Origin of the sequence: Ancylobacter sp. 3268, from assembly GCF_031456575.1 — a bacterium.
Classification (GTDB): Bacteria; Pseudomonadota; Alphaproteobacteria; order Rhizobiales; family Xanthobacteraceae; genus Ancylobacter.
On record NZ_JAVDUX010000010.1, the window covers coordinates 168,890 to 218,358 of the forward strand.

Annotated in this window: 73 protein-coding genes and 3 pseudogenes; 35 read left to right on the top strand and 41 right to left on the bottom strand. The window is 65.4% G+C overall.

Annotated elements, in window-relative coordinates; translation table 11 throughout:
• The first annotated feature begins 133 nt into the window (after positions 1 to 133).
• Complete coding sequence (locus tag J2X65_RS15595) at positions 134 to 430, top strand: hypothetical protein (protein ID WP_310202619.1); 297 nt, start codon at positions 134 to 136, stop codon at positions 428 to 430.
• On the opposite strand, the gene J2X65_RS15600 is transcribed toward J2X65_RS15595, so the two are convergent.
• The 16 genes from J2X65_RS15600 to J2X65_RS15675 all read right to left on the bottom strand — a co-directional run bounded on the left by J2X65_RS15600 (position 415) and on the right by J2X65_RS15675 (position 11,852).
• Positions 415 to 810, bottom strand: coding sequence for a hypothetical protein (locus J2X65_RS15600; RefSeq protein WP_310202620.1), 396 nt, complete (start codon positions 808 to 810; stop codon positions 415 to 417). The two genes, J2X65_RS15595 and J2X65_RS15600, sit on opposite strands and share 16 nt — an antisense overlap.
• Positions 811 to 836: 26 nt before the next feature.
• Positions 837 to 2,300, bottom strand: coding sequence for a phage tail tube protein (locus J2X65_RS15605; RefSeq protein WP_310202622.1), 1,464 nt, complete (start codon positions 2,298 to 2,300; stop codon positions 837 to 839).
• Positions 2,301 to 2,367: 67 nt separating this feature from the next.
• Positions 2,368 to 2,556, bottom strand: a complete 189-nt coding sequence (locus J2X65_RS15610) for a hypothetical protein (RefSeq protein WP_310202624.1) — start codon at positions 2,554 to 2,556, stop codon at positions 2,368 to 2,370.
• A 12-nt stretch (positions 2,557 to 2,568) separates the two neighbouring features.
• Positions 2,569 to 2,982, bottom strand: coding sequence for a phage tail terminator-like protein (locus J2X65_RS15615; protein WP_310202626.1), 414 nt, complete (start codon positions 2,980 to 2,982; stop codon positions 2,569 to 2,571).
• A gap of 3 nt (positions 2,983 to 2,985) precedes the next feature.
• Complete coding sequence (locus J2X65_RS15620) at positions 2,986 to 3,558, bottom strand: hypothetical protein (protein WP_310202628.1); 573 nt, start codon at positions 3,556 to 3,558, stop codon at positions 2,986 to 2,988.
• A 50-nt stretch (positions 3,559 to 3,608) separates the two neighbouring features.
• Positions 3,609 to 3,947 (bottom strand): hypothetical protein, encoded by a 339-nt coding sequence (locus J2X65_RS15625; RefSeq protein ID WP_310202629.1) that lies wholly within the window; start codon positions 3,945 to 3,947, stop codon positions 3,609 to 3,611.
• Between the two features lie 4 nt (positions 3,948 to 3,951).
• Positions 3,952 to 4,560, bottom strand: a complete 609-nt coding sequence (locus J2X65_RS15630; RefSeq protein ID WP_310202631.1) for a hypothetical protein — start codon at positions 4,558 to 4,560, stop codon at positions 3,952 to 3,954.
• A 6-nt stretch (positions 4,561 to 4,566) separates the two neighbouring features.
• Complete coding sequence (locus J2X65_RS15635) at positions 4,567 to 5,184, bottom strand: hypothetical protein (RefSeq protein ID WP_310202634.1); 618 nt, start codon at positions 5,182 to 5,184, stop codon at positions 4,567 to 4,569.
• 59 nt (positions 5,185 to 5,243) lie between these two features.
• Positions 5,244 to 5,669: a hypothetical protein gene (locus J2X65_RS15640; protein ID WP_310202636.1), complete on the bottom strand. Its 426-nt coding sequence runs from the start codon at positions 5,667 to 5,669 to the stop codon at positions 5,244 to 5,246.
• Positions 5,670 to 5,753: 84 nt separating this feature from the next.
• The gene (locus J2X65_RS15645; protein ID WP_310202638.1) at positions 5,754 to 7,130 is read right to left on the bottom strand and encodes a phage major capsid protein; all 1,377 of its coding nucleotides are present in this window, start codon (positions 7,128 to 7,130) and stop codon (positions 5,754 to 5,756) included.
• 21 nt (positions 7,131 to 7,151) lie between these two features.
• A complete protein-coding gene (locus tag J2X65_RS15650) occupies positions 7,152 to 7,880 on the bottom strand; it encodes an HK97 family phage prohead protease (protein WP_310202640.1) in 729 nt (242 codons plus the stop codon).
• Positions 7,870 to 9,144, bottom strand: coding sequence for a phage portal protein (locus J2X65_RS15655; RefSeq protein WP_310202642.1), 1,275 nt, complete (start codon positions 9,142 to 9,144; stop codon positions 7,870 to 7,872). Before J2X65_RS15655 ends, J2X65_RS15650 begins: the two co-directional genes overlap by 11 nt.
• Positions 9,144 to 9,320 (bottom strand): hypothetical protein, encoded by a 177-nt coding sequence (locus J2X65_RS15660; protein WP_310202644.1) that lies wholly within the window; start codon positions 9,318 to 9,320, stop codon positions 9,144 to 9,146. The genes J2X65_RS15655 and J2X65_RS15660 overlap by 1 nt, the downstream gene beginning before the upstream one ends.
• Before the next feature lie 2 nt (positions 9,321 to 9,322).
• The gene (locus J2X65_RS15665; RefSeq protein WP_310202646.1) at positions 9,323 to 11,185 is read right to left on the bottom strand and encodes a terminase TerL endonuclease subunit; all 1,863 of its coding nucleotides are present in this window, start codon (positions 11,183 to 11,185) and stop codon (positions 9,323 to 9,325) included.
• A complete protein-coding gene (locus J2X65_RS15670; protein ID WP_310202648.1) occupies positions 11,133 to 11,552 on the bottom strand; it encodes a P27 family phage terminase small subunit in 420 nt (139 codons plus the stop codon). Before J2X65_RS15670 ends, J2X65_RS15665 begins: the two co-directional genes overlap by 53 nt.
• A 138-nt stretch (positions 11,553 to 11,690) precedes the next feature.
• Complete coding sequence (locus J2X65_RS15675; RefSeq protein WP_310202650.1) at positions 11,691 to 11,852, bottom strand: hypothetical protein; 162 nt, start codon at positions 11,850 to 11,852, stop codon at positions 11,691 to 11,693.
• A 231-nt stretch (positions 11,853 to 12,083) separates the two neighbouring features.
• Between J2X65_RS15675 and J2X65_RS15680 the strand changes: the two genes are divergently transcribed.
• Together J2X65_RS15680 and J2X65_RS15685 are read left to right on the top strand one after the other, a co-directional pair.
• Complete coding sequence (locus J2X65_RS15680) at positions 12,084 to 12,332, top strand: type II toxin-antitoxin system RelE/ParE family toxin (protein WP_310202652.1); 249 nt, start codon at positions 12,084 to 12,086, stop codon at positions 12,330 to 12,332.
• 15 nt (positions 12,333 to 12,347) lie between these two features.
• Positions 12,348 to 12,731, top strand: coding sequence for a helix-turn-helix transcriptional regulator (locus J2X65_RS15685; RefSeq protein ID WP_310202654.1), 384 nt, complete (start codon positions 12,348 to 12,350; stop codon positions 12,729 to 12,731).
• Between the two features lie 287 nt (positions 12,732 to 13,018).
• On the opposite strand, the gene J2X65_RS15690 is transcribed toward J2X65_RS15685, so the two are convergent.
• The 15 genes from J2X65_RS15690 to J2X65_RS15760 all read right to left on the bottom strand — a co-directional run bounded on the left by J2X65_RS15690 (position 13,019) and on the right by J2X65_RS15760 (position 22,569).
• Positions 13,019 to 13,708, bottom strand: a complete 690-nt coding sequence (locus J2X65_RS15690; protein WP_310202656.1) for a hypothetical protein — start codon at positions 13,706 to 13,708, stop codon at positions 13,019 to 13,021.
• A gap of 38 nt (positions 13,709 to 13,746) precedes the next feature.
• Positions 13,747 to 14,763: a helix-turn-helix domain-containing protein gene (locus J2X65_RS15695; protein ID WP_310202658.1), complete on the bottom strand. Its 1,017-nt coding sequence runs from the start codon at positions 14,761 to 14,763 to the stop codon at positions 13,747 to 13,749.
• Positions 14,760 to 15,203, bottom strand: coding sequence for an XF1762 family protein (locus J2X65_RS15700; protein ID WP_310202659.1), 444 nt, complete (start codon positions 15,201 to 15,203; stop codon positions 14,760 to 14,762). Before J2X65_RS15700 ends, J2X65_RS15695 begins: the two co-directional genes overlap by 4 nt.
• Positions 15,200 to 16,015, bottom strand: coding sequence for a hypothetical protein (locus J2X65_RS15705; protein ID WP_310202661.1), 816 nt, complete (start codon positions 16,013 to 16,015; stop codon positions 15,200 to 15,202). The genes J2X65_RS15700 and J2X65_RS15705 overlap by 4 nt, the downstream gene beginning before the upstream one ends.
• A gap of 101 nt (positions 16,016 to 16,116) precedes the next feature.
• On the bottom strand, positions 16,117 to 17,769 hold the full coding sequence (locus J2X65_RS15710; protein WP_310202663.1) for a DEAD/DEAH box helicase: 1,653 nt from the start codon (positions 17,767 to 17,769) through the stop codon (positions 16,117 to 16,119).
• Positions 17,766 to 18,125 (bottom strand): hypothetical protein, encoded by a 360-nt coding sequence (locus J2X65_RS15715; protein WP_310202665.1) that lies wholly within the window; start codon positions 18,123 to 18,125, stop codon positions 17,766 to 17,768. The genes J2X65_RS15710 and J2X65_RS15715 overlap by 4 nt, the downstream gene beginning before the upstream one ends.
• On the bottom strand, positions 18,122 to 18,433 hold the full coding sequence (locus J2X65_RS15720; RefSeq protein ID WP_310202667.1) for a hypothetical protein: 312 nt from the start codon (positions 18,431 to 18,433) through the stop codon (positions 18,122 to 18,124). Before J2X65_RS15720 ends, J2X65_RS15715 begins: the two co-directional genes overlap by 4 nt.
• Entirely contained in the window at positions 18,430 to 19,035 is a 606-nt protein-coding gene (locus tag J2X65_RS15725; protein WP_310202669.1) for an MT-A70 family methyltransferase, read from the bottom strand. The genes J2X65_RS15720 and J2X65_RS15725 overlap by 4 nt, the downstream gene beginning before the upstream one ends.
• Positions 19,035 to 19,217 (bottom strand): hypothetical protein, encoded by a 183-nt coding sequence (locus J2X65_RS15730; RefSeq protein ID WP_310202671.1) that lies wholly within the window; start codon positions 19,215 to 19,217, stop codon positions 19,035 to 19,037. Before J2X65_RS15730 ends, J2X65_RS15725 begins: the two co-directional genes overlap by 1 nt.
• 78 nt (positions 19,218 to 19,295) lie before the next feature.
• Complete coding sequence (locus J2X65_RS15735; RefSeq protein ID WP_310202673.1) at positions 19,296 to 20,273, bottom strand: hypothetical protein; 978 nt, start codon at positions 20,271 to 20,273, stop codon at positions 19,296 to 19,298.
• Positions 20,270 to 20,638 (bottom strand): helix-turn-helix domain-containing protein, encoded by a 369-nt coding sequence (locus J2X65_RS15740; RefSeq protein WP_310202675.1) that lies wholly within the window; start codon positions 20,636 to 20,638, stop codon positions 20,270 to 20,272. The genes J2X65_RS15735 and J2X65_RS15740 overlap by 4 nt, the downstream gene beginning before the upstream one ends.
• Entirely contained in the window at positions 20,616 to 21,455 is an 840-nt protein-coding gene (locus J2X65_RS15745; RefSeq protein ID WP_310202677.1) for a DUF6551 family protein, read from the bottom strand. Before J2X65_RS15745 ends, J2X65_RS15740 begins: the two co-directional genes overlap by 23 nt.
• A gap of 2 nt (positions 21,456 to 21,457) precedes the next feature.
• On the bottom strand, positions 21,458 to 21,739 hold the full coding sequence (locus J2X65_RS15750; RefSeq protein ID WP_310202679.1) for a DUF2312 domain-containing protein: 282 nt from the start codon (positions 21,737 to 21,739) through the stop codon (positions 21,458 to 21,460).
• 78 nt (positions 21,740 to 21,817) lie between these two features.
• Positions 21,818 to 22,156, bottom strand: a complete 339-nt coding sequence (locus J2X65_RS15755) for a hypothetical protein (RefSeq protein WP_310202681.1) — start codon at positions 22,154 to 22,156, stop codon at positions 21,818 to 21,820.
• 41 nt (positions 22,157 to 22,197) lie between these two features.
• Positions 22,198 to 22,569, bottom strand: coding sequence for a hypothetical protein (locus J2X65_RS15760; protein ID WP_310202683.1), 372 nt, complete (start codon positions 22,567 to 22,569; stop codon positions 22,198 to 22,200).
• Between the two features lie 230 nt (positions 22,570 to 22,799).
• Here J2X65_RS15760 and J2X65_RS15765 point away from each other — a divergent pair, with 230 nt between their 5' ends.
• Positions 22,800 to 22,973, top strand: a complete 174-nt coding sequence (locus tag J2X65_RS15765; protein ID WP_310202685.1) for a hypothetical protein — start codon at positions 22,800 to 22,802, stop codon at positions 22,971 to 22,973.
• 53 nt (positions 22,974 to 23,026) lie between these two features.
• On the opposite strand, the gene J2X65_RS15770 is transcribed toward J2X65_RS15765, so the two are convergent.
• Both J2X65_RS15770 and J2X65_RS15775 read right to left on the bottom strand, forming a co-directional pair.
• Positions 23,027 to 23,293, bottom strand: a complete 267-nt coding sequence (locus J2X65_RS15770) for a hypothetical protein (protein ID WP_310202687.1) — start codon at positions 23,291 to 23,293, stop codon at positions 23,027 to 23,029.
• Positions 23,293 to 23,547, bottom strand: coding sequence for a helix-turn-helix domain-containing protein (locus J2X65_RS15775; RefSeq protein ID WP_310202689.1), 255 nt, complete (start codon positions 23,545 to 23,547; stop codon positions 23,293 to 23,295). The genes J2X65_RS15770 and J2X65_RS15775 overlap by 1 nt, the downstream gene beginning before the upstream one ends.
• An 85-nt stretch (positions 23,548 to 23,632) precedes the next feature.
• Between J2X65_RS15775 and J2X65_RS15780 the strand changes: the two genes are divergently transcribed.
• A complete protein-coding gene (locus J2X65_RS15780) occupies positions 23,633 to 24,325 on the top strand; it encodes an XRE family transcriptional regulator (RefSeq protein WP_310202691.1) in 693 nt (230 codons plus the stop codon).
• Positions 24,326 to 24,750: 425 nt separating this feature from the next.
• Here J2X65_RS15780 and J2X65_RS15785 read toward each other — a convergent pair whose 3' ends face one another.
• Genes J2X65_RS15785 through J2X65_RS15795 form a run of 3 tightly spaced genes read right to left on the bottom strand, consistent with a single transcriptional unit; the run spans position 24,751 to position 25,560 of the window.
• Positions 24,751 to 24,999, bottom strand: a complete 249-nt coding sequence (locus J2X65_RS15785; RefSeq protein ID WP_310202693.1) for a hypothetical protein — start codon at positions 24,997 to 24,999, stop codon at positions 24,751 to 24,753.
• Positions 24,996 to 25,334, bottom strand: a complete 339-nt coding sequence (locus J2X65_RS15790) for a DUF3572 family protein (protein ID WP_310202695.1) — start codon at positions 25,332 to 25,334, stop codon at positions 24,996 to 24,998. The genes J2X65_RS15785 and J2X65_RS15790 overlap by 4 nt, the downstream gene beginning before the upstream one ends.
• Positions 25,327 to 25,560 (bottom strand): hypothetical protein, encoded by a 234-nt coding sequence (locus J2X65_RS15795; RefSeq protein ID WP_310202697.1) that lies wholly within the window; start codon positions 25,558 to 25,560, stop codon positions 25,327 to 25,329. Before J2X65_RS15795 ends, J2X65_RS15790 begins: the two co-directional genes overlap by 8 nt.
• Before the next feature lie 245 nt (positions 25,561 to 25,805).
• On the opposite strand from J2X65_RS15795, the gene J2X65_RS15800 reads away from it, so the two are divergent.
• From J2X65_RS15800 to J2X65_RS15895, 20 genes are all read left to right on the top strand, one after another.
• Positions 25,806 to 26,090 carry a hypothetical protein gene (locus tag J2X65_RS15800; protein WP_310202699.1) on the top strand — a complete coding sequence of 95 codons (285 nt, stop codon included), beginning with the start codon at positions 25,806 to 25,808 and terminating at the stop codon, positions 26,088 to 26,090.
• 366 nt (positions 26,091 to 26,456) lie between these two features.
• Positions 26,457 to 26,594, top strand: a complete 138-nt coding sequence (locus J2X65_RS15805) for a hypothetical protein (RefSeq protein WP_310202702.1) — start codon at positions 26,457 to 26,459, stop codon at positions 26,592 to 26,594.
• 22 nt (positions 26,595 to 26,616) lie between these two features.
• Complete coding sequence (locus J2X65_RS15810) at positions 26,617 to 27,003, top strand: helix-turn-helix transcriptional regulator (RefSeq protein ID WP_310202703.1); 387 nt, start codon at positions 26,617 to 26,619, stop codon at positions 27,001 to 27,003.
• Positions 27,000 to 27,245 (top strand): ribbon-helix-helix domain-containing protein, encoded by a 246-nt coding sequence (locus J2X65_RS15815; RefSeq protein ID WP_310202704.1) that lies wholly within the window; start codon positions 27,000 to 27,002, stop codon positions 27,243 to 27,245. Before J2X65_RS15810 ends, J2X65_RS15815 begins: the two co-directional genes overlap by 4 nt.
• Positions 27,242 to 27,652 carry a ProQ/FinO family protein gene (locus tag J2X65_RS15820; protein WP_310202706.1) on the top strand — a complete coding sequence of 137 codons (411 nt, stop codon included), beginning with the start codon at positions 27,242 to 27,244 and terminating at the stop codon, positions 27,650 to 27,652. Before J2X65_RS15815 ends, J2X65_RS15820 begins: the two co-directional genes overlap by 4 nt.
• Before the next feature lie 81 nt (positions 27,653 to 27,733).
• Positions 27,734 to 28,030: a hypothetical protein gene (locus J2X65_RS15825; RefSeq protein ID WP_310202708.1), complete on the top strand. Its 297-nt coding sequence runs from the start codon at positions 27,734 to 27,736 to the stop codon at positions 28,028 to 28,030.
• Complete coding sequence (locus J2X65_RS15830) at positions 28,027 to 28,497, top strand: hypothetical protein (protein ID WP_310202710.1); 471 nt, start codon at positions 28,027 to 28,029, stop codon at positions 28,495 to 28,497. Before J2X65_RS15825 ends, J2X65_RS15830 begins: the two co-directional genes overlap by 4 nt.
• Positions 28,497 to 28,709 (top strand): hypothetical protein, encoded by a 213-nt coding sequence (locus J2X65_RS15835; RefSeq protein WP_310202712.1) that lies wholly within the window; start codon positions 28,497 to 28,499, stop codon positions 28,707 to 28,709. Before J2X65_RS15830 ends, J2X65_RS15835 begins: the two co-directional genes overlap by 1 nt.
• Positions 28,702 to 29,082, top strand: coding sequence for a hypothetical protein (locus tag J2X65_RS15840; RefSeq protein ID WP_310202714.1), 381 nt, complete (start codon positions 28,702 to 28,704; stop codon positions 29,080 to 29,082). Before J2X65_RS15835 ends, J2X65_RS15840 begins: the two co-directional genes overlap by 8 nt.
• Positions 29,075 to 29,647, top strand: coding sequence for a hypothetical protein (locus J2X65_RS15845; protein ID WP_310202716.1), 573 nt, complete (start codon positions 29,075 to 29,077; stop codon positions 29,645 to 29,647). The genes J2X65_RS15840 and J2X65_RS15845 overlap by 8 nt, the downstream gene beginning before the upstream one ends.
• Entirely contained in the window at positions 29,640 to 29,999 is a 360-nt protein-coding gene (locus tag J2X65_RS15850) for a DUF4326 domain-containing protein (RefSeq protein ID WP_310202718.1), read from the top strand. Before J2X65_RS15845 ends, J2X65_RS15850 begins: the two co-directional genes overlap by 8 nt.
• Positions 29,992 to 30,381 carry a hypothetical protein gene (locus tag J2X65_RS15855; protein WP_310202720.1) on the top strand — a complete coding sequence of 130 codons (390 nt, stop codon included), beginning with the start codon at positions 29,992 to 29,994 and terminating at the stop codon, positions 30,379 to 30,381. The genes J2X65_RS15850 and J2X65_RS15855 overlap by 8 nt, the downstream gene beginning before the upstream one ends.
• Positions 30,374 to 31,525 carry a DUF5131 family protein gene (locus J2X65_RS15860; protein ID WP_310202721.1) on the top strand — a complete coding sequence of 384 codons (1,152 nt, stop codon included), beginning with the start codon at positions 30,374 to 30,376 and terminating at the stop codon, positions 31,523 to 31,525. The genes J2X65_RS15855 and J2X65_RS15860 overlap by 8 nt, the downstream gene beginning before the upstream one ends.
• Positions 31,522 to 32,553: a hypothetical protein gene (locus tag J2X65_RS15865; protein ID WP_310202723.1), complete on the top strand. Its 1,032-nt coding sequence runs from the start codon at positions 31,522 to 31,524 to the stop codon at positions 32,551 to 32,553. Before J2X65_RS15860 ends, J2X65_RS15865 begins: the two co-directional genes overlap by 4 nt.
• Positions 32,550 to 32,765, top strand: coding sequence for a hypothetical protein (locus J2X65_RS15870; RefSeq protein WP_310202725.1), 216 nt, complete (start codon positions 32,550 to 32,552; stop codon positions 32,763 to 32,765). The genes J2X65_RS15865 and J2X65_RS15870 overlap by 4 nt, the downstream gene beginning before the upstream one ends.
• On the top strand, positions 32,762 to 33,226 hold the full coding sequence (locus tag J2X65_RS15875) for a hypothetical protein (RefSeq protein WP_310202727.1): 465 nt from the start codon (positions 32,762 to 32,764) through the stop codon (positions 33,224 to 33,226). The genes J2X65_RS15870 and J2X65_RS15875 overlap by 4 nt, the downstream gene beginning before the upstream one ends.
• Entirely contained in the window at positions 33,223 to 33,897 is a 675-nt protein-coding gene (locus tag J2X65_RS15880) for a DUF1643 domain-containing protein (RefSeq protein WP_310202729.1), read from the top strand. The genes J2X65_RS15875 and J2X65_RS15880 overlap by 4 nt, the downstream gene beginning before the upstream one ends.
• Positions 33,890 to 34,216, top strand: a complete 327-nt coding sequence (locus tag J2X65_RS15885) for a hypothetical protein (protein ID WP_310202732.1) — start codon at positions 33,890 to 33,892, stop codon at positions 34,214 to 34,216. Before J2X65_RS15880 ends, J2X65_RS15885 begins: the two co-directional genes overlap by 8 nt.
• Positions 34,213 to 34,590: a hypothetical protein gene (locus J2X65_RS15890; RefSeq protein WP_310202733.1), complete on the top strand. Its 378-nt coding sequence runs from the start codon at positions 34,213 to 34,215 to the stop codon at positions 34,588 to 34,590. Before J2X65_RS15885 ends, J2X65_RS15890 begins: the two co-directional genes overlap by 4 nt.
• Positions 34,587 to 37,190: a DNA methyltransferase gene (locus J2X65_RS15895; RefSeq protein WP_310202735.1), complete on the top strand. Its 2,604-nt coding sequence runs from the start codon at positions 34,587 to 34,589 to the stop codon at positions 37,188 to 37,190. The genes J2X65_RS15890 and J2X65_RS15895 overlap by 4 nt, the downstream gene beginning before the upstream one ends.
• Before the next feature lie 14 nt (positions 37,191 to 37,204).
• Here the strand turns inward: J2X65_RS15895 and J2X65_RS15900 are convergent, their stop codons facing one another.
• On the bottom strand, positions 37,205 to 37,825 hold the full coding sequence (locus J2X65_RS15900) for a hypothetical protein (RefSeq protein ID WP_310202737.1): 621 nt from the start codon (positions 37,823 to 37,825) through the stop codon (positions 37,205 to 37,207).
• A gap of 47 nt (positions 37,826 to 37,872) precedes the next feature.
• Between J2X65_RS15900 and J2X65_RS15905 the strand changes: the two genes are divergently transcribed.
• The 9 genes from J2X65_RS15905 to J2X65_RS15945 all read left to right on the top strand — a co-directional run bounded on the left by J2X65_RS15905 (position 37,873) and on the right by J2X65_RS15945 (position 45,760).
• Entirely contained in the window at positions 37,873 to 39,849 is a 1,977-nt protein-coding gene (locus J2X65_RS15905; protein WP_310202739.1) for a DNA cytosine methyltransferase, read from the top strand.
• Entirely contained in the window at positions 39,846 to 40,310 is a 465-nt protein-coding gene (locus J2X65_RS15910; RefSeq protein ID WP_310202741.1) for a hypothetical protein, read from the top strand. The genes J2X65_RS15905 and J2X65_RS15910 overlap by 4 nt, the downstream gene beginning before the upstream one ends.
• Complete coding sequence (locus J2X65_RS15915; protein ID WP_310202743.1) at positions 40,307 to 40,639, top strand: hypothetical protein; 333 nt, start codon at positions 40,307 to 40,309, stop codon at positions 40,637 to 40,639. Before J2X65_RS15910 ends, J2X65_RS15915 begins: the two co-directional genes overlap by 4 nt.
• A gap of 202 nt (positions 40,640 to 40,841) precedes the next feature.
• A complete protein-coding gene (locus J2X65_RS15920) occupies positions 40,842 to 42,263 on the top strand; it encodes a helicase HerA-like domain-containing protein (protein WP_310202745.1) in 1,422 nt (473 codons plus the stop codon).
• The gene (locus J2X65_RS15925) at positions 42,260 to 43,162 is read left to right on the top strand and encodes a hypothetical protein (protein WP_310202747.1); all 903 of its coding nucleotides are present in this window, start codon (positions 42,260 to 42,262) and stop codon (positions 43,160 to 43,162) included. Before J2X65_RS15920 ends, J2X65_RS15925 begins: the two co-directional genes overlap by 4 nt.
• A 41-nt stretch (positions 43,163 to 43,203) precedes the next feature.
• Complete coding sequence (locus tag J2X65_RS15930) at positions 43,204 to 43,659, top strand: hypothetical protein (protein ID WP_310202749.1); 456 nt, start codon at positions 43,204 to 43,206, stop codon at positions 43,657 to 43,659.
• A gap of 76 nt (positions 43,660 to 43,735) precedes the next feature.
• Entirely contained in the window at positions 43,736 to 44,125 is a 390-nt protein-coding gene (locus J2X65_RS15935; protein WP_310202751.1) for a hypothetical protein, read from the top strand.
• Between the two features lie 723 nt (positions 44,126 to 44,848).
• On the top strand, positions 44,849 to 45,109 hold the full coding sequence (locus J2X65_RS15940) for a hypothetical protein (RefSeq protein WP_404977727.1): 261 nt from the start codon (positions 44,849 to 44,851) through the stop codon (positions 45,107 to 45,109).
• A complete protein-coding gene (locus tag J2X65_RS15945; protein WP_404977728.1) occupies positions 45,110 to 45,760 on the top strand; it encodes a tyrosine-type recombinase/integrase in 651 nt (216 codons plus the stop codon).
• 21 nt (positions 45,761 to 45,781) lie between these two features.
• On the opposite strand, the pseudogene J2X65_RS15950 reads toward J2X65_RS15945, so the two are convergent.
• Positions 45,782 to 45,892: pseudogene (locus J2X65_RS15950) on the bottom strand (helix-turn-helix transcriptional regulator); the annotation flags it as partial.
• 118 nt (positions 45,893 to 46,010) lie between these two features.
• Positions 46,011 to 46,454, bottom strand: a pseudogene (locus J2X65_RS15955) (MobA/MobL family protein); the annotation flags it as partial.
• 172 nt (positions 46,455 to 46,626) lie between these two features.
• Between J2X65_RS15955 and J2X65_RS15960 the strand changes: the two are divergent.
• A pseudogene (locus J2X65_RS15960) lies at positions 46,627 to 46,753 on the top strand (conjugal transfer protein TraD); the annotation flags it as partial.
• Positions 46,754 to 46,814: 61 nt separating this feature from the next.
• Here J2X65_RS15960 and J2X65_RS15965 read toward each other — a convergent pair.
• Together J2X65_RS15965 and J2X65_RS15970 are read right to left on the bottom strand one after the other, a co-directional pair.
• Positions 46,815 to 47,621, bottom strand: coding sequence for an oxidoreductase (locus J2X65_RS15965; RefSeq protein ID WP_310202757.1), 807 nt, complete (start codon positions 47,619 to 47,621; stop codon positions 46,815 to 46,817).
• Between the two features lie 47 nt (positions 47,622 to 47,668).
• Positions 47,669 to 49,469, bottom strand: a 1,801-nt coding sequence (locus J2X65_RS15970) for an efflux RND transporter permease subunit (RefSeq protein ID WP_310202759.1), incomplete at its 5' end; no start/stop codon positions are given.

Below are 49,469 nucleotides of genomic sequence, written 5' to 3' on the forward strand. Positions count from 1 at the left end.
TACGCGAAGGCTGGAAAGCTGCACGGTCATTGGGTCTATTCCCGGAGGTTGGCTATTCCCGCTTCCGGCTCGCCGCCTTCAGCTTTTCGCCGATGTGGACCAGCCAGACGTCGTCCATGGCTCGGAGCAGCCGATGGAAGTCATCGAACTCTTCAGCCGGCACGCCGCTGCGCTGCGCGAACGCGTCGATTGCCAAAAAGGAGATTGGCGTCTCACCGCCAAAGGCCCCATAGGAGCGATCGAACCTCAGCTGATCCCAGGCGCGGCGCCAGAGATTGGCCCATTCCGGCCATTCGGCATCCGCCGGCCGCTGGGCAACCACCGCCACATGGGCCGCGTCCGGCTCTTCACCGGCAAGATCCTGCAGCCAGTCGTCATCCGCCTTCCGCGAAATCTCATAGCGGAAGGCCTCGATCAGTTTTTTTCCTGATCTCCGGTAAACTGCACCTTGGGAGTGCCGACCTGAGCGGCCGCGTTCTCCACCATCTGCACCAGCGGCCGGTGCTCGGGATCCGTCAGCGCCGCGACGGCCGCTTCCTGCGACCACTGGACGTCAAAGCCGCGCCAGTCCAACAGAATGTGCTCGGCATAGAGACGGCCGAAGACGGCGGCGCGCGCGTCGCGCGGGATGGGCTGATTGCCGTGGATGGCAGCCAGCTTGCGCAGCTCGATGTCGCGCGCGGCGGTATAGGGTGGATAGTTGAGCGAGCGCACGTGAAAGGCGACGCCGGGGAGTTCCGGCGCGTCGATCCATTCGCCGGACGTTTCCAGCGCGACATCGACCTTCAGGCTCGACAGGACGACAGGCATAGAGGGCTCCTAACGTAAAGAGAGGATCACGCTTCGAAATATTCGAGGCGGTCCATGAGGATGTGGGCTTGCGTGAGGGTGTCCTTCGACGCCTTGAACTCGAAGGACTGCATGACGTCCTGGTTCTTGCCGCCGGCCTGCGGCGTGCCGTTGCCATTGTACGTCACCCGCGGAAGGGTCGTGATCAAAGCCTGGCCGTTCTTACGAACGATGGAGTTGATCGAGGTCGGGGTGCCGGCGAAGAACTTCTGCAGCAGCAGATCGCTGCCAAAATAGAATTCCGCGGTGCCGGTGACCGTCGCCTCGCCATCGCGTGCGTCGACCGGCGCATCCGCCTGGAGGTCTTCGACGGCGCCATAGTTGTTGTTGATCGTGTAGCTGAGCGAGCGAGCCCAGTTCGGCGCCGCGACCAGCGCCCCGCCTTCCGCGATCCGCCCGACATTGACGTGCGAGGCCATGACGGCCGCGTCGGTCTCTGCGTCCGGGCTGGCATCGAGCGGGGCGCTGTTCAACGCACCGCCCATGCCGACGAACGTGACGGATCCCGTGATGATCTGCCGGTTCGTCATCGAGATGCCGAACTCGTTGGCGTGGAGGCCGTACGAGCAGATATAGGCCGGCACCGCCTGACCGAGAAAGCCCTTCTCGATCGTGTGGGCGATGCGCGTCACGCCGTTTTTGACCTGGTCGCCGACGAACACCTTTAGGGTCTTGCCGGCGCCGGCGTCGATCGCCCAGCCGGCGGGCAGGTTATCGAGTGTAAGGGCGTTGGCCGAGATCGCGATGATGCGTGCCCAACCGTTCAGCACCGCCGTCGCGAAGCGGTCTCCCGCGGCCGTGCCGCCGATCTTAATCCAACGTCCCACGGAGAGGCCGAGCGTGGTGAAATCGAGCGCGGTCGATGCGAGCCCCGTGGCGGTGGCGGTGATGTCGCCGGCGGCGCCGGCGAAACCGACCACCTTCATGCGGGCCGCTGCCGCCGGCGCCGCCTCATCGGCGAGCAGCGCCGCGCCGACCGCTGGCACCGTGGCGGAGCCGGTAGTGATGCGGAAGACACCGTTGTTGGCGGCGACGCCGAAGCCGCTCAGGCGCACCAGGTGCCCGACCGCGAAGGCGGCGCCGGCGGCGACAGTGATGACGCCGGTAGAGGCCGTCACCCCGGTGATGGCGCTGTCAGCGGTGCCGTCATTGTCCCGTACCGGCGTGTTCGCCCAGTCGTTGAGCATCGCGTTCGCGATGATCTCGGAGAGCGGAGAAGCGTCGACCGGATAGGACAGCTCGAAGGCCACGCCGCCGGCGCTGGACTTCATGATCATCGCGGGATCGCTGCTCATGCGATCGGCGCGGAGCTCCTCGGAATCGGCGAATTCCGGGCGGTAGGCGAGCGTTTCGCTCCGGATCCGCATCTTGCGCATGCGGGGCGAGACCGGCGGCGTCCCGCGGGCGGTCTCGCGGACGATGCACAGTTGCAGGCGGTTCGACGAGGTCATGGCGGGCTCCAAGAAAAAGCCCGCCATGGCAAGGCCAGGCGGGCATCAGGACGGCGTGAAGGGTCGTTTAGGCGGCGTCGGCTTCGGCGCTCACCGGCTTGCTCTTGGCTTTCGTCGGACGGGTGTCGGGGTCGCCGACGAACCGATGGTCCGACAGGTGTTCGAAGCTATGGGGCGAGAAGTCGTCGCCCGGGTTGACCGGGTCGCCCGCCTTGAAGCGACGGTTATGGGTATTGAAGGGTTTCAGGACCTGCATCGTGGTGCTCCATCACGCGTCCAGGCGGCGCCAATCGATCGACACCGAAAGCCGCCACCAGTTACCGGAATCGTCGCCGGGCTCGCCTAAGCCGATTGAGGCGTCGAGAAATTCCAGCGTTTCGTTCAGCAGCTGCCGCCCCCGGAACAGGTCCGCCAGGGTCTTGGCGTAGCCGCGGGCCGTCGAAGATCCCGTTCCGACCGGCACGAAGACATGCAGCCAGAGCACGCCGTCCGCATCCCAGCGATTATCGGCCGGATCGCCGATCGACTGCTGGCCATAGAAGCTGCCCGTCACCTCGAGCATGATCCATGGCGCCGGCGGGCTCGGCTTCTGGAAGTCCTCATTCTCAAAGGCGATCTGCGTCACCGTCCATCCGGCGATCAAGGCGTCGCGGATGGCCTGATAGACGACGTCGTCCGCCATCGGTCACTGCTTCATGTTCAGGATGAGCGAGGGATAGGTCAACGGCATGCCAGCCTGACGATCGGCCCGGTTGCCCTGGCTCCGTTTCAGGATGTAGCCGCCGCGCAGCTGAAGGAATTTCAGCTGCACGCTGATCAGCGTCGCGCCGAACCGGCGAACCACGGCGGAGCCGGCATAGTCGAAGAGGAATGGCGGCACGTTCATCTTCATCGCGCCGACCTGGACCTTGCGCGCATACGGCTGGGTGTTCGTGATCACCACCTCCGCATTGGGCGGGATTTCCTCGCCACGATGTGCCCGGCGGCCATTCACGAACACGACGAACGAATTGGCATATCGTCCCGACTTCCGCGGCGACCGGCGCTCGAGTTCGTTCAGCGCGAAGGCGATGATGGGCTGCCACCAAGAGAAGACATAGAGGATCGGCCCAGGCGCCTGGACGCTCTCTTCCGGCGCGCCGGCGTGCCCGTTGACGAACCGATCGTAGATCTGCGTTCCCTCGCCCCGCGCTATGACGCCGGCAAGCTCCTGTTTCGCGAATGCCGCCAGCGCCGAGCTAATCGCCGCCGGTTCCATGCCAGCCGTCGCGAACTTGATGTCGCGGGCGAAGGTCTCGAAGCGCGCCATCAGCCCCTCACCCGGATCTCATAGGCGATCAGCACGCCGGCAACGCGGCGCGTGTTGTCATCGATCGCCTGGATGGTCGTGTAGCGCCCGCGCACGACGATCCCATCGGCACCGCGTTCCTTGAACGGTACCGGAAACGGCGGGACGTCCTCGGCGAGCACGATAAGGCGCTGGTCGCCTTGTTGGATCTGCCCGACAAGGTCGGCCGGCGCGTAGCCGAGCACCCGAGCCTTCACCGTCCGCTCGACCGGCACGGTGCCGCCGCGGCGCAACACGACATCCTCCCCGTGGCGGCGCAGCTGGCGCCGATAGGAGGCAGTCGCCTGCGCTGGTGTCATCGGCTTACACCAACCGCGGAACTGCGTACGGCTTGAGCAACTGCGCAGCTGACGGACTGGTCAACGAATCGCCGGGACTGGGGACTCGATAGGAAAATGACCCGACGCCGTCTACCGTCTCGGCCTTCAGCAGTTCATCCCGATCGGCGCCTTCGAAATAGGCTGCCGCTTCCAAGGCAACCGCTCTTTCAACAGGCAGCGGCAACGTGGCGGCGGCCTCCGGCGGCACCGAATATCCGGCGGTGAAGATCACTTCAGCCGAAACGCCGCACCAGGCGCGCGGTCGGCCGCCAGCCACGCGACAAAGCCACTGATCATCCTGCCGGTAGCTATCCGGTGCCAGAGACGTCCCGTCGATGATGACGGAGGCGATGTTCGTCACCGGCCATTGCGCCAGCATGATCTCGCCATCGGCCAGCTCACGGTCCGTAAAAGTCTGCCGATAGGTCTGGCGGTAGAATATTCGCTTGCAGAAGTCTGAAATCGCGGCAGAGGCGTGCTGGAGCAGCAGCGTGACCTCTTCGTCCGACAGATTTCCGAACTCCGCGAGCGCTCGCGCCCGCTCGACCGTCGTCAACACCAGGCTTGCGGCGGGAGTGACGACGGTCAGCATGGCGCATCAGCCCTTGCGGCCGGCGATGAAGGCGGCCTTGCCGGCGACGTCCATCGCGTTGAAGGCGTCCGCTTCGGCCTTGGTGAGCTTCTCGCCGAGATCTAGCACGTCCTCGCCCTGCATCACCGAATAAGAACCGCGCCCGGCGTGCACGGCTTTCATTTCGACGGTCGACGTCGTCGCGCCGCCCACAGCCGCCGGCGCCGAGGGCGGTGTCGGCGTGGCAGGCACGGATGGCGACTGTTCGGTGAGGCCGGCATTGGGATCGATGCCGAGGATGGGAGTCGCTCCCTCCATCTCGCGCACCAGCTGTTCCTTTGCCGCGCCGACCATCGCCGCATGGACCAGATTTCCGGTCCACGGCGTGCCGGACCGGGCGATGATAGACTTCAACTCCTCATCGGAGGTCGCGGCGAGCCGCTGGTCGAACGCCGCCACGATGCGGGCATTCAGAGCGGATTGCCCGCCATCATCCTCGGGCGCCGCCTCGATATAGCCGGCATCCCGGAGGCCGTTGAACACCGTGTCCGGAAAGTTGAGCGTCTGGCCGGCGGAAAGCTGTTCCACCGTCACGCCGTCGGGCGCGAAAGGGAACGGTTTGCGGACGATGCCTATTCTCGGCATGGCAGTGGTCTCCTACAGGTCCCGAAACGTGATGGCGGCGCCCGCGAGCGGCGCCGTGATCAGCTCGGCGGGTTGGACGTGGGGCGCAGATTGACGGTGCCGAGGAGCCACACCGCCGCAATGAAGGAGTTGCCGGTGTTGTTCGCGGGCGTGATGGTCGCGCGGACATACTGCTTCCCGCCGACATAACCGATCTTCCGCACGGCATCGTCCGCGGCGAAGGTGAAGCTGGCCGCTGCGAGCGTGCCGTTCAGCTGGTCGGCCGGCACGGCAGCCGCATCGGACAGATTGGCCTGGTCGCCGTGCTCGATGGTGACGGTGAAGGTGGCGTCGGCGTCCGCCAGCGCGCCGGTGATGATCAGCAGCGCGACCGATTCCGCGCCCTGACGGTTCAGGATCTGGGTGACGACGGCGGTGTTGTCGGCGACGGCGGCAGCCGGCGAAATGGCGCGCTTCGCGTCGATGTTCGAGATCAGGTCCCGCATGGGCTGGGTCCTCCAATGAGATGATCGGGGATGACGGCGCGCCGATCGTGCCGGCGCGCCAATGCCGGGGACGGGTGACGACCGTTAAAGGCCAATCACCTGCAGGGCGTAGGCTTCGAAGTCGACGACGTCGCCACCAACACGGGTGCGAGTGTAGAACTCGACGAACGGCTTCGAAGAATACGGGTCGCGCAGCACGCGGATGCCGAGGCGATCCACGACGGTGTAGCCGGCGCCGAAGTCGCCGAATGCCACCGGCAGCGCGCCAGCGGCGACGCCCGGCATATCGTCCGCGCGGCGGATCGAATGGCCGAGCAGCATCGAGGGCTGGCCCTCCTGCAGGCCGGGACGCCAGATGTACTGGCCCTGGCTGTCCTTGAAGAGCATCACCGAGGCGACGGTGCCGCGCTTCATCAGCCAGTTGGCCCGCGCGAGATAGCGGTCCTTCAGGCTGAACATCAGGTTGACCAGGCCGTCCGGGGTCAGCGCCGTCGCATGGCCCGACGCCACCTGCATGATGGTGCCGCGCGCGCCGGCACTGCCGGCCGGATAGGTCAGGATGCCGCGCGGCTTCTTGATGCCATTGCCGAGGATGAACGCCGTCGCCCGCATGCGGGCGAACTTCTCAGCCACCTTGCGGCCCAGCCACGCCTCGATGTCGATGCCCGCATCCTCGAGCAGCTGCTGCGTCGCCCTGGGCTTAGCATAGAGCTCGTGGACGGGGATGCGCTGCACGCCGACCTGCGGGGTGCTGGTCTCCGGGCGCGCCTCGGTCTCTCCGACCCAACCGGCGCCGGCCTCGTCGGTGTCGATCGGGATCTCCAGCGCATCGGTCGACACCGTCTCATGCGTGGCGAGTTCGTCGATCGGCGACGTCTCGTAGACCTTGGTGATGATGCGCGAGGACGTCGACGTCGGGACGAGAAAGCCGCCGTCCGGATCTGAGCCCACCATCAGGGCCTTGTATTCGTCGGGCGACAGGCCCTTCTCGTCGCGGCGCAGCAGCGTCGGCCACATGTCGGCATAGGCCTTGTACTCGTCGCGATTGACGGTCTCCGGCGTCAGCACGGTGGTGGACTTGAGCTCGCCGCGGCGGGACAGCGCGACGCGCTTGAAGGCGATGGCATCGTCCAGCAGTTTCTGGCCGATGTCGCCGCCGGCGCCGGGTCGGTTCAGCTTCTTCTCGATATCATCGAGACGCTCGGCGCCGGCCTTCGCCTCTTCGATGATCTTCTTGACCTGGGTCTCGATCGCATCGTGCTTGGCAACGATACCGGTGGTGAGCGCCTCGAGGTCCTTCTTGAACTGCGGGCTCTCCAGCAGCTTGGCGCCGGCCTTCTCGGCGAGGTCGCGGACCTCCTTGAGGTCCTTTTCCATGGTCGACTTGAGACCGGCGACGTCGTCGCCAAATTTCTTCACTTCGCGCTGAACATCCTTCAGCACGTCATCGAGTTCGGGCATGTCGCCCTCCTGTGAGGTGGGTTATCGGATCCGGCTGCTGGTGGAGCGGATTTGCTCCAGCAGGTCATCCAGGCTCTTGCTCGCCCCAGCCTCACGCTGTGCGATGCGCGCCACCCGCGAGACGAGCGCGGTGGCGGTCTTCCGAGAGAAGCCGCCTGCCTCGCGCAGGAACTTCTCGACGTCGGAAAGGGTGGCGAGATCGTCGATGTCGGATTTCACCGCATCGACGAGGGCGACCGGGTTCATGCCGAACAGCACGACGCTCACTTCCATGAGATCGAGGCGCTTGATCGTGCGGTAAGGCTCGTCCGGCTTGGTGCCGAGAGTGAATTCCTTGGCGCGATAGCCGATCGACAGGCCGTCGAGCTCTCCTTCGCGCATGGCGGCATAGATCATCTTGCCGCGTTCGCTCTCGGTGAAGAGCCGTCCCTCGACCCGAAGGCCGGTTTCGTCCTCCGACATCTTCGTCCACTTGCCGATCGGCACCATGTCGTTGGCGGAGCCGGCCCAGCCGCCGCCATGCTGGAGCAGCATCTTCGGCAGCTTGTTCTTGGCGGACCATTCCTTGAGCGTCGCGCGGAAAGCGCCGCGCTTGATGACGTCGCCGCCATAGTCCTCGATGTCGAATATCGAGCCATACCCAGAGAATGTGCCGTCTTGGGCGTTCTCGGCGAACTTCACCTCGAATCCGACACTGAGACGGCCCGGGGCCTGGCCGTCCGACTTCGCTTCGATCGGCTCAAGCGTCATTGCTCGGTTTCCCAGTTTCAGACTTGGCGGGCATGATCGGCGTGCCGTCGGCCTGCACGACGGCGAAATTGCCCGGCATGATCGGCCGGTCGAGGCCGGCAACATACGGCAGGTCCTCGAAGCGCCGGGCGTCGGAGCGCAGCATCCATCCGGCGTCGATGCCGGATTTGTAGAACTCGGACCGGGCCTTATGGTCGCCGCGCAGCAGTTCCGTATCGACGAACCCCATGTAGCGGCCGGCCTGCCTCTCCTTTTTGGTCAGCAGCCAGCGATCGGCGCTGGATTCCAGCCGGCGGTGCCACGGTCGGACCGTGTACGTCACATGGGCAAGGAAGAGCTGCTCGGACGAAGCGAAGGTTGCGTTCTTGTCACCGGTGTAGCCCACCATGATCGGCAGCACGCCCATCGCCCGGCACACCTCCTCGATCTGGAAGCCGCGCGTCTGCAGATGCTGGGCATCGACGCCGGACATTTGCTGCGACTGCCACTTGGCGGCCCGATCCAGGATGAGCGTGCGCCCTGTATTCCGGACCCCGCTGTAATGGGCCTCGATCCATTTGCGGTAGACCTTGAGCTGAGCTTCCTCGAGCGGGCCGTCGACGGAGAGAACGCCGCTCGGCCGGGCGCCGTTGACGTGCATCCGGGCGTGGCTCGCCTCGGTCGAGATTGCCAGCCCCAGCGCCTCACGTGCCAGGCGCAGGGTTTCCAGCCCCATATAGCCGTTCCAGGCGCGCGCCTTGATGTGCCAGATGGCGCCGGCCGGGAACACCTGCCGCTCACCATCTGGCGCCGTCACGGTATAGCTCAGCGTCCAATCTCGGTTCTGCGTCACCTCCACCCGGCCAGGCTCGAAGGGAATGAGCTCGGCTATGTCACCACGAACGCGGTTCACGAAGACATAGGCGTTCTGGCACAGGGCAAGGTGCAGGCCGATGGTTTCGCGAAACTCGAAGCCGGACTGCCATTCGTTCGGCTCGGTCGACATGATGTCGGTTAGTGCGTGCGCCTGGTCCTCCCGACGCTCTACCCGATTGTCGACGGTGACCTTCTGATAGACCTTGAACGGAACTGAGCAGATGCCCTCGGCGATGATCGTCGCGCAGCGCAGGGCAGTCGTGACTTCCAGGGCGCGCTTCCACGTCACCGAAACTCCGGATTGCGACTGGTGGCCGCCGAATAGGTCGCGCCACACATCCTCCGCAGAACCGTAGGAGCTGTGGTCCTTCTGCTCGGCACCGAAGAGCGTCGACAGGATCCCGCGCATCAGAACCGCCTCGCGCCGCGGATCGCCAGGCCGATCAGTGCGAGGCCGCCGGCGATGCAGGCGGATGGCACGTGCATCATGGCGATCCCACCAACAACCAGACCGGCGCCCGATAGGCCGACGATGTCCCACAGGAACGACATGGTGGCGAGGCGGCGCGGAGAGGGTTCGGCCATGGTCACTCCGCATCGTCGGCAAGCAGGCGATCGACGGCATCTTCCGAATCCGCGAACGATTTGCCTGGCAGCTTCAACTCGGTATCGGCGGCGCCGACGGCCATGGCGATGGTGACAAGGCCGTCGATACGCCCGCGCGAGCGTGCCTTGTCGAAGGCCCTGTTGTTCTGACCGTCGCTGTCCAGTTGCGCGTTAGCGGCGCACGATGTGGTGACCGGCGACTGCTCGATGACGATCGTGCCGGACAGGATCCGGTCCTCAAGGCGCTCCACCGAGCGCGGCATGCACAACTGCTTGTCTTCGAACATGACGCGCTTGCCCTGAGCATGCTGGACAAGCATCAGTCCGCGGCCTCTCGGTTTGTTCGGCCCCTTCCAGCGCCATACAGGAAAGCCGATATCGAGGCAGGCCTGTTCGAAGTCCTCCATCTTCGCCGCGTCGAAGGCGAGGAACTGCACATCGTGCTCGGCGCAGAGGCGGCGCACCTCTGCGGCGACGAAGGTCTTGTCGATGATCGGCGCGTCCACGGCCGTCAGGAACTCGGCTTCGACCCACTCTTCATAGGGCGCCTGGTCCTCGCGTGCGCGGTCGGCGAGGCCCCGCTTGCGCGTCCAGTACCAGGTCTTTGCGAACAACAGCCCGTCATCGTCGATCCACACCGCCGTCAGGGCGGTGAAATCGTTCTTGTCGGACAGATCGAGCGCGAGCCAGCAGCGGTAACGACGCAATGCGGGAACGTCGACGACTCCTTGAACCTCCTGCCAGGCATCTTCGGCGATCCAGAAATCCGTCGCGCCGATCGGGATGCCGAAGTACAGCCGCTTCACGGACATTGCCGTGGACAGCAGCTGCTTCGCCGTCGCAACCATCCCCTCGATGTTTTCGCGAGGGAACGTCACGCCGAGGGCCGGCAACGATTTCGGCCAGCAATCGGGATTGTCGAAAACAGTCTCCCGATCCGCCTTGTCGACGCGGGCGATGAAGGCGAAGGCCTCATCATCGCGGAACTCGCCGCGCGCGACCTTCTGGTAGAACTCGCTGTATTCCGTCCCGACGATCTGGTTGGTACTCGGCGTGTTGGTGCCAAGGATCATGATCGCATCGCCCGGCATCTTGCCGATGGCGTTCTTCCAAATCTCGATCGACGTATTGCGCTTGAACTCGTGGATTTCGTCCGCCAGCACCGCGATCGGTCGAGGGCCGGAGATGGCCTCGCCATTGGCCAGCGACAGGAACTTCGAACCCGTGGCCGGATGCTCGATCTTCCACGCATTGTCCCCTTCGCCACGGATGACAACGCCCCCCTCCTCCTGATTTTCCAGGGTGTCGTCTTCGTCCTCTCCCGGCGGAATCGGCGCCCGGCACATCGCGACGGCATCCTTGAACAGGACGTTCGCCGTGTTCTTGTCCTGGCCGATGGCGAAGACCTCGGCGCGCGGCACGCCGTACCAGCCCATGAGATAGAGGCCGATCGCCGCCATGAACGGCGATTTCGCCTGCCCCTTACCTGTCTCAAGCCAGGCAGACCGGAACCTCATCCGGCCGCTGGCCTTGCGCCAGCCGAAGATGCTACCGCCACAGAACACATGCCATGGCAGAGGGTGGAACGGCTTCCCCGCCGCGGTCCCGGCCGTCACGCTCAGCATGGCGGGGAAAAAGCCCAGCGCGTGCGCCGCCTTATCCGGTCGCCAGATCAGCCCCCGCTTTTCGCCGTCCCGCAGGTCTCGCAGGTGCCGCTCCGCAGCGCCGCCGACCAGTTCGCCGGCGACTATTCGGCCGGCGAGGACATCGCGGGCCCAATCCGTCGTCGGATCATTTGACCTGACGGAGGTAGCTGTCCGCCGCGCGCGGGGCTTTTTTGGCACGCTGCACCTTCTGCGCCTTGCCACGCCGGACAGGAGAAATGCCGAGCTCGATTTCGAGCACGCGGATTTCCTCGCCCGCCTGGCGCATCACGGTCCAATAGGGGCTTGGCATGGGCACTTTCGAGCGACGAGCCTTCTGGATCGTCCCCATCTCGCAGACCTGCCGCGAGGCGCGCTCATATTGGACGCTGAAATCCACCAGGCGGCGGATCGCGTGATCGTTCGCGAGAACCAGCGTCCCCGCTTCCTGCATCTCGCGGACAACGATCGCCCAACGATCACGAGCGATCGCGATATCGAGCTCGTCGGTGAACAGCGACGTCCAGTCGGGCTCGGGCGGCGCGCCGTCTATGGAGGTAAACGTCATCCTCACCCCCTATGGGGGTGGCCGATACCCCCCTTCCAAAATCTGCTCGCAGTGCGAATGAAGGCCCCGGACGGTCAGGGCCCCGATCCCCCCGAAGATCGGACCCTCCCCCCTTCGTGGCTGCCTGCGGCCTGCCGGTCAGGGCCGGCGGCGGTTCCACGGGTGCGCCGGGTCACGCGGTCGACCGCGTTCGTCGGTGCCCTGCACGAACAGCGCGCCACCCCCGCGCCGGGCACCGCCAGCCGTTTCCTTCACCTTGCGGTCGTGGTTGCCGCACAGCGTGCGGGTGTTGGACAACACATCGAATGACGTCGGATGATCAACGTTTGGCCGTGTCTGGATGTGGTCGCAGACGATACTCTCGCGAGAGCCGCAGCCCGGCACGACGCACCGCCAGCCATCCCGCTCATGTGTCGCGCGCTTCAGAGCCCGCCAATGAGGGGTGCCGTAGTAGCTGTTTCGTGCCATGAAATGCACTGAATATCTCTATTAGCGATTGACAAGATTATCGCTTTATGCGATATTTACCTCATGAAACAGGTCGCTTACACCTCCACCGCAGCGAAGGCCCTCAAGCGCCACGGCAACCGGGCCGCTGCGATCCGCGCCAAGGTCGCACAGTACGCCGCCGACCCGGCCTCGCTGGCGAACAACGTCATCATCCTCACGGGTGTTGAGGCGCGGCGGCTGCGGGTGGGCGACTTCCGGGTGATCTTCACCGAAACCGCCACCACCGTTACCGTGCTCGATATCGGCCCGCGTGGCGGCATCTACGACTGAGAGGGACAGGAACCAATGACCGCCATCATGACCAAGAGCCCGGCCGGCGAGGACATCGTGATCCTCTCCCGCCCCGAATATGACGCCCTTGTTGCCGCCAGCGAGGATGCCGCCGACGCCCGCGCCGCTGGCGCCGTGCTCTCCCGCATCGAGGCCGGCACCGAGGCGCTGATCGCCGACGAGGATATGGACGCCTATCTCGCCGCCGCTACCCCGCTCGCCTTCTGGCGCAAGAAGCGCGGCCTGACCCAAGCCGCGCTGGCCAGCGCCACCGGCGTGGGTCAAGGCTTCCTCTCTGAGATCGAGAGCGGCAAGAAGACGGGCGATGTTGCCACGCTGAAGAAGATCGCCAATGCGCTCGGCCTGCGGATAGATGACATCGTCGCGGAAAATGAATGACCGGGCCGGGCAAACCCGGCTTAGGCGTGGCGTTCCGGCTCCTGTGCACTCGGAGGCGGTTCACACAGGTTTGCGCCGTTGACCCGCGCCGAATACGGGTGCGGACCTGTGCCGTTTCGCTGCGTCAGTCGGGGGCTTTGCGTCTCCGCGTGCCCTTCCACGTCGCCGGTCAACTATGAAGCCAAGAGCATCGGAGCTCCTGCCCAACAACAAAACGCCCGGCAAGCCATCTGGCCACCGGGCGTAATTCGCTGCGATCATGAATTTCGTCGGCAATTACGACTGATTCACCCGCTTTTGTCCAGCGCTGGTTCCGGGTCCGACGCGTCGTGCGCCACAATATTCACGATTCGCTCCTCATGCGGCCACACCGGCCTATCGTATCGGTGCCCCGCCACGCGGACGGGGAGTTCCTCGTCTGCCTTGGGCGGCGACCGCAGGCGCCAGAACCGCGCCAGCGCCGACAGGCCCTCTTTCAGCACGATGAGCTCGGCCTCGCCGCCTATGGGGCAATCATAGAGCACGACGGCTTCCAGCGTCCGGAACACGGCACGGTGATCAGACGTCCCTCGGAGGATGTTCATCGCCGAGCCGTGGTGACCGAGCACGCGCTCGCGCCGTTCCTCTTCGGTTTCCGGACGCTCCGCCGCTCCGACGTCGCCGTCACGGTCACCTCGGTCACCCGCCGCCATCGTGCCCAGGACCGTTGTGGTGGTGATCGGCGTGGCCATGATCTGGTGGAATTCCCCGATCAGCCGAAACCACCGCTCCGCCGCCCAATATTCCGCCTCGTCGATCCGGCCGGTCATGAACAGCCGGCCGATGGCGGTGGCGGCGCGCTGGTCCATTCGACGGTCCTTGCCGAGCCCGGCGCGATGCGGCTGGCTCATGACGACGGACCGGACATCGCCGAGACCGCGCTTCGCCCGCTCGTCGGTGGATTCGGAGAGCTTTCCGCTCGGCGTCCTCTTGCCCATCTTGCGCTTCCGACCCTTGGCCATCGAACTCCCCCACATCACGCTGAATCCCCTGCCGCCCGCTGAAGCAGGTCAGGCCCGTCGCGGCTCGGCGGCCATTCACTCGGCAAGTAGCGACCTGTGACCTCGCGGTCACGGCCGGCGAATGGCGCGGCGCGGTACACAATGGCCCGCAGCGGAAATCCAGCCTCGCTGGCTACTGCCTGCCATGCCGCCCAAGCACCCGTTCCATGCTCCACCAGAACGCCGCCGGAGAAGCCCGGCGACAGGGTGCGCCGAAGTGCTGCCACGGCCGGGCTGTCGGGGGGCCGAACGACGGATCCGGTGCTGAAATTGTCGAAGATGCGCCGACTCAAATAGGCCGACGGGTCAAGCATCTTGCGTGCCTTGGGCCGCTCCGAGCGGCAAGCGGAACGGTATGGCTCGATCGACGCCATCGCCTTCTGCCGATCATCGGGCGAGAGCTTTCGCCAACGTCGCCGCGCCGTGACCTTCGACGCCGTTGGAGGCGGAGCATATCGAGCGAAGAACGCCTCGAACTCCTCATCCCGATCGGTGTCTATCCCGCCAACCGCCCCCTTGGGGGCTATGGGGGATATTTTCTCTCTTTCCGTATTTGCTTCTTCTATATGCACAACCGGCTTTGCCGCGCGCGGCTTTTCAGGCTGTGGCCGGTACTTAGGTGTCGGATGAGCCACAACCGGATTTTCAGGCTGTGGCTCGGTCTCCGAGTTGACCTCGGAAGCACTATCCGTAGTGTCGTTCGGTTCGTCATACACAACATAGTCGATCCCGTTGAAAGCCCTAGTGACGGGGTCGCGCGTGCGTTCTCGTTTTATCCACCCGGCATCCACCAACTCGGCAACGACGCGCTGCGTCTTGTCCCGGCCGATGCGAAACCGCTCGCTGAGGTGCGACAGCTCGACGTTCCACGCCTCTGGCCGGCTGCGCAGATAGACAAGCACGCCGAGCGCCTCTGGCGAAAGGCGGTCGTCTTCCACCACGGCGTTCGGCAGCACGGTGAAGTTTCGGTTGTAGCGGCGGCGGATGATCACTGGGACGCCTCCCAGCGCAACTTGTCGAACAGAGGTCCCTCTTCGCGCGGTCGCGAGGGCGTGTTCCAGTGGCGACCCTTGACCTTGCCGACGACGCGGAAGCCTGCCCCGCGGAGGGATGAACCGCCTTCGCTGGCCAGCGTATAGGTGACTACCTTGCGAAACCCGCGTGAGAATGCCGCTCGGCAGGCGGCGCCCTTAACGAATGACACCGCGTTCCGGGTGCCATCGGTCGCCACGCGCAATATCTCCACGGTCAGGCCATCCTGAAGATGCCGCGCGACCGGGCGGCCAACGATGGACACGCCAACGAGCCGCCCATCCAATTCCGCACCGGTCGACCAGAGGTGACCGACGACCGGATCATTGTGACGATGGTGCTGATCGACAAAGGCATTCGCCTCATCGAGGGACAGCGGAACAAGGGTGAGGTGGCTCATAACCCGCACCCCGCTTCGCAGACCATAAGCATGCCTTGGCCGGCTTCCTCGTCGGTGCGCAGGTCGACCTGATCGAGAGGAACGCGATCCCGATGCAGGAACTCCTGCTCGCGCATGCCGGGCGTGGTGCGGATCAGGCGGTCGATCTCGACCGCGTCCGCCCATGCCTTCGGGTCGTTGTCGCGAAGCCAGCGCCATTCCGCATTCGTCTTGTAGGGGCAGTAGATGCATGCGCTCTTGGGCGGCACGGGAAAGCCGTGGCCTTCCAGCCACGACACGCAATCGCGCCGCGACATCCGCTTTTCTAACAGCGGATAGCGGTTCACAGTCCATGACGTGAAGGCCGCCCCTGCGCGCACTACTTCGTCAGTCGAAATGCCGATCCAAACCTCGCACGAACCGGCCGGGATGCGCTGGCGCGCCGCATAGCCAAGCAGTTCGCGCTGTTTCTTCTCCAGCGGCTCGATCTTGAACTCGCGCGTGCACTGGCGCTTTCCCTGCCCACCACGACCGTCCTTGCCGCCGGAGGTGAAGAATGGCGCAGAGACGAAGCGATCATTGTTGAGCACGCCGCGCCCGGCTGCCCGATTGCGGATGCGATCGGACAGCCGGCCACCTCGGCTGACGGTGTGCGTCTCCACACGGCCGTTGCTGTAGCGACGCACCTGCGCGTCGAGCCATTCGAGGTGGCGATAGGTCGCCTCGCTCTCGTCACCGGGATCGGCGTTGATGATGTGGTCGACCCACGGCAGTTCGCCGACGCACATCATCATGATCAACGCCGAGGACTGAATGCCGCCGCCGTTCGACATGACGCGCAGATTGGCGCCTTCGACCGGCCCCCAAGACCATCCACCACGACGGACACGGGGACGCTTTGGGCCGGGAGGAGTGGTGAGTGCGAATTGCTCCGTCACTCTGCCGCCCTCCGGCTGAGGTAACTCTCGGCAAGCGCGCGGATGCGGCTGTCGTCGGAATGCACCTGGACGATGCCCTTGCCGGGATCGACGATGCCCTGCGCCTGGCTGGACTTGAGCCCGAGCGTCGACACCACCAGCGGATCAGAGCCACCATTGGCGTGCAGGTAGATGCCGGTGACCTCCCGCGTCTGGCCTGGGCGATCGAGGCGGCCGAAGATCTGCTCATGCACTTTGGGCGACCAATCGAGCTCGCCGATGACGACGGTACGGCAGCGATGCTGCAGGCCGTCGAGACCGGCGCCGGACCGCAGGGAGATGATCATCAGGTCGGTCTCGCCGCTGATGAACGCCGCCTTCGCCTTGTCCTTCTGGGTGGTGCTCTCGGTGCCGGTGTAGAGCCGCGGCTTGAAATCCTTCAGCTCCTTCAGCCAGATGTCGTAGACGTCGCGGTGCCAGCCGGCCAGCAGCACCGGCTCGCCGGCTTCCAGCAGCATGCGGACATAGGCGGCGACATGGCGGGCCTTGGCGGTGCCGGTCACCATGCGGGCGAAGGCATCGAGCTCGCGCGCCGCCTGGCCGCGCTCGGCGAAGCTGCCGGACACGACCTTCATGGCGAGCGTGCGCATCAATGACAGAGCGTCGGCCTCGACCTCTTCGTCATAGTCGACCTCGACGGTGAGGGTGTTGATTGGCGCCCCGGTGCGCTCGCGCCGCAGCACCAGCTGCAGTTCGCGCAGATAGGTGCCGAGCGCATCGGGATCCTTGACGATCCACTTGCCGTTCTTGCCGGTGCACCACTCGCGGATGAAATCGTCCTGGGCGCCCAACGCACCCGGCTCGATGGCCTCGACGACGTTGAAGATCTCGCCGCCGTAATTGTAGACCGGCGTCGCCGAGAGGCCGATGCGCAAGCCGGCCGCCGCGGTGAATATCGCCGCGGCGCTGCCCTTGCCGGTCTTCCGGCCGTGACGAAGCTCCTGCACCTCGTCATATACGACGGCCTTGAACAGGCCGGTCCTGGCGACGTCGACCCATCCGATGATGTTCGAATAGCTGAAGACGTAGATGTCCGCCTCCGGCAGGTCGTAGGGGCGACCGCCCTTGATGATGTGCGCGCGCAGGTGGGTGAACTTCTCTATGTATTCCTTCACCCATTGGGTGCGCAGGTGCGGCTGCACGACGATGGCCGCCGGCAGGTGCTCGCCATCGACCAGCGCGCCGAGCGCCGACACGGTCTTGCCGAGCCCGACGTCATCGAGAAGCAGGAGGCGCTTCTTGAGCCTCGCCAGCTCTACGGCCTGCGCCTGATAGCGATAGAGTTCCCTGCCCTCCCGGAAGCCGGCCGCCGCCGGCGGAGACCAATCCGGCATGAGGATCCGCTCGACATCGTCGCGTGCCGTGGCGAAGGCCCGGCAGCCGCCGAGCAGGCGCTCGCGGTCGGCATCGGCGATGTCCATGGGATAGCGGTGCAGGAACCATTCGAGGTCCGTCGCGGTCGCTTCCGTCGCGGGGAAGAAGAACGGCCCGGCCGAGCCCTTGTGGATGTGTGGGAACATGGCCTTGAGCCGGATGGCGACATGCGGCTCCAGCTTCTCCATGCGCCAGCGCGCGCCGTCGAAGGCTATCTGCCCATAGGTGCGGATCACAGCCAGGCCCTCCCCAGATTGAAGACGGCCGTCGGCTTGCCGGCGAGCGCCGGGGGAAAGCCCATCGCGACGTTGGTCACCAGCAGAACGGCGCTGACACATTCGTGGGCGGCGTAGCGCTCGCATTGGCGCAGGATGGCGCGGCGCTGGCCCTTAATCTTCACTTCGACAGCCGTGCCGCCGATCATGAAGTCCACGATGTCGCCCGGGGCGAGCGTCACCTCGCGGCGGAATTCCAGCCCGGCCGAAGTGAAGCGCTCTGCCATGGCCGCCTGGAGCTCCTTCTCATCGTGGAGAGGAAACCGGACGCCGGTGAGCGTGCGATAGATCGGAATCGTCCCTCCGGTCAGCGTCACCTCGCGCCTCCTTCAAGGATGCGGTCGAGGAGGATGCCGACAAGGCCCAGCGAGGCGCCGGCGGCGTTCTGCCGGATGCTCTTGCGTAGCGTCTCCGGCGTGACGCCGTGCTGGAGCGCCAGTGAGATGCTTACAGCTGCATCGGACGCGAAGATTTCGGCATCCGAGCCGATCTTGGTGCCGTCGATGAACACCTCGCCGACACGGCCGTCGTCGTAATAGCCGAAGGTCACGGTGTAGCGGATGCCGGCAACCACGATCTCGAAGGCCTCGGAGGAGCGGCGGTCCGGAAGTCGCTCGCGCGTCATGCCGCCACCTCGCCGAACTTGTCGGTTTCATTGCCCCAGCAGTCCCACCCCTCCCGGCGCTGGCGGGCGAATATCTCGACATAGGGGCCGGGCGCGAATTTCTGCACCCGTTCGTAGAACTCCTCGGGCTTTCGGCTGTGCTCGCGCCGCGCCGACAGGATCACCTCGAACACGCTGGCGCTGAGGCGCTTCGGCTTGCCTATCCTCGCCAGCAGGCAGAACTCGGCATTCTTCCGCGTCGTGTAGCCCTGCCCGACATGGAAGCAGTTGCGCGGATAGAAGAGCGGCTCGCCGGCGCGGCCGAACCGCAGATGCGTTTTCAGCCAGACGAAGCCCATGCCGGAATAGCGAAAGCGATAGGCCTTCAGGATGGTGAAGGCCTTCGGCAGCTTCGGCCCCGTCGTCCAGAAGAACAGCCAGCAACCAGCAGGATCTGCCAGGGCGCGCACCGGCAACGCGGCGATGTCGTCATCGGTCATCCGCTTGTAGTGCTGCGGCCGGCGCTTGGTGCCGGCGACGAACTTGTGCGGCGCGTCGATGCAGATCACGCGATAGCCGGGCGACATGCCTTCGAACGGGCCGAGATCGATGGGGCGGGTCATCAAGAGGGCTTCCTCCGAGCCCGGAACCACACGCCGCACACCGCCGAGCGGGTCATGCCGAACCGCTTTGCGACTTCCGAGGACGTGCACGTGCCGCGCAACATGATGATGGCCCTGCGCTCTTCGGCCGTGCGCTTGGCGCCGGTCTGCCACACGTCGGCTTTCCAGGGGATCTGGCTCATTCGGTCACCCGAATGCCTGCCCTGGTCGCCGGGATGTCGGAGGTGGCCGGGGGAGTTGGAGAGATCCATGCCGGCACCTCAATGCTGCAGGAAGGCGATGCGCCGGCGGCTTTGCCAGCACAGCGCACAGGTGGAACAGGAATCGGTCTTGCCGACCTGCTGCGGGCACAGCACGGCGTCGGCGGGGACCTGGCGGGGATGTTCGACGGTGACGGTGGCGCACTCGTCCACCGGCGCATTGGAGAAGCGAATGGCGAAGCGATCCCAGCGCGCCAGCACCAGCCGCACCAGTGCGGAAGCTATGGGATCGCGACGGCCGTCGATGCGAGCGGTGAAGCCGAAGACATGCAGCGCCGGAAATCGGTCGATGAACGCCGCCCAGAGGTCGACATAGGCGACCGAGTAGAAGTCGCCGAGCACGTGCAGGCGCACCGCGAAGCCGGCCGGATGACGCGACTGAAGCACCGCGAGTTCATGCCCGAGGCGATCCTCCAACGCCCTGCCGGCCTGCACCCGCTTGGCGTGGTGCATGTTGTTGCCGTAGCAGCTGCGCCAATGCCGGCAGCTATCCGGGCAGGTCGCCCTCTCTTCCAGCGTGAGTGTGTAGACCGGGAAGCCGGCCCAGGCGCCCTTGGCGATCGCGCCACCGATCTTCCAGTGGTTGACACCCGAGACGAGCACGTTCAGCAATCTGTCGACCGGCGTGACGGTCGCTGGGTAGATGGTCCGGTCCTCGCTCAGTGCGGGATGGTCGACGGGCGGGATCCGGACGGACCGTTCGGTTGCCGTCTTAGGGGCGAAGCGGCTTGGCGGGCGCTTCTCGCCCCCCTTCGCCCGGCGCCTCAGCCCGAGCTTCGCCCGTTTCATGGCGACCAGCTGCCGCGAGCACCCGAATTCCTCCGCAATCTCGGCATCGGACTTGTCGGCCTCGAAGGCTTGGCGCAGCTCCGCGGCAGGCAGCTTCTCCCGCGGGCCGCGCCGCGCCGGCGCCGGGAATGGCACCACGGACGGTCGGTCGAGCGGGTTGAGCAGGTTCGGCAGGATCCGGCCCGTCATGGCGTCAATCCCAGCGATCGGGCGAGTTCGGCTCGGCCGCGCAGTTCCCAGCCAAGTCCGTGCCGCGTCGTGATCACGATGCCGAAGGGCGTCAGCTTCTTGCGGATCTTGCAGATGAAGACGTCGGCGATCTTGGTATCGGGCTCATCACGGCCGTCCGCCCGATAGAGAGCGGCCATCACCGCGGCCTTGGTGGCGAGCTCGCGCTTGAGCAGCACGCCGCAGACGCAGGCCTCGCTCCTGGTCAAACGCCACTCGACCGGCGCGGGGAAGGTGACGCCGAGGACCGCTTCCAATTGATCGATGCGCTGCCGGAGGCGGTCGTTCTCCGCCTCGAGCGCATCAGCTCGTGCGTTTGCGTCCACGCGACTGCCTCTTGAACCAGATGACGCCCAGCGCGCGCCAGAGCGGCACGGAATGAGCGGCGGCGAACATCTTTGCCTCCTTCTCCGCCTCGGGCCCGAGCGTCATGATGACGTCGCGGATGGCATCCGGTGTCACCTCGCCGCTGTACTCGGGATCGGTGAGCAACATCTCGACGGCCTTGACCGCCGCGGCGCTGACCGGCGCCATGCGCGCGGCGCCGAGTATTTCGAGCATCTGCCGCGCCTTCATGGCACCGCGCCGGTTGATCAGCCTGCCGATGGCGCCTACCGCCATGGTGTCGCCGGGCTTGAAGAAGCCGCTGCCGGGTGGCACGCGGAGCACCCGGATGTTCGCGCGCCGGCACACCTGGTCGATGGTCATGGCGTCGGGATCCTCAGCCGCCACCGCCGCGAAGTGCATCTGGGTGGCGGTCACCGCGATCCGGTCGCGGTTATGGCCGATGAAGGCCAACGCCCGCGCCGCGCGGCTATCCGCCTCCACGATCATGATCGGGATTGACGATATGGCCGGGTGCGTCGCCGCGGCGATCGCGGTGTGCTGGCCGTCGATGATGTCAAAGCCTTCCGGCGTCTCGACAACGATCGGACATTTGAACCGCCGCCAGTCCCAGTCGGCCACGATGCGGCGGATGAGGTGTACGGACCGCTCCGACAGATTGCGCTGGTAGCTTTCGTCGACGAACAGCGTCGTCGGATCGACCCACCGGAATTCCGGCTGTTGCGCCAGCTCCGGCTCGCCACCAGGTTCGATGCCCGGCACTCCAATGGGCTGAATTGGTCGACGCGCGCCGCTCATGGCTACGCGCCCACCATGCCGAGCGCCTGAAGGTACAGGTCAAGGATCGCCTCGTGCTCGGCGCGCTGGTCGGCGTCCTGCTTGCGGATCTTCAGGATCTCGCGCAGCGCCTTGACGTCGAAGCCGGTTCCCTTGGCTTCGGCGAACACCTCCTTGATGTCCTCGGAAATGGTCTTCTTCTCTTCCTCGAGACGCTCGATGCGCTCGATGAAGGATTTCAGCTGCTCCTTGGCGAAGCCGGCCGCGGCGTCGGACAAGGGTTGATCGTTGGGTATGTCGGACATGCGTTCTCTCCCGGCCGCGTGCGGCCCTATGCCGAAGAAGGTCCGGAGCCAGGGCGGGCGCCGGGATGAAGCGGCCCTTCAGCCCTCGAGGCAGCAGGCCGCGGGCGAGCTGATCCCCGACGGGCCGGCCATCTGCCGTCGCCAATCGAAGCGAGCGCGATCGAGGATGTGAGGCCGGATATCCGGCGGCGGGCATCGGTGCTCGCTGCGCAACGCGGCCAGCAATCGATCTGTGCCGGCCTGCTGACAATTGACGGCGGTCCTGCCGGCATCCATGGGATCGAAGGCAAGCCCAAGGCGACGGGCGCGGTCTGCGACGGCACATGGCGATATGCGCTGGAATCGCGCGCTGAGCTCGCGGGAGGCGGCGACGAAGGTCATGTCGCGCGCCATCATCTCGGTCAGGGCATCATCCATACCGGCCGGCCATGGGCGGATGCGGTAGGGCCCCCGCCTATTCATCGGCGCGCCTCCGCACCCAACGCGGCACGAGCCGCCGCAATGTGCGCATCCACCTCCGCCAGGTCGCGTGTCGAGCTGTGGCCAGCTTGTGCCGCAATGACAGCTCGCTCGTGCTCGAGCTTGGCGATTTCGGCACAGAGCCACCTGTCGGCGGCCGCCAGGAGCGTTCTGTAGACATGAGCTTTGATCGCCTTGATGCGCCGGCGGCGGATGTTCTCCAGCGTGCCGACGGCGAGGCCGACATGACGCGCCACGATGGGGCGGACTTCTGAGACTGAAAGGCCGGTGCGCGCCGCCTCCGCCTTCTCCAGGCGGATGACCAGCGCCGCGGCGTAGTCTTCGTCACGAAGGGGCTTCAGATGGATCATTTGTCCATCACCGATGGATGAATCTGCCAAGTCTTCCGTGCTCCTCTGAGAACACGGAAGCGGTTGGACAGAGGAGTTCGCAGGGAATGAGAGAGCAGCGCCCGATCATCAGCATGGACGGCGAGACCGGGCGCCAAGGTACGCCGCGAGGGAAGTGCGGCCGGGAACGAACGAACATGTGCAGCACCAGCGAGCTGGCAGGCCCGCCGCTGCGGAAGAGGACGTGACGAATGACGAAGTCGGTGGCGGCGGCGATCCTCGCCTATGTGGTCTGCCTTGGCAGAGGCGACCCGGTGAGGACGCTGCAACAGCTCGAAGCGCATGCTGGGTACAGCGGAGACGTTGAACTGATGGAGATCGCCGGCATGGCGCAGGCGATCCTCATGCAGGAGGTGGGCGGCTGAAACGCGGGTATCAGACCTGCAAGTTCTGGCAATTGACTGGGCCATGAAGCTGATCACCGCCGCAAAGTACGATTTGCTCGATGGATCAAGCCCATCCGTTGAGACATTGACTGATCAAAGCTGACGTCGGCGCGCACCCGGCATTCTTCGGACTGCGGCTGCTCCAGTTGCTGGACGTACTTGTGCCCGCCATTGACCGGCGCCGGCAGCTTGCCGAGCACGTCACAGGCTGCGTCGTATGTAGGGAACGGGCCGATGTGACGGGTGGCAAGGTTGAGATCTTCGCCGTCCATCTTGAAGACAATGATGAAGGCGCCCATCACGACGCTCCACCCTGCGGGGAGCGGGCTTCGCCCATGTGTTCGGGGGCTTCAAAGAACCACGCGTCGTTCCACTGGAGGCCGCGTTTCAGGGCTTCTGCGCGGATGAGCGCCATTTGTGACCGGTCCGGATGCAGATCTCCCTTTTCCCATCGGGAAACGGTCGCCTGCGACGTGCCAGCTATGGCGGCAAGCGCCGCTTGAGATACGTCGAGCACCGATTTGCGGATGAGAAGCATCTGGTTCATGCGCATGAACATACTCATGTGCATGAGAAAGACAAGTCCATCATACACTCACGCATTGGATTTTGCTAATGCACTCACGTATGGCGGTAATATGAATGTCGCCGCGACAGTGAACGCAATCTTGAAGGCGAAGGGCTGGATCCATCAGGATATGGCCGATGCCATGGGCGTCAGCCAGCCGGCGGTCACTCGATGGGCTGCCGGCAAGAGCTTTCCTCGCGGCGAAAGCTACGTGAAGCTAATGGAGTTGGCGAAGTCGGTTCTGGAAGACGAACCGGTGGACGAAGCCCGCCCAGTCCGCGCCGCCCTCGTCTCGACGCCTCTTTCGGGCCAGGTTAGCGCCGGCCTCTTCCAGGAGGTTGACGAACTCGAAAACCAGGATCCTGATGAGGTCCTGGCGCAGAGGGACCCGCGCTACCCCCGGGCGCGAACTCTGGTCTTCGACGTCGGCGGCAATTCCATGAATGCCTTCGATCCTCCGATCCCCGACGGTTCCCGGGTCAGCGGCCCGGCCTTCGAAGACATCAACGAGAAGCTGCAGAACGGCATGGCCGTCGTGATCGAGCGCAGGTCCGCCGACGGACAGATGCGGGAATGGTCCGTCAAGGAGCTCGAGGTGCGCGATGACGGCTACACCTTTCATCCTCGCTCGACTGATCCTCGCTACAAGCCGATCTTGGTGGACACAAATCTGCAAGCCGATGACGGCAAGACGGTGGAAATCATCGCCCTTGTCGTCGATGTGACGCGACCGGTACGTTGGCGGAGCGGCAGCTCGCGTTGATCAATGCATGACAGAATATCGGGCCAAGACATGACACCTCGCAAATGCACCACCGGAATGCTTGCAGTTTTGGCCCCTCTCCTGATGACGGCGTGCGCTGGCAGTCAGATGCAGTTGCGCCTGCTGGAAACAGATGGCTCCGTTCGTGTCACGCCATCGGCTGAACCAAACGCCGACTTCACGGTACTAATCCGGAACACCGTTGATTTCGGATACAATCCCGATGATCGCGCCACACGGGAGAAAACTGCCCTCAATCTGCTAAGCACACAGTGCCCCCAGGGGCGCATCGCTGGCGAGACAACGATCGAAACCGGGACGTACGGTACGGGGCGGCCTGCGCGAACTTACGCCGTCCATGTCAAATGCAAGCCATAGCTGGCATCAGGTAGCACTGCTGCGCGCAACACCTTGGCGAACCGTTTTCACGAGCCGCCCAACATTCCTTCCGGCACTTTGCCGAACGAAGCGATCAGGATCGGCTCGTCGGCATCGTCGCTCTCGTGGTCCACTTCTCGAGAGAAGGCGACCGCTCCGAGCTTGACCAGACTGAGCCGCCTGGCCACGCGCTCAGCATCCTCAGCAGACCGCACCTCCATTGGGATACCGGCCTTGATCGCACCACGCTTACCAGTCTCAAACGGCTGGACGACATAGAAAGTCTTCTTGCTCATTTCACTCTCCGTGGCGGGATGGGAAGACGCACGACGTTGGAGCTCGGCTCCTCACGCTTAGGTTTGCGAAGTGCGTACTGCGCCATGCTCAGATCGGCCGGATGCAGGGACAATTCGGATAAGATGATCGCCACCAGGGCTGGGTCCTCGGCCACATAATCCACTACACCCGCCAAAAAGCGCTCGTCGTCTGCGAGGACGCGAACAGCGCGCGGCGCAATCCCGGTCACGGTCAGGAACCGTTCCAGCCTCGACGGGTCCTTCGCTATTGAACCCAGCACAGCGATCGCTATCCATTCCGCCCGGTCGCGGTTGATTGGACGCGGATCAAGCATCAGCCGGCTCCTTCACCTCAACGGCCGCCACAATGACGCCGATCGGTGCCTCGCAGGCCTTGCACTGGAACCGCTGATCCCGAAGGAACTGGCTTTCAAGAAGATCGTCCACGCACTCCGGCGCATCTTCGGCGGCCGGAACAGCCAGCCTATGCACGGTGTCCACTCGGCAGTTGAAGCAGCGCACCTTGAGCTTGAAGTGGGCTCCAATTCGGTCGTTCGCCATGGTCGTCAGCCTCAAAATGTTCCCTCTATGTTCTCATCCTGTTAACGTTTGTCGCGAGAGTCGAGTCGATTCGACATACCCCATCGCATAATTTTTCATGCAAACGCGCATTATTTCGCTTGCACCATTCATGCACATAAGTATGTTTATGCCATCGCAGCACGACGCGGCGATACCCGCTCCGGGGCCCCTTCGCCCCCAGCCCAGTCCCGGAGCGGGCAGCCGTCGTCTGGATGGAGAGCGACATGCCCGCCCGACCCGAAATCATCCAAGCGACCGTCTCTCACGGCCCCGATGGCCGACTGATCATCGACAGTGACGGGAAGGCGGAATTCGTCGCCCCAAACGGCATCCGCTTCTATATCGCGCTCGACGGCAACGACTTGTGGGTGCACGTCTCTGCACCGGAGGGGTGGAGCCCGAAGCCCGTCGAGTTCGAGCACAACGCCGGCAATGAAGGCTGGCTGAAGACGGGGCTCCGCCTGCCGGTCCCCGCAACGCCCCTCCCCCTACGCGCGAGGGCCGCGTGATGCCCCGGCTCGACCCTTCCCCCTTCTGGATGGTCTACGGTTTCGGCCAGCGCGCGCCGGTGGTGCGGCACAAGTCCTTTGAGAGCGCGGACACTGAGGCGAAGCGCCTCGCCAGGCTCAATCCCGACATCGAGTTCTTCGTGCTCGGTACCGTGAGCATGAGCGTTCATCGCACGGTCGAGACGGTGGCGATCCCGCTGCCCCCCGGATTGCCGCTCTGCAGCCCGGCGAGCGCACGCCGGTCGAGGATCCCGACATCCCTTTCTGAACTCCGGCGGTTCTCCCCACCCGCCCGGCCGGGCGCGCCTTCCTCCCGCCAGCAATGGATCAACTGGGCCCGGCCGCCCTCCCTTTCTGGATATCGCCATGTCCGACCGCGGCAACCTTTCCCCCGACGTGCAGCGGACGATCCGCAGGACCGAACTGTTCTGGCTCGCCCTGCTGGTGATCGGCGTCATCCGGGCCGGCCTCGCCTTCCACGCCTACCTCACCGCCGCGCCCTGAGCCGGCTGAACAGGAGCCTTCCATGCCCCGCATTGATCGCTGCCACACCATGGAAAAAGAGATCGGACGACGTGTCCGCGCGGCGCGCTGCCAGGCCGGGATGAGCCAGGCGCGCCTGGGCGAGCATCTCGGTCTCACCTTCCAGCAGATCCAGAAATACGAGAACGGCAGCAACCGAATTTCGGCGAGCGCCCTCGTCCGTCTCGCCAAGGTCCTGGGCACCACGCCCGGGGAGTTGCTGGCGGGGCTCGGCGAGGATGACGAGAGCGCGCCGCGCCCGGTCACCAATCGCCAGGCCATCGAATGCGCGCGCCTCGTCGAGGCCATGCCGCCGAAGGCGCGCATCGGCGCGGTGCAGACGCTGCACGCCATCGCCATGGCGTTCCGCCCCGCGGGCGTCGCGGCATGAGCGCGGCCTCCTCCCTGACCCGGAGCGCGGTCGTAAAGCGCTCCATCGTCATCGCCGGTCACAAGACCAGCGTCTCGCTCGAGGATGCCTTCTGGGAGGCGATCAAGGAGATCGCTGAGGACGCCAAGCGCACACTCTCGGACCTGGTCGCCGAGATCGACGGCCAGCGGGGCAACGCCAACCTTTCGTCCGCCATCCGCCTGCGGGTGCTGGCGCACTATCGACAGGCATCCCGGCCATGACGGTCGCCACGCTCGCCTCCCCCAAATCCAAGGGCCGCAAGCGCGCGGACCGGCTGCGGGACCGGCGCTATGCCACCGAGACCCGTGAGCAGCTGGCCCAGCGTTTCCCTCGCTGCTTCATGCCGAAGGGCGCGCCGAAATTGCCGCTCAAGATCGGCATCTATCACGACCTCAAATTGGCGGCACCGGACATCAGCAGCCGGCGCCTGCACCTCGCCCTTCGCGATTACACCGGCGGGCCAACCTATCTCGCCGCGCTGCGTGAGGGCGCGCACCGCCTCGGCCTCGATGGCTGGCCGGACGGGATAGTCAGTGCCGATCAAGCCGCTGACGCCAGACGTCGGCTCAGCAGCAAGAAGCGCCGCATCGCCAAGGAACATGCCGATGATCAAGACCGTGCTGCATGAAGCCGCGGCGCTCGGCGCCCTGGTTCTGTTCGTATCCGCCGTTCTCCTGTGGAGCGGCATCATCGGGGCGAGGGTGCTGTGATGGCCGAACTCGCCCCCGCCCCCTATCGTCTGTCCGACGATCTAACCGTAACCGCCGCCGACGGTTCGACGTTCTGTGTGATCGGCGATCCCTTCGCGTCGCCGACCGAGCGCGACCGCTTGCATGGCGCAGTCGTCGTGCTGCTGCCCGAGATCCTCGAAGTCTTCGGCATCTTCACCGAAACCTTCGCCATGGCGGCGATGGAGGCCGACTACTATCCGGAGGCTGTCCGCGCGCTCAAGGTATTCGAGCAGTTGAAGGCGGCGGGCTACCGTGGCCGGGGCATCGTGTCATGAGCCCTCTCGCCGCCTTCCTCGCCGGCGCCAGCGCCGCGCTGCTCACCGCCACTCCCCTCGCCTTCTGGCTTGGCCGGCGTTCGGTCGAACAGGACGATTTCCCGGGCGACCACGATCCCTATGCCGAGCCCCATGGCGAGGACGTCCGCCTGATCGGCGTCGGCATCGGGCTTGCGATCCTGACGGCCGCCGGCGTGGTCGCCGGCGTGTCCATCGGCTTCGCCCATGAGGCGCCCAGCGGCTGGGAATATCCCCGCGACTGCTGTTCTGCCTATGACTGCTACCCGGTGCCGGCCGGCGCCCTGCGTTTCGGCCCCGGCGGCATCACGGTCGAGGCCACCGGCGAAACCTTTCCCTCCCGGTCGACGATCGTGCGCCCAAGCGGCGACGGCGCCTTCCACCGCTGCTCGCGCGCCGGTGACCCGGCGAAGCCCACCATCTGCCTCTTCGTTCCGGGAGGCGTGTGATGGAGATCGTCGACGCCATGGCCGTCACTCTCGCCCGCTCGAATGTCGATCTCGCCGACGAGCGCGCCACCGCCATCTTCCTCCTGGAAGCCGGCTACGACGAGCGGGAGATCGCGAACCACCGGCTCCAGGCGGCCCGCGCCGCGCGCAGCCGGCGGAAGGCCGATGACATTTGCGCCGGCCGGCCGGCAAAGGGAGGCGCCCGTGGCTGACGCTTCCACGCTCCGGCATTTCGTCGAGAAGATCAGGGCCGGCGGCCATATCGGCGCCGATGACCCGGCCGCAATCGAGGCCTTCGGTTCCGAGGCGGCCTATTACGGCCAGTGCGCTACCACCGGGACCACCTATCCGGCCGATCTCAAGATCGCCTATGCGGTCGCCTTCAAGGAAGCGCTGCTCCCGAAATGGTACTGGCGCGCCGGGCATGGCTCGCAGGATCCCGGCTGGGCGCATCTCAATCGCGTGCACCCCGACCACTGCGACCGCCTCGACGAGGCGCACGCCGTATCCACGGAACCGGCCCGCGCGCTCGTGCTCGCCGTCCTGAAGGCCCGCCTCGCCCTCGCGGAGGCGCGTCATGGGTGAGCCGGTCAACATCTTCGTCGCCGGCCTCGGGCGCTGCGGCACCACCATGGTGATGGCCATGCTCGATCGCGGCGGGTTTCCCGTCGGCGATGTCGCTCCCGACTACGAGTCCTGTACGCCGATGGTCGCCGGAAAGGTCAGCGCCGAGGCGCTCGCTCCCTTCCGGGGCCAGGCGGTGAAATGGCTCGATCCGACCATTTCCATCCCGCCGGCAGGCACGCGGGCCGTGTCGATCTGGCTCGATCGGGATTTCACCGAGCAGGCCAAATCCCAGCTGAAGCTCTGCGGCATCCTGCCGTCGCGCCGGAAGGTCCGCGGGATCGCAGCCATGCTTCGCTCGGATAGTGAGCGCGCGCGGCGAGCGGTCGCCGGCTGCGGCCCGGTGCTGCCGATGTCCTTCGAGCGGATCCTCGCGCAACCTCTCATCGAGGCGCAGCGCATATGCGGGTTCCTCGGCAAGCTCGACGTGACGCGGGCCGCGGCGACCGTGCGCCGGCGCGGGCCGGAATGCCTTCCCGACCTGCTGCTGGAAGCCCGGCTTCTGCGGGAGGCGCTCAATGGCTGACGCACCCCGCCGGATCCGGCTGTCCCGCGCCAAGGGCTGGCGTATGCCGGACAACACCGTGAAGGTGGACCGGTCCACGCCATGGGGAAATCCCTTCGTTGTCGGCATCGATGGCACCGCGGCCCAATGTGTCGCGACGTACCATTTCTTGCTGTCCGGTCTTCTCTGCGTCTCGACAAAGGCGCCTCTCGACAAGCAGAAGGCGGCGCTCTCCCACGTGCGGGCTCACGCGCAGGATCTGCGCGGCAAGAACCTCGCCTGCTGGTGCGCGCTCGATAAGCCGTGCCGCGCCGATGTGCTGCTGGAGGTCGCCAACGCACCGTCACCGGCGACGGAGGCCGCCCATGGCTGACATGAACCTCGCTCGCGCTCACGAGATCGTCGCGGCGATCAACGCCCGATCTCTCGTGACGATCGGCATAGATCAGCCGCTGGGCTCCCTCTCCGGCGTGACGTTGCAGGAGATGATCGAGGCCAAGGCTGCGGTGGAGCGCGAGAACAACGCCGCAGTCGAAGCCGCCAAGGCGAAGGGCGGCGGCTATTCGATCAACCTGGTGCCCGATGATCGGCTGATCGCTGCTGTCTACACTCTTCATCATTACACGCCACGACACGACGCAATCCTTTGCGTTCCCGTCGATCATTTTCTAGGTGATCGACTGGCGCTCGCTGTCGTCGTCATCGACAGCGCAGAGGCGGATGCCGACGATGATGAAGGGGTCGCCCATGGCTGACCGCTCCAGCATCGAATGGACGGATGCGACCTGGAATCCGGTCCGGGCGCGCAGCCTGCTCAAGACCGGCGGCATCGGCTGGCATTGCGAGAAGGTCTCCGACGGCTGCCGCAACTGCTACGCCGAACCGATGAACGTCGATCGTTTCGGCACCGGGCTCGCCTACAAGCCGGGCAATGCCGGCAAGGTCGAGATCTATCTCGATGAGGCTGTGCTTGCCCGGCCGCTGCACTGGCGCCGGCCACGCAAGATATTCCCCGGCTCCATGACCGATCTCTTCGGCGACTGGGTCACCGACGCGATGTTGGACCGGATCTTCGCCGTGATGCTGCTGGCGCCGCAGCACGTCTATCAGTTGCTTACCAAGCGGCCGGAGCGGATGCGCGCCTATATCGGCATGCCAGGCGAAGCGCGTGCCGCGCGCAACGACGCGATCCGCACCGCCATGGAGGATCTTTCTCCCGGCCACGGCAAGCCCTGGGCATTGCAGCCCCGGAATCCAAACATCTGGCTCGGGATCTCCGCGGAAGATCAGCGCACCTATGACGACCGGTCCGCCTCCATCCTCGACCTGGCGGGAGGTTTTCCTCTGTTCGTGTCCGCCGAGCCCCTGCTCGGTCCGATCGACCTCCGCTTCAACTGGGACCACTGCGACCTGTGCGGCGGCACGGGCATGCTCGCCCGCTGGCCACGCGGCAAATGCCACGTCTGCGGCGGCAAGGGCCAGGTCCTGATAAACGGCCAGCCCAACGGCAAGGGCTATCGGGCCTTCTCCTGGATCATCGCCGGCGGCGAGAGCGGCCCCCGCGCCCGCCCCATGCATCCGGCCGGCCCGATCAGCCTGCGCGATCAGTGCGCCTCGGCCGGCGTCGCCTTCCTCTTCAAACAATGGGGCGAATGGATCGACGCCGATCAGTGGGTGCGGCTGCTGCATGTCGACGGATTCCGCTTCACCCATCTCGGTAAGCCCGTCGATCTGAATGCGCCTCTCTCTTTCGAGCTCGCCGCGGCACTCGCGCAAGAGATTGGCGCGCGCTTCGAATACCGGTCCGACGGCGGGACCTTCTTCCGCATCGGCAAGCGGCGCGCCGGCCGCCTCCTCGACGGCATCGAACACAATGCTTTCCCGGAGATCCGGCCATGACGCGCAAGCTCGACGTGCGCCTGCACGACACCACCATGGGCATCTGGCAGGACGATCCGAACGATCCGACCTTCAAGACGGACATCTTTGCCGGCATCCGCGGCTTGCTCTGGCGGCGCGGCTGGAAGGTCGGCGACGATCCGGCTTGCCACCATCGCAGCCTCCGGCCGTCGCATCGCCTCGCACGGAAAGGCAACCTGATCGCCTCCCTGCAAGTCGCCGGCCGGAGCATTGAATTCAAATGCTGGGCTGAGACCTGGCCGAAGGACAATCAGAACGGCCACCGATACGACTTTAACAAGCGAGACCGTCTCGACTACATCGACCGGCTGAGCCTGGAGCTGGAAGAGCGGGCCATCATCCGCTGGTTGGAGGCGCGCGCCAGCCTCTCCGTGAGCCGCTCGCGCCCGTATCCGTCGACCGGACGCATCACCGCCCTCGAATACATCGAGCAGGAGTATGCCGAAAGCTGGCATTCGGACAAGGCGCTGGGTCGCCCGGTCCCGACCGGCGATTACAATCGGAAATCTGCCGACGGCTTCATGCTGGAGCATGGCGCCACCGTCTGGACGACGGATGAGAAGGGCCGGCTGATCCGCGGTACCGCCTTCTACCACATCAACAATATGTGGTGGGTGGTGACGGGACGGCACGCGCTGGAGAACAAGGGCTGTCACGACATCTACGCCCGGCGCCCGGATAACGTCCGCCGCAAGCGGAACGGCCGCTCGCGTCGCTTCCGCCTGGAACGGGAGCTCGCCAACGCCATCCGGCGCGAGGATGAGAAGCGCGCCGAACTGCTTCAACAGATCCTGTTCAGTGACCAGCCGATCTATCGCATCTGGTCCCGGAAATGGAACGCTTATTACGGCCCCAACTATAGCGGCTACACAACCGACGAGGTGCGCGCCGGGCGCTACACACTGGCTGAGGCACGGCGCGAGGTCCGCCGGGTTTCGCACATCCTTCATGCCATCGGGCCCGACGGCCGCCGCGAAGATTTCGCGGGCGCCGAGGATGCGGCATGAGCGCGCCCACGCCGCGCACCTGGCGCGAGGTGTTCGAATGGCCCGCGGGCGAGCAGCTCACCGTCGATCAGATCGACGCCCGCTATCTCAGGCTGGCCAGTCTCTCTGGTCGCGATCGTCCGTGCGGCAGCGCCGAGGCGAAAGCCGAGCTCGACCGCGCCTATGTCGAGGCGCGCCGCGAGCTCGCGGATGCCGAGGGTGGAGCGAGATGAACCTCCGCATCCTCAAGAAGCTCTCGAAGCGGGCGGCGCCTCTGCTCATCGCGCTCGGCGATGATCGTGAGCAGTTCCGATCTGAGCGGCATGAAAATTACCACGGCATGCTCATCCGTGCCCGAAAGCACTTCGAGCGCTGCCCGTCCTGCCACACGGACCTATTCGGCGAACGGGAAATGGTGATCGAGCCGAGATGTCGGGCCGGCACGGGGCTTCCCTACGTGAAGCTCTATCCGCCGCACCATCCGCGCAAGGGAACCCTGATGGTCGGCGGCGTCTCGGGTGGTGAAGAACCGGAATGGAGCGAGGAGTGCGCCTGGCTGGCGCTGCGCGAACAGGTCTACTGGTCATTCGTCGACTATGACGGCGAAGAACTGGTTCCGACGCGCCAGCTTCGCTCGCCCCGCGACTTCTTCCGCGCGGCCGAAGACCTCATTCGCAAGCGGAGGGCGGCATGAGCATTCACACCCGCCTCTCCGCCCCGGCCATGCTCGCCGACGCCATGCCCATCTTCGTGAAGATGCGCGAATGGGCGGAGCCGGGCGTTCGGCTCAAGCTGGTCCGATGGTGGGGACCGGTCCAGGAGACCGATCCTCTGCGCTGGCTGCCGTGGATCATGCTGAATCCGTCGACGGCGAACGGCACGGCGAACGATCCGACCTTGCTGCGCATCATCCATTTCACGGCGCTGTGGGGCTTCAACGGCCTCTCCGTCTTCAACGTCTATCCCTTCCGCACGCCGTCGCCGCAGGAACTCGCCCGGACCGTCGTCGGCTGGCACCTGCGAGAGGATTGGGGCGTTCGCGATCAGATCCGGGATAATCACCGCTTCATCGCGAAGGACCTCGTCCACGCCGACGCCGCGATGGTGGCATGGGGCAGCCCAGGCGGCGCCCTCGGCGCCGACACGGATCTCTGGCTCGAGAGCCTGTTCGACACCATCAACGACCCGGACGGGCCGCGCTCCCACACGCTGAGGCTCTGGTGTCTCGGCATGACCAAGACCGGCGCGCCGATCCATCCGATGGCGCGCGGCAAGCACCGGGTGGCGAACGACGCCCGCCCGATCCCCTTCCCCAATCCCGGCACGATCTCCATCGGCGAGCCGGAGGAGCAGTGTCATGGGTGATGCAAAGCGAAAGAAACTCGCCCGAGATGCCAAGCCTCACGAAGTGTTTCCCGATGGACATGGGCCAGTGCAGAGCCACGTTGTCGACGTGATGAAGACTGCGCTGGACAGCCTGCGCGATGTTTTGCCGGGCTATGACTTCACTCTGTTTGCGAGCGAGCGCGAGGCTTCTGACGACCATCTACTGCCGCGCTTCAATTACATATCGACCGCCGAGCGCGCGGACATGGTCAACGTCCTTGCCGCCTTCATTCTGAAGAACAAGGACATGCTCTCCATCGACGCGGCGGTGGCCCGCGATCCTGAGGGTTCGGCATGAAGGCGCCCCTCTGCCACTGGTGCGGGAACGGCCGCCTGCGGCCCACGCCCTGGTTTCGCACCTTGTCGTGCGACGTCTGCCGCGTCGGCAGCGCGGACCTGAACGGCCCGGCTTTCATAGGCTGCTGCATCCCGTTCTGCCGTGCCTCCCGTGGCGACCGGAAGGGCGACCCGCTCACAGCGCACATGGAATGGATCTGCTCCCGTCACTGGCGCGCCGTGCCGCGCCGGCTGAAGCAGCGGCGTGCCTCGCTCCGGCGGATGGAAGCCCGCACCAGCGATGCGGCCCGCCTTCAACGCATCCATGCAGCTGACGCCCGCGCCTGGTCCGCCTGCAAGCGCGCCGCCACCGAAGCGGCCGGAGGAATCGCATGAACGCGCCTCTCTCCTATCGGCAATTCCTCGAAGCCAAGATGAAGATCGCTCCCTCGACCGGCATCTCCGTGCCGCTGGACGCCATTAACCCGGAGCTCAAGGACTTCACCCGGGCAATCGTCCAGTGGGCCGTTGCCGGCGGCCGTCGCGCCATCTTCGCGTCGTTCGGCCTGCACAAGACCGCGACGCAGATCGAGGCCTGCCGGCTGCTGATGGAACGCACCGGCGGCCGGGCGCTGATCGTCCTGCCGCTCGGCGTCCGCATCGAATTCTTCCGCGAGGCGCGGCAGCGCTTCCATGGCGCCCATGCCGTCAGCCTGAAATTCATCCAGTCCGCCGCGGAGATGGACGACGGCCGGCACATCTACCTGACGAACTACGAGACGATCCGCGACGGCAAGCTCGATCCGAACCTGTTCGACATCGCCAGCCTCGACGAGGCGTCGATCCTGCGGAGCTTCGGCTCGAAGACCTTCCAGACGTTCCTCGCCCTGTTCGACAAGGTGCGGTTCCGTTTCGTCGCCACCGCCACGCCCTCGCCGAACCGGTTCAAGGAGCTGATCCACTACGCCGGGTTCCTCGGTGTCATGGACACCGGCCAGGCGCTGACCCGCTTCTTCCAGCGCAATTCGGAGAAGGCCGGCGACCTCACGCTCTACCCGCACAAGGAACACGAATTCTGGATCTGGGTATCGACCTGGGCGGTGTTCCTGCAGAAGCCGTCGGACCTCGGCTTTTCCGACGAGGGTTATGACCTGCCGCCGCTCAAGGTGCGCTGGCACGAGGTGCCGGTCCAGTTGATCGGCTCGACGGCCGACCGTGACGGGCAGCTGGCGCTGATCCGGCCTGAGGCCAAGGGTCTGTCCGAGGAAGCACGCGAGCGCCGCGCTGCGCTGCCGGCCTGCATCGCCAAGCTGCAGGATATCGTCGCCGCCGATCCGGACAGCCATCGGGTCATCTGGCACGACCTCGAAGATGAGCGCCGCGCGATCGAGAAGGCGCTGCCCGGCGTGGTGTCGATCTACGGCGCCCAGCCGCTGGAGGAGCGCGAGCCTCTCATCGAGGGCTTCTGTGACGGCTGGATCAAGGACCTCGCCGCCAAGCCGGTAATGCTCGGCTCCGGCTGCAACATGCAGCGGTACTGCCACAAGGCGGTGTTCCTCGGCGTCGGACACAAGTTCAACGACTTCATCCAGGCGATCCACCGCATCCAGCGGTTCGGCCAACCCTTCGAGGTCGAGATCGACGTCATCTATCCCGAGAGCATGCGCCCGGCGCGCCGCGATCTCGAGGCGAAATGGGCGCGCCATGAGGAGATGGCGGCGCGCATGAGCGAGATCATCCGCAAATATGGCCTCAGCCAGGCCGGCATGGCCGACGTGCTGAAGCGCTCGATCGGCGTGCAGCGCATAGAGGCCAGCGGCAACGGCTGGCTGGTGGCCAACAATGACTGCGTCGAGGAATGCCGGCGCATGGAGGCGGGCAGCGTCGACCTCATCGTTACGTCGATCCCCTTCAGCAACCACTACGAATACACGCCGACCTATGACGATTTCGGCCACACCGATGATGATGAGCATTTCTTCGCGCAGATGGACTTCCTGACGCCGGAGCTGCTGCGGATCCTGAAGCCCGGCCGGGAATGCTGCATCCACGTCAAGGACCGGATCCTGTTCGGCTCGGTCACCGGCGCCGGCACGCCGACGGTGAACCCCTTCCACATGAAGACGGCCTTCCACTTCATGCGGCACGGCTTCGCCTACATGGGCATGGTGACCATCGACACCGATGTCGTCCGCGAGAACAACCAGACCTATCGGCTCGGCTGGAGCGAGAACGCCAAGGACAGCACCAAGATGGGCTTCGGCAGCCCGGAATTCGTGCTGGTGTTCCGGAAGCTCCCGACCGATCGCTCGCGCTCCTATGCCGACGAGCGCGTGACGAAGGAGATGCCCCGCGTCGAGATGCTCGACGGCCGCATCGTCGAGTTCGACGACAAGGGCCGGCCGGTGCCAGGCACGGGTTACAGCCGGGCACGCTGGCAGACCGATGCCCATGCGCGCTGGCGGTCCAGCGGCAACCGGCTGGCCACGGCCGAAGAGATCGCCGCCATGGATCCGGACGTGGTCGGCAAGGTCTTCAAGCAATTCAGCATGGAGACCGTCTACGACTACGAGACGCACGTCCGCATCGGCGAGCTGCTGGACTATCGCGGCGTCCTGCCGGCCACCTTCATGGCGCTCTGGCCGGCGAGCTCCCGGCCGGACGTCTGGCATGACGTCGATCGCATGCGCACGCTCAACACCATGCAGGCGTCGGCCGGCCGGGAGCTTCACGTCTGTCCGCTGCAGTTCGACGTCGTCGATCGCTGCATCAATCGGTACTCAAGCCCGGGCGAGCTCGTCTTCGATCCGTTCGGCGGCCTCTTCACGGTCCCCTATCGCGCCCTGCACCTCGGGCGCCGCGGCCGCGCCGTCGAGCTCCACCCGGAATATTTCGTCGACGGCATCAAGCACCTGGAAGCCAAGGAGCGGGAGAAGGCGACGCCGTCCCTGTTCGACTTCCTCGCCGCCGGCGATCAGACGGAGGCGGCGGAGTGATCACGGCTACGGCACTACGATCCACCCACGATTTTGGAATTGGCGAGCACACTCGTCAGTGCGTTCGTAAGAGCTTCTTTCTCAATCCAGACCTCGCTTTGGCTCACGGCGAGGCGCGTCACGACGTTGTTATAGTCGGCAATGCGAAGATCAAGATCGATGACCTTCTCAATCGTCCTTATTCCAAGACGCCAAAGCTCCCCATAGCCCAAAACCGCTTCAATCGTTCGCAGTTTTCCGAGGTGCGAACTTGGAACCACTTCACCATCCGAACAAAATTTGAGCCGCCTAAGGTAATTCTCGGCGTCTACCTGGATCATGGTCGCCGATCGCAGAAGCAGGATCATGACCGTACGCTGCCGAGCCTCTTGTTCTTCTTGAAGGGCTGCGAGTTCGTATTGCTGCATCATCACTTGCCTACGCGTGAGGCCGAAGGCAATCGCGGCCGCAATCAGTGTCATAAGCCCGCCGGCAACACCGCCCCAGAAACCCAGCCAATCGGCACGGTGATCGCTGTCCGCCCAGGCAACAGGATCATCACAGAACGCAGCGAGAAGCGTGGCGCCAAGGATTGCGCCGAGTACCACGCCGGCGCCAATCAGCGGCCCCGGACTGTCCCAATTCGGTTTCCACATACCGCGAGGCTGCACGGTCGCCCTCAGGTTGTCGAGAGGCATGCAGCATGAGCGAAGTAGAAATCCGCCACTTCCACATCTGCTGCGGCCTCGGCGGCGGCGCCAAGGGCTTCAACCGGGGCCGCGCACGCGTCGGCACGATGAACGCGCGCTTCCGCTGCATCGGCGGCGTCGACAGCGACGCGGCGGCGATCCGGGATTTCACCCGCGCCGCCGGCGTGCAGGGCACCGTGCTCAACCTGTTCAGCACCGAGCAATATATCGACTTCCATGATCGGCCGCCGCCGGCGGACTGGCGCGAGGCGACGACAGACGACATGCGTCGCGCCGCCCATGGCGAGCGCCCGCACATCGTGTTCGCCTCTTTCCCGTGCAAGGGCTTCTCCGGCCTGCTGTCGGAAACCAAGAGCCTCACCAAGAAGTACAAGGCGCTCAACAGCCTCAGCTTCCGTGGCCTGTGGCTGGCGCTCGAGGCGTGGAAGGACGATCCACCGGAGTTCTTCATCTTCGAGAACGTGCCGCGCATCGCCACGCGCGGCCGGCACTTCGTCGATCAGCTGATCGCGCTGCTGCGCAGCTATGGCTATGTCGTCGCCGAGACGACGCACGATTGCGGCGTCGTTGGTGGCCTCGGGCAGAGCCGCAAGCGGTTCCTCATGGTCGCCCGCCACGCGGCGAAGGTCCCTCCCTTCCTCTACGAGCCGCCGAAGCGCCGGTTGCGCGGCGTCGGCGAGATCCTCGAAAAACTGCCGCTGCCCGGCGATGAAGATCGGGGCGGCCCGATGCATCGCATCCCGTCGCTTCAGTGGAAGACGTGGGTGCGCCTGGCCTTCGTCCAGGCCGGCTCGGATTGGCGGTCGCTGAACCGGCTCGCCATCGCCGACGGCGTGCTGCGCGACTATGGCATAGCGCCGGACACAGAATGGCAGGCGGGCGTTCTCGGCGTGCAGCCGTGGGGCCGTCACAGCGGCACGGTGACCGGCCGTGGTTCCCCGACCAACGGGACTTTCGCTGTTGCCGACCCTCGGGCGCCGGACGGCGCCCTCCAATATGGCAATTTCGGCGTCCGCGACTGGGAGGCTCCGACCGGCGCCGTGATCAACGTGAAGTCGCCCGGGCAAGGTGGCTTTGCCGTATCCGATCCGCGCCTGGAAGGCACACCGCGCTTCAACAACGTCTTCCGGATCGTCGGCTTCGGCGACCACTCGCCGGCCGTCGCCGGACCGGGCGGCCCCGCCGGCGGGCTGGCGGTGGCGGATCCTCGCCCGGCCGACCGCGATGACTACAAGCAGACGAAATACCGCGTCACCCGCATGGATGAGGCATCGGGCGTCGTCATCTCTGCATCGACCACCGGCAACGGCGCCTTCGCCGTGGCCGACCCGCGCACCGGCTATGGTCCGAACTCTCATCGCAACAAGCTGGCCATCGTCGACAGGGATCACACGGCTGGCACGGTGACGGGCTCGGATCGTGTCGGCTCGGGCGCGCTCAGCGTCGCTGATCCCCGGCCGGCTGCGCTCAGCCGTGAGGACCGCACCGAGTACTTGACCGGCGGCCATTACGGCGTCACCGGCTGGGATCAGTCCACCGGCGCGGTGCCTGCCTTCGCGAAGAACAACAATGGCAACTGGTCCGTTGCCGATCCGCGCGAGCCGGAAGCGGCCCTTGCGGCGATCGAGGCTCTGCCGGCGCCGAACACCAACCTCGTCGCGATCATCCGCGCGCTCGACGGGACCTGGCACCGGCCATTCACCACGCTGGAGCTCGCCGCCCTTCAGAGCCTCGTCGATCCCGAAACGCTCTTCACGCTCGAGGGCCGGTCCGATTCCGCGTGGCGCGAGCGCATCGGCAACGCCGTGCCGCCAGACGCCGCCGCCGCCATCGCCTCGGTGATGGGCCGCACGCTGCTGCTCGCCTGGGCCGGCGAGAGCTTCATGCTCTCCGCCGATCCGATCTGGGTGCAGCCGCTCACCGTCGCGCTTTCTGTCGACATCCCCAACATCGAAGGAGAGCTGTCGTGAAGGCGCTCACCGTCTGGCAACCCTGGACAAGCCTGATCCTCTATGGCTGGAAACCCTACGAGTTCCGCGGCTGGCCGGCGCCAGTCAATCTCCGTGGCGAACGCATCGCGATCCATGCCGGCGCTCGGCCGGTAAGGGTGACCGAGGTTACCGACCTCATCTTGCGCCTTCGCGGTCCGGATGCCTGGACGACAAGCCTACGGCCCGAGGCGCTCGAATTCCTCGAGCGGGTCAAGCTGACGCCCGGCATTCTCCCGCTCTCGCATGTGCTCTGCACCGTCGAGCTCGGCACGCCGGTCCGGTCCTGGGAGATCGTCGGCGAGTTCGGCGGCGTCATCAACGACAGCGACCGGGACAATCACTGCAACTGGGCATGGCCGGTCTCGAAGATCGAGCCGCTCGTTCCGCCGGTGCCCGCCAAGGGCGCCCAGGGCTTCTGGAACTGGGCGGGCTCTAAATGACGACGGCAACCCAGCTCTCCGACGCGCAGTGGTGCTTCCTCGACCTGCTGGTGCGCTCCAAGCAGCGCGGCGCCTCGCGGGTGAACCGGCACGAACTGCTTTATTCGAGTGCGCTGCCAGCGGTGGTCAGGATGAGGCTGGTGTTCGCCGGCCTGACCATGCCGGCCGAGTTCGTCGTCATACACGGTCAGCACGATTTCGAGCTTACCGAAGCGGGGCAACGGCTCTACGACCTGCGGTTCGGACGTGGCGCCGAGCCCGCGTCAGCGACCTCGATAGCAGATCGCGTCATTGCCCTCCCGGACCTAACCGGAGGCACCCGTGGCTGACATCTGGTCCGGCTTCTCCGCCGTCATTGGCCGCACTGGCGCCGGCAAGTCCTATGCGGCACGCGGCGTCGTCGAGGGGTTCCTGGACGATCGCCGCCGCCTCTGTGTCGTCGACCCGACCGGCGTTTGGTGGGGCCTACGCAGCCTCGCCGACGGCGGCGCCGGCTTCCCCGTCGTGATATTCGGTGGCGAGCACGCCGATGTGCCGATCGACGTCGATGCCGGCGGGCTGCTGGGCGCGATGATCGGAGAGGAGAAGGTCGGCGCCTCGATCGTCGACGTCTCCGAATTCTCGACCGGGCAGCGCACCCGCTTCCTCACCGACTTTTTCGAAGCATTGTATGGCGCCAACCGCACCGCCCTGCACCTGGTGCTGGACGAGGCCGACGAGGTCGCCCCGCAGAACCCCATGCCGGAGACAAAGCGGCTCCTCGGCGCCGTCGATCGCATCGTGCGCCGCGGCCGCGTACGCGGCTTCCGGCCGATGATGATCACGCAACGCCCGGCCGTCCTGCACAAGAACGTCCTGTCGCAGATCGGCACGCTTGTGGCGCTGCGTCTCACCTCCCCGCAGGATCGCAACGCCATCGGCGATTGGGTAAAGGGCAACGCCGATGGTGACCAGGCCGACACGGTGATGAAGAGCCTGCCCAGCCTCGCCGTCGGCGAAGGCTGGATCTGGTGCCCGGCGCTCGACGTGCTCGAGCGGAAGGCCTTCCCGCGGATCCGGACGCTGGATTCCTCCCGGACGCCGGAGCACGGCGAGGAGCGGGCCGCGCTGCCGCCCATATCGTCGATCGACGTCGACCACCTCCGGCATCTGCTCGGCACCGGCGCGGAATCGCCGACCGCCGCCGGAGGCGCAACCGCACCACCATCGGTCAACGTCGCCGTTATCGAGGCAGCCGCCTATGAGCGCGGGCTCGCCGACGGGTTCGAACGCGGCCAAACAACCGGAATTGCCATCGGTATCGCTCGCGCGCAGTCGGCCCTCAGTGCGCTGCAGATCCCCGACATTGTCGCCTCCGTCCCTTCGTCTAGCGGCGGGACATCGGCGTTTGATACCGGGGACCATGGTTCGTATCCACGAGCGGCAACCACGTCACTGGCCAGGCCCCTGAAGCGTGACGTCGTTCCGGCGCCGAAATCTGAAGCGACCGGCCTCAACAGTGCCGGCCGGAAGATGCTGGCGGTGCTGGACACCAACCCGCCGGTCCGACGGTCCTGGCAACAGATTGCCACCCTCGCCGGCCTGAAGGCGCGCGGCGGTCATTTCAACGCCGGTCGCAAGGCACTGATCGAGAGCGGCCTGATTGTGGATAGCGATGGACTGGTCGCCATCGTCGCGCCAAGTGCCAAGGCCGGCCCCGCCACCAGCGATCCTGCCGCCATGGTCGATCTATGGGCGTCGGCGCTTTCGGGCGCCGCGCCGAAGGTGCTGCGGGCCCTCTTCGAAATGGGCGGCACCGCCGCCCGTTCCGCCGTCGCCGAGCGCCTCGGCATGCAGCCGCGCGGCGGCCACTGGAACGCCGCGTGGAAGGAGCTCCGCGACAATTCCATCGTCTCGGTCGAGGGCGACACCGCCCGCCTCACCGAGCTCTTCAATCCGGGAGGTCAGGCATGACCAATATCGTCGACGCTGAAAAGAAAACGCCGATCGATGTCCTCCTCGAGGCGAGCGAACGGCTCCCGCAGATGCCGGAGCTCAAGTTGGGCCTGGAGGTGTTCAATGTCCATTGGGGCTTAGATGCCTATGACCCTCCCTTCGAGGTGAGGCGGGCGGTGCATGATCTCGTTGAGACGTTTCTCGCCCTGGCCGCCGCGCCCGCCGCGTCCGCCGCGCTGGTGCCGGTGAAGGTGCGGGAGTTGGTGGCACACCACGCTGAGGCGGAGCGCTATTGCCTCGGCCTGTTGGCCGAGGAGGCCGGCGAAATTGTGCAGCTTGTCGGCAAAGCCATGCGCTTCGGGACCGACACGCCCGGTAGGCTGAACGCAGCTGGCGAGGTATCCGGCGAGACGCCGCGCACGCTGCTCCCCGCCGAGCTAGGAGACATGCTTGCGGCTGTATCCTTCGCCATTCGCCACGGCATCGTGCAGAGCGAAGCGATTGAGACTGCGCAGGTGCGGAAGCTGGCAAAGCTCCTGGACCCCGACGCCAAAGACAACCTGGGCCGGCCGCTCGCGCCACAACCCGCCCTCACCGCTGCCCAGCCGGTGGGGCGGGAGGAACCTCCGCGCGTACCGACGCAGCAGGAGATGAACGAGGCGTTCTACGTCGATGTTTGCCGCGCGGAGGATCGCCTCAAGGAGTTCATCACTGCGGGCAAGGCCCTGCTCGAAACCCTGCCGAAGCATTGGCATGGCGAAGCCGAGACCAGCCTTCGTGACCTGATCGACGAAACTGAAATGGTGCTCTCGCCGAAGAAGCATCATCAGACTTATGCAGTGCAGCAGGCCATAAAGCGATATCGCGGAAAACCTGCTGGATCGGCCCCACAGCCCGCCCCCGACGCCCAGGGGTGAACATGGAGCCCCATCGCGTTCGCCTCACCAAGGTCGATGGCGTGACGATCGTGCCGGCCGGCGCCGTCCGCGTCGATCGCGGCAGTCCATGGCGCCCGCCATTCTGGACGGATCACCCCTATGTGGTGCGCCAGATCGTGCAGGACATTCGCGTAATTGATTGCCCGGGCAACCGGATGCTGTTCCTGGCCCGCATGTTCCGGGATTGGATCTGCGGCACGCTCGGCGATCACGTCATGTGGCGCTCATTGCCCCACTACGATCGCGCGCTGCCGGCCCCGCCGACGCTGACGGAAATCCGAACCCGCCTCGGCGGGCGCATCCTCGCCGACTGGCCGCGTATCGGTCAGCCCTGCATAGGCGATGTCTTCCTTTCGCTCGCAAACCCTCGCCCCGACGGGTCGCCGATGCCGATCTCGCTCGATCGCATGGATCCTGCGCTCGGCTCGGCGAACTGGATGATCGGCCGGAACAACATCCATCGGAGTCGGATCTGACATGGCAATACGCCCTTGGACCGGACCGATCCCCAAGACGAAACCCTCGAAGAAGCGGAAGCCGTCGCGCCGCCTGGTGCCGCCGCGTTCGCCCCTCGAGGATCCGGACCATCTCCGGCTGCTGCTGCAGTTGCCGTGCCTGGCGAGCGGCGAGACGCCCGCCGGCGCCTACGCGCACATCCACTATCCCAGCGCCCTGCTCTCCAAGCCCGTCACCGGCACCGGCATGCTGCCGGAGGATAAATGGGCCGTCCCCTTGAAGGCCTGGTTTCACACCGTCAGCCGCAACCCTGATGCCCCGGGCGGCGAGGAAGGCTGGTGGGAGCGCCGCGGCATCAACCCGCTTGTGGTCGCCACCCGGCTGCACGCCGCGTCGGTCACGCTCCGTGACGCCGGCGTGTCGGAAGCGGAAATCGTAAAGCGCCTGACGGCGATCATAATAGCGGCCCGGGCTTGCGCATGCTGAACGACCCGGATTCACCGATTCACACGACATGGCGCCGGCGGCGCCACGTCCCCCCCGATCCTTCCGATGCGATGATCCGGGAGTGCCTTATAGCGGCCGCCGACCTGGTCGACCGGTATGGAGAGGACGTGCGACCTCTGCTTGCATTTTTCGAGTCCGAGTTTCGGAAACGCACAGGTCGAGGTAGCGAGAGCGAGCGAATTCGGGCAATGATTGGCTCCGCAATCTGAAGACATTCGCCATACAAATGCGTTACATTTCTCCACGCCGTTCGGAGCCATCTTCACTAAATAGCTGATATAATACGCTTTTCTATTCCATGGTTTTTGGCAAGAGTCCTGCTCAGGGAGCCACTCCCCCGTTTCCGGGGCGGCTCAGCTTTTCCCAAGCACTCTCTTCCCCATTGAAATTGGTGGATAATTTAATTTCCAGCCTCCGCTCGCTATCCCAATCAGGATCAGCCAGAGCCACCCCATCCCGCGAATTTGTTGGCCTAGTTGTTGGCCTGCAGCCCGTGTTTTCAGTGATCCCGGCAATCAACAGGGGATGGCGAACATGGCCTCGTCAGATGCAGCGTACCGGACGGCAAAGGCCGGGAAGGCGAATACAAACTTTCCGACGGTGGTGGCCGCTATCTCTTCGTGAAGCCCAACGGCGCCCGGGTCTGGCAGCAGGCCGACAGGTTCGCGGGCAAACAGAAGAAACCCATGGCCCTACCCGTTCATTTCGCTGGCCGATGCGCGGCGGCTTCGGGACGAGGTCAGGAGGTTGTTGGCCTCAGGGGTAGACCCAGGAGCCAACGAACAAGCCAACAAGGCCGCCGGCGCGGCGTCTGTCGCCGCCGCAACGAGCACCTTCGGGGTCATTGCGATGGAGTTCATCGACAAGATGACAAAGGAAGGGCGAGCCGAGGCCACCCTCCTGAAAGCGCACTGGCTGCTGGAGGAAATCGCGGCCCCTCTTCGCAACCGCCCCATCGCGTAGATCACACCGCCAGAGATTCTTGCTGTCCTACGGGCGGTGGAGGTCAGGGGTGACGACAGGACCGCACGCCACTCCCGTAGCATTATCGGTCAGGTTTTCCGTTACGCGATCGCAACCAGCCGCGCCGAACGGGATGTGATGGCCGATCTGCGAGGTGCGCTTGTCCCACCCACGACCAAGCACCGCACCGCCATCACACGCCCGAAGCGGCTGGGCGAGCTTATGGCGGCCATCTATGGCTGGACGAAGGATCAGGAAACGACGGTCGCAGGCTTGAAGCTGATTGCCCTGCTGGCACTCCGCCCCGGCAAACTCCGCGCCGCTGCATGGGAGGAGATTGACCTCGAAGCTGGGGTCTGGACCGTTCCAGCCCGCCGAACCAAGATGCGCCGACCACACCGCATGCCCCTGCCCTTACAGGCCGTAGCCATTTTGCAAAAATTGCTCGGCGCTACCCGAAGCGGGATCAGCACCTTCGTGTTTCCGGCGACCGTCTCGGTGAGGAAACCGATGAGCAAAAACACCTTGACCTTCGCTCTACGACGTTTGGATATAGGGGCGGACGACATGACCGCCCACGGTTTTCGGACAGCGTTCGCCACGCTCGCCAATGAGAGCCGGCGCTGGCATCCCGATGCAATCGAGCGGTAGCTCGCCCATGTTGAGGGCAATAATGTGCGCCGGGCATATGCCTTCCGCGATCTTGCGGTAGATGGTGGAGCGGGACAGGCTGGTCCGGGCAAGGACGGTCTTCAGGCGGACGATACGCTCGGGTGTCTGCATGGCGGTGCTGCCTCCTGCTGGATGCGCCTGAGGGCGCCTGCTCCAGACAAGACACGGAGCCGCCGGCCGGCAAGAGGATGAACGGCGCCGGTGTGGCATGGCGAGCCGGCGGCGGCACATCCACCGAGCGCATGGTGAGCATGACATGGGCATGGGGCTTCGGCATGCCGTCCTCACCGACATCCCAATGCACATTGAGATCGGCGACCATCCCGAGAGCGACGAACTCCGCCTGGACGAAGTCGCGGGCCAGCGCGATCCCCTGCGCCTGGCTCATCTCCCGCGGCAGGGTGAACTCGACCTCGCGGGCGAGCCGCGCGTCCTTCCGCAGTTCGAAGGCCTCGATATCGTTCCACAGCCGCTCGCGGTCGCTCCACATCTCAGGCGCGCCGTCGGGCAGCAGAACCTCGGAATGCACGACGCCGCGATTGCCGGAGAAGTCCTGAACGCGATCGATGCGCGCGTCGCGCAGCCTTGAGGCCGAGCGGTAGGCCGCGGACGCCACCGCACTGGAGCCGGCCTTGCGGCCGATGACCTTGACGTGATGATAATAGATCGCCATCGCGATCCAAACATGAGCACGGCAAAGCGCATGTCGGAAAGACGTATAAGCGCGCCCTCCCTCGAAAAAATCTCGGGAGCGACGAGCCCATCCCAGTCTGTCCCGGCAACATTACAGCCATCTGCCACACGCTCAACTATCATCCCTCCATCGACTGCTGATGGAGATGACAATGCACAAGCCACGGGACTTCGACACGCGGCTGGAGGCGCTCAAGAAAGGCGCGAGAGCTCAGGAGCAGCAAGGTGCAGCAGCTGGGCGATCTGGTGATCGCCACCGGCGCCGACGCGCTCACGACCTAGGAATTGGCCGGTGCGCGGCTCGTGCTGGCCGAGACCAAGGACCTCAGATAAGCACCCTTCATCCTAGGCCGAACGTCTTCCTCAGCCCCTTCTCCACGGGCCCCGCCGGCATGAAGCGGCGGAGTTTGGAGAGGAGGGACGCCTCTCCCTTCGGCGTATGGCGCATCTTCCATCTGCCCAGCGCGGCGCGCACGATCGTGGCGGCGACCGCGTCGGGTTCGGGCGCCTTCTGAACGTTCTTCTGGACTGCCCGGGAGACGATGTCGCGCTCCTTTCCATAAGCGATAATGATGGAGGCCGCCTGCGGCGCGTTCAGATCGAGGTTGGTCTTGGTGAAGGACGGTTCGACCAGCGCCACGCGGATACCGAACTGGCGGACCTCGTGATCGAGGCTTTCGGACAGACCCTCGACAGCGTGTTTGGACGCCGCATAAAGCGCCATATAGGGCGCAGGCAGAAAGCCCAACACCGAGCTGACATTGACGATGCGGCCGGAGCGTGCCTCGCGCATATGCGGCAGAACGGCCTTTATCATACGCAGAAGGCCGAAGAGATTGGTGTCGAACAGCGTTTGGGCTTCATCGATCGACGTCTCCTCTGTGGCGCCGAGCAGGGTCACCCCCGCGCTGTTGACCAAGACATCGATACGCTTGTCCTGCGCGATGATGGTCTGAATGCCGCGATCAATCGATGTCTCGTCACGGACATCCATCTCGACGAGCGTCACGCCGGGAAGCGCTTGAGCTTTTGTCAGATTGCGCACGGTGCCATAGACGCGGCATCCCGCTTCCGCGAATTTCAGCGCGGTGGCACGGCCGATGCCGGATGAGACCCCGGTGATGAGCACGATTTTCGCGGTCGACATGATCGTTCCTTTGTTCATTGCTTTGAGATGAGAGCGGTTGAAGGCTCTCATTCGGCGGCCATGGCCGGATGCGCTGCGGGACTGCGCGCGACGTCCGCGTGCACCTGATCGGGCGTGGCCTTGATGCGGAACCAGGCGGCGTAGAGGGCGGGCAGGAACAGCAGGATCAGCACCGTGCCGACGGCGGTGCCGCCGATCAGCGTGTAGGCCATCGAGCCCCAGAACACCGAGTGCGTGAGGGGAATGAAGGCGAGCACCGCCGCCAGCGCGGTCAGGATCACCGGCCGCGTCCGCTGGACGGTCGCCTCGATGACGGCGTGATAATCGTCGAGCCCCGCGGCCTTGTTCTCCTTGATCTGCTCGGTCAGGATCAGGGTGTTGCGCATCAGGATGCCGGCCAGCCCGATAAGCCCGAGAATGGCGTTGAAGCCGAAGGGCTGGTTGAACAGCAGCAAGGTCGGCACCACGCCGGCGAGGCCGAGCGGCGCCGTCATCATCACCATGGTCATGGTCGAGAGGCTGCGAACCTGCAGGATGATGACGATGAGCATGGCGGCGATCATCAGGGGGAAGATCTTGACCAGCGCGATATTGGCCTTGAGGGACTCCTCGATATTGCCGGCCATCTCGATGCGGTAGCCGACGGGCAGCGAGGCGATCAGCGGCTGCAGCGCCTGCATCACCTGTTGGGAGACCTCCGGCGGCTGCGTTGCTTCGTTGACATCGGCGCGGACGGTGACGACCGGCGTGCGGTCGCGGCGCTTGAGGATCGGCTCTTCGAAACGGATCTCGGAGTGGCCGACCTGGTCGAGCGGAACCTGGCGCCCGTTGCGGCTCATCAGCGAGAAGTCCGCCAGGCGGGACGGATCGAGCCGATGGTCGCCGGCGCTGCGCGCCACCACCGGCACGTTGCGGATGTTCTCGCGCACCTGCGTCACGGTAAGGCCGGTCAGCAGCAGCTGCATCTGCTGGGCGGCCTCGGTGGGCGAGAGGCCGATTAGGTTGAGCCGGTCCTGGTCCGGAACGAAGCGGAGCACGGGCGCGCGGTTGCCCCAGTCGCGGTTGGCCTGCCGCACGTCCGGCACGCCGTTCATCAGGGTGAGCGCCTGCTCGGAGATGCGGTACAGCTCCGCCGGGTCGGGGCCCATGATGCGGAACTCGACCGGGAACGGCGTATAGGGCCCGAAGACGAGCTGGGTGACCCGGACGAAGGCCTCGGGAACGAGACCCTCGGCGATGGCGGCGCGGAGCTCATGCTTCAGCGCCTCGCGCGCCTCGGCATCGCGCGTCAGCACCACGATCTTGGCGAAGGCGGGATCGGGCAGTTCCGGCGCCATGGCGAAGAAGAAGCGCGGCGCGCCCTGGCCGATATAGCTGGTGACGATCTTGGCCTCGGGGCGCTCCCTCAGCCAGCGCTCGACCTTTTCCACCGCCGCCGCCGTGGTCTCGATGCTGGTGCCTTCCGGCATACGCACTTCGACCAGCACCTCGGGACGATCCGAGGTCGGGAAGAACTGCTGCTTGACCGCTCCCATGCCCATCACCGAGAGGGCCATGGCGACGCCCACCACCGCGCAGGTGATGAATTTATGGCGCACGGTGAACTGGATGACCGCGCGCAGGCGCCGATAGTTCGGCGTGTCGTAGATCGCCTGGTGGCCGCCCTCGACCGGCGTGATCGCCGGCAGCATCTTGACGCCCAGATAGGGCGTGAACACTACGGCGACGATCCACGAGACGATCAGCGCGAAGCCGACCACCCAGAAGATGTTGCCGGCATATTCGCCGGCGGCGGAGGCGGCGAAGCCGACCGGCATCAGGCCGATGATGGTCACCAGCGTGCCCGAG

Excerpts from the sequence above, each read along its gene's own strand:
- J2X65_RS15595 (WP_310202619.1), top strand. The coding sequence starts at position 134 with ATGGAAGTCATCGAACTCTTCAGCCGGCACGCCGCTGCGCTGCGCGAA.
- J2X65_RS15600 (WP_310202620.1), bottom strand. The coding sequence starts at position 810 with ATGCCTGTCGTCCTGTCGAGCCTGAAGGTCGATGTCGCGCTGGAAACG.
- J2X65_RS15605 (WP_310202622.1), bottom strand. The coding sequence starts at position 2,300 with ATGACCTCGTCGAACCGCCTGCAACTGTGCATCGTCCGCGAGACCGCC.
- J2X65_RS15610 (WP_310202624.1), bottom strand. The coding sequence starts at position 2,556 with ATGCAGGTCCTGAAACCCTTCAATACCCATAACCGTCGCTTCAAGGCG.
- J2X65_RS15615 (WP_310202626.1), bottom strand. The coding sequence starts at position 2,982 with ATGGCGGACGACGTCGTCTATCAGGCCATCCGCGACGCCTTGATCGCC.
- J2X65_RS15620 (WP_310202628.1), bottom strand. The coding sequence starts at position 3,558 with ATGGAACCGGCGGCGATTAGCTCGGCGCTGGCGGCATTCGCGAAACAG.
- J2X65_RS15625 (WP_310202629.1), bottom strand. The coding sequence starts at position 3,947 with ATGACACCAGCGCAGGCGACTGCCTCCTATCGGCGCCAGCTGCGCCGC.
- J2X65_RS15630 (WP_310202631.1), bottom strand. The coding sequence starts at position 4,560 with ATGCTGACCGTCGTCACTCCCGCCGCAAGCCTGGTGTTGACGACGGTC.
- J2X65_RS15635 (WP_310202634.1), bottom strand. The coding sequence starts at position 5,184 with ATGCCGAGAATAGGCATCGTCCGCAAACCGTTCCCTTTCGCGCCCGAC.
- J2X65_RS15640 (WP_310202636.1), bottom strand. The coding sequence starts at position 5,669 with ATGCGGGACCTGATCTCGAACATCGACGCGAAGCGCGCCATTTCGCCG.
- J2X65_RS15645 (WP_310202638.1), bottom strand. The coding sequence starts at position 7,130 with ATGCCCGAACTCGATGACGTGCTGAAGGATGTTCAGCGCGAAGTGAAG.
- J2X65_RS15650 (WP_310202640.1), bottom strand. The coding sequence starts at position 7,880 with ATGACGCTTGAGCCGATCGAAGCGAAGTCGGACGGCCAGGCCCCGGGC.
- J2X65_RS15655 (WP_310202642.1), bottom strand. The coding sequence starts at position 9,144 with ATGCGCGGGATCCTGTCGACGCTCTTCGGTGCCGAGCAGAAGGACCAC.
- J2X65_RS15660 (WP_310202644.1), bottom strand. The coding sequence starts at position 9,320 with ATGGCCGAACCCTCTCCGCGCCGCCTCGCCACCATGTCGTTCCTGTGG.
- J2X65_RS15670 (WP_310202648.1), bottom strand. The coding sequence starts at position 11,552 with ATGACGTTTACCTCCATAGACGGCGCGCCGCCCGAGCCCGACTGGACG.
- J2X65_RS15680 (WP_310202652.1), top strand. The coding sequence starts at position 12,084 with ATGAAACAGGTCGCTTACACCTCCACCGCAGCGAAGGCCCTCAAGCGC.
- J2X65_RS15685 (WP_310202654.1), top strand. The coding sequence starts at position 12,348 with ATGACCGCCATCATGACCAAGAGCCCGGCCGGCGAGGACATCGTGATC.
- J2X65_RS15690 (WP_310202656.1), bottom strand. The coding sequence starts at position 13,708 with ATGGGCAAGAGGACGCCGAGCGGAAAGCTCTCCGAATCCACCGACGAG.
- J2X65_RS15700 (WP_310202659.1), bottom strand. The coding sequence starts at position 15,203 with ATGAGCCACCTCACCCTTGTTCCGCTGTCCCTCGATGAGGCGAATGCC.
- J2X65_RS15705 (WP_310202661.1), bottom strand. The coding sequence starts at position 16,015 with ATGTCGAACGGCGGCGGCATTCAGTCCTCGGCGTTGATCATGATGATG.
- J2X65_RS15720 (WP_310202667.1), bottom strand. The coding sequence starts at position 18,433 with ATGACGCGCGAGCGACTTCCGGACCGCCGCTCCTCCGAGGCCTTCGAG.
- J2X65_RS15725 (WP_310202669.1), bottom strand. The coding sequence starts at position 19,035 with ATGACCCGCCCCATCGATCTCGGCCCGTTCGAAGGCATGTCGCCCGGC.
- J2X65_RS15730 (WP_310202671.1), bottom strand. The coding sequence starts at position 19,217 with ATGAGCCAGATCCCCTGGAAAGCCGACGTGTGGCAGACCGGCGCCAAG.
- J2X65_RS15735 (WP_310202673.1), bottom strand. The coding sequence starts at position 20,273 with ATGACGGGCCGGATCCTGCCGAACCTGCTCAACCCGCTCGACCGACCG.
- J2X65_RS15745 (WP_310202677.1), bottom strand. The coding sequence starts at position 21,455 with ATGAGCGGCGCGCGTCGACCAATTCAGCCCATTGGAGTGCCGGGCATC.
- J2X65_RS15750 (WP_310202679.1), bottom strand. The coding sequence starts at position 21,739 with ATGTCCGACATACCCAACGATCAACCCTTGTCCGACGCCGCGGCCGGC.
- J2X65_RS15755 (WP_310202681.1), bottom strand. The coding sequence starts at position 22,156 with ATGGATGATGCCCTGACCGAGATGATGGCGCGCGACATGACCTTCGTC.
- J2X65_RS15760 (WP_310202683.1), bottom strand. The coding sequence starts at position 22,569 with ATGATCCATCTGAAGCCCCTTCGTGACGAAGACTACGCCGCGGCGCTG.
- J2X65_RS15765 (WP_310202685.1), top strand. The coding sequence starts at position 22,800 with ATGACGAAGTCGGTGGCGGCGGCGATCCTCGCCTATGTGGTCTGCCTT.
- J2X65_RS15770 (WP_310202687.1), bottom strand. The coding sequence starts at position 23,293 with ATGGGCGCCTTCATCATTGTCTTCAAGATGGACGGCGAAGATCTCAAC.
- J2X65_RS15775 (WP_310202689.1), bottom strand. The coding sequence starts at position 23,547 with ATGCGCATGAACCAGATGCTTCTCATCCGCAAATCGGTGCTCGACGTA.
- J2X65_RS15780 (WP_310202691.1), top strand. The coding sequence starts at position 23,633 with ATGAATGTCGCCGCGACAGTGAACGCAATCTTGAAGGCGAAGGGCTGG.
- J2X65_RS15785 (WP_310202693.1), bottom strand. The coding sequence starts at position 24,999 with ATGAGCAAGAAGACTTTCTATGTCGTCCAGCCGTTTGAGACTGGTAAG.
- J2X65_RS15790 (WP_310202695.1), bottom strand. The coding sequence starts at position 25,334 with ATGCTTGATCCGCGTCCAATCAACCGCGACCGGGCGGAATGGATAGCG.
- J2X65_RS15795 (WP_310202697.1), bottom strand. The coding sequence starts at position 25,560 with ATGGCGAACGACCGAATTGGAGCCCACTTCAAGCTCAAGGTGCGCTGC.
- J2X65_RS15800 (WP_310202699.1), top strand. The coding sequence starts at position 25,806 with ATGCCCGCCCGACCCGAAATCATCCAAGCGACCGTCTCTCACGGCCCC.
- J2X65_RS15805 (WP_310202702.1), top strand. The coding sequence starts at position 26,457 with ATGTCCGACCGCGGCAACCTTTCCCCCGACGTGCAGCGGACGATCCGC.
- J2X65_RS15810 (WP_310202703.1), top strand. The coding sequence starts at position 26,617 with ATGCCCCGCATTGATCGCTGCCACACCATGGAAAAAGAGATCGGACGA.
- J2X65_RS15815 (WP_310202704.1), top strand. The coding sequence starts at position 27,000 with ATGAGCGCGGCCTCCTCCCTGACCCGGAGCGCGGTCGTAAAGCGCTCC.
- J2X65_RS15820 (WP_310202706.1), top strand. The coding sequence starts at position 27,242 with ATGACGGTCGCCACGCTCGCCTCCCCCAAATCCAAGGGCCGCAAGCGC.
- J2X65_RS15825 (WP_310202708.1), top strand. The coding sequence starts at position 27,734 with ATGGCCGAACTCGCCCCCGCCCCCTATCGTCTGTCCGACGATCTAACC.
- J2X65_RS15830 (WP_310202710.1), top strand. The coding sequence starts at position 28,027 with ATGAGCCCTCTCGCCGCCTTCCTCGCCGGCGCCAGCGCCGCGCTGCTC.
- J2X65_RS15835 (WP_310202712.1), top strand. The coding sequence starts at position 28,497 with ATGGAGATCGTCGACGCCATGGCCGTCACTCTCGCCCGCTCGAATGTC.
- J2X65_RS15845 (WP_310202716.1), top strand. The coding sequence starts at position 29,075 with ATGGGTGAGCCGGTCAACATCTTCGTCGCCGGCCTCGGGCGCTGCGGC.
- J2X65_RS15850 (WP_310202718.1), top strand. The coding sequence starts at position 29,640 with ATGGCTGACGCACCCCGCCGGATCCGGCTGTCCCGCGCCAAGGGCTGG.
- J2X65_RS15855 (WP_310202720.1), top strand. The coding sequence starts at position 29,992 with ATGGCTGACATGAACCTCGCTCGCGCTCACGAGATCGTCGCGGCGATC.
- J2X65_RS15860 (WP_310202721.1), top strand. The coding sequence starts at position 30,374 with ATGGCTGACCGCTCCAGCATCGAATGGACGGATGCGACCTGGAATCCG.
- J2X65_RS15865 (WP_310202723.1), top strand. The coding sequence starts at position 31,522 with ATGACGCGCAAGCTCGACGTGCGCCTGCACGACACCACCATGGGCATC.
- J2X65_RS15870 (WP_310202725.1), top strand. The coding sequence starts at position 32,550 with ATGAGCGCGCCCACGCCGCGCACCTGGCGCGAGGTGTTCGAATGGCCC.
- J2X65_RS15875 (WP_310202727.1), top strand. The coding sequence starts at position 32,762 with ATGAACCTCCGCATCCTCAAGAAGCTCTCGAAGCGGGCGGCGCCTCTG.
- J2X65_RS15880 (WP_310202729.1), top strand. The coding sequence starts at position 33,223 with ATGAGCATTCACACCCGCCTCTCCGCCCCGGCCATGCTCGCCGACGCC.
- J2X65_RS15885 (WP_310202732.1), top strand. The coding sequence starts at position 33,890 with ATGGGTGATGCAAAGCGAAAGAAACTCGCCCGAGATGCCAAGCCTCAC.
- J2X65_RS15890 (WP_310202733.1), top strand. The coding sequence starts at position 34,213 with ATGAAGGCGCCCCTCTGCCACTGGTGCGGGAACGGCCGCCTGCGGCCC.
- J2X65_RS15895 (WP_310202735.1), top strand. The coding sequence starts at position 34,587 with ATGAACGCGCCTCTCTCCTATCGGCAATTCCTCGAAGCCAAGATGAAG.
- J2X65_RS15900 (WP_310202737.1), bottom strand. The coding sequence starts at position 37,825 with ATGTGGAAACCGAATTGGGACAGTCCGGGGCCGCTGATTGGCGCCGGC.
- J2X65_RS15905 (WP_310202739.1), top strand. The coding sequence starts at position 37,873 with ATGAGCGAAGTAGAAATCCGCCACTTCCACATCTGCTGCGGCCTCGGC.
- J2X65_RS15915 (WP_310202743.1), top strand. The coding sequence starts at position 40,307 with ATGACGACGGCAACCCAGCTCTCCGACGCGCAGTGGTGCTTCCTCGAC.
- J2X65_RS15925 (WP_310202747.1), top strand. The coding sequence starts at position 42,260 with ATGACCAATATCGTCGACGCTGAAAAGAAAACGCCGATCGATGTCCTC.
- J2X65_RS15965 (WP_310202757.1), bottom strand. The coding sequence starts at position 47,621 with ATGTCGACCGCGAAAATCGTGCTCATCACCGGGGTCTCATCCGGCATC.